Annotated in this window: 42 protein-coding genes; 26 read left to right on the forward strand and 16 right to left on the reverse strand. The window is 66.2% G+C overall.

The annotated features are described in order from the left end of the window. The first annotated feature begins 37 nt into the window (after positions 1 to 37). The 5 genes from N825_RS17615 to N825_RS17635 are packed head-to-tail and all read left to right on the forward strand — an operon-like array spanning position 38 to position 3,847. Positions 38 to 1,207 (forward strand): cysteine desulfurase family protein, encoded by a 1,170-nt coding sequence (locus tag N825_RS17615; RefSeq protein WP_037454629.1) that lies wholly within the window; start codon positions 38 to 40, stop codon positions 1,205 to 1,207. Positions 1,208 to 1,267: 60 nt separating this feature from the next. Then, positions 1,268 to 1,474, forward strand: coding sequence for a putative nitrogen fixation protein NifT (gene nifT / locus N825_RS17620; protein WP_037454632.1), 207 nt, complete (start codon positions 1,268 to 1,270; stop codon positions 1,472 to 1,474). A 3-nt stretch (positions 1,475 to 1,477) separates the two neighbouring features. Then, on the forward strand, positions 1,478 to 1,759 hold the full coding sequence (locus tag N825_RS17625; protein ID WP_037454635.1) for a hypothetical protein: 282 nt from the start codon (positions 1,478 to 1,480) through the stop codon (positions 1,757 to 1,759). Next, positions 1,756 to 2,982: a DegT/DnrJ/EryC1/StrS family aminotransferase gene (locus N825_RS17630; RefSeq protein WP_245613150.1), complete on the forward strand. Its 1,227-nt coding sequence runs from the start codon at positions 1,756 to 1,758 to the stop codon at positions 2,980 to 2,982. The genes N825_RS17625 and N825_RS17630 overlap by 4 nt, the downstream gene beginning before the upstream one ends. 28 nt (positions 2,983 to 3,010) lie before the next feature. Then, entirely contained in the window at positions 3,011 to 3,847 is an 837-nt protein-coding gene (locus N825_RS17635; protein WP_037454638.1) for an SIR2 family NAD-dependent protein deacylase, read from the forward strand. On the opposite strand, the gene N825_RS17640 is transcribed toward N825_RS17635, so the two are convergent. The 5 genes from N825_RS17640 to N825_RS17660 form a co-directional block, all read right to left on the reverse strand. Next, positions 3,784 to 5,835, reverse strand: a complete 2,052-nt coding sequence (locus N825_RS17640; RefSeq protein WP_051512513.1) for an ATP-binding protein — start codon at positions 5,833 to 5,835, stop codon at positions 3,784 to 3,786. The genes N825_RS17635 and N825_RS17640 overlap by 64 nt on opposite strands. A 79-nt stretch (positions 5,836 to 5,914) precedes the next feature. After that, positions 5,915 to 6,676, reverse strand: a complete 762-nt coding sequence (locus N825_RS17645; protein WP_037454641.1) for a class II glutamine amidotransferase — start codon at positions 6,674 to 6,676, stop codon at positions 5,915 to 5,917. Between the two features lie 42 nt (positions 6,677 to 6,718). Continuing rightward, positions 6,719 to 7,111: an ArsC/Spx/MgsR family protein gene (locus N825_RS17650; RefSeq protein ID WP_037454643.1), complete on the reverse strand. Its 393-nt coding sequence runs from the start codon at positions 7,109 to 7,111 to the stop codon at positions 6,719 to 6,721. Positions 7,112 to 7,152: 41 nt separating this feature from the next. Continuing rightward, positions 7,153 to 8,046, reverse strand: a complete 894-nt coding sequence (gene draG, locus N825_RS17655) for an ADP-ribosyl-[dinitrogen reductase] hydrolase (RefSeq protein ID WP_037454645.1) — start codon at positions 8,044 to 8,046, stop codon at positions 7,153 to 7,155. Positions 8,047 to 8,077: 31 nt separating this feature from the next. Beyond that, positions 8,078 to 8,995 carry an NAD(+)--dinitrogen-reductase ADP-D-ribosyltransferase gene (locus tag N825_RS17660; RefSeq protein ID WP_084164828.1) on the reverse strand — a complete coding sequence of 306 codons (918 nt, stop codon included), beginning with the start codon at positions 8,993 to 8,995 and terminating at the stop codon, positions 8,078 to 8,080. A 320-nt stretch (positions 8,996 to 9,315) separates the two neighbouring features. Here N825_RS17660 and nifH point away from each other — a divergent pair, with 320 nt between their 5' ends. The 10 genes from nifH (at position 9,316) to N825_RS17710 (ending at position 18,520) form a co-directional block, all read left to right on the forward strand. Next, on the forward strand, positions 9,316 to 10,218 hold the full coding sequence (nifH, locus tag N825_RS17665; protein WP_037454648.1) for a nitrogenase iron protein: 903 nt from the start codon (positions 9,316 to 9,318) through the stop codon (positions 10,216 to 10,218). A 169-nt stretch (positions 10,219 to 10,387) separates the two neighbouring features. Continuing rightward, a complete protein-coding gene (nifD, locus tag N825_RS17670) occupies positions 10,388 to 11,833 on the forward strand; it encodes a nitrogenase molybdenum-iron protein alpha chain (protein WP_037454651.1) in 1,446 nt (481 codons plus the stop codon). Between the two features lie 88 nt (positions 11,834 to 11,921). After that, entirely contained in the window at positions 11,922 to 13,469 is a 1,548-nt protein-coding gene (gene nifK, locus N825_RS17675; protein ID WP_037454861.1) for a nitrogenase molybdenum-iron protein subunit beta, read from the forward strand. 115 nt (positions 13,470 to 13,584) lie between these two features. Continuing rightward, complete coding sequence (nifE, locus tag N825_RS17680) at positions 13,585 to 14,958, forward strand: nitrogenase iron-molybdenum cofactor biosynthesis protein NifE (protein WP_037454654.1); 1,374 nt, start codon at positions 13,585 to 13,587, stop codon at positions 14,956 to 14,958. A 25-nt stretch (positions 14,959 to 14,983) separates the two neighbouring features. Beyond that, positions 14,984 to 16,351, forward strand: coding sequence for a nitrogenase iron-molybdenum cofactor biosynthesis protein NifN (gene nifN / locus N825_RS17685; RefSeq protein WP_037454863.1), 1,368 nt, complete (start codon positions 14,984 to 14,986; stop codon positions 16,349 to 16,351). An 82-nt stretch (positions 16,352 to 16,433) separates the two neighbouring features. Next, complete coding sequence (nifX, locus tag N825_RS17690; protein WP_245613151.1) at positions 16,434 to 16,835, forward strand: nitrogen fixation protein NifX; 402 nt, start codon at positions 16,434 to 16,436, stop codon at positions 16,833 to 16,835. Positions 16,836 to 16,843: 8 nt separating this feature from the next. Beyond that, a complete protein-coding gene (locus N825_RS17695) occupies positions 16,844 to 17,302 on the forward strand; it encodes a NifX-associated nitrogen fixation protein (protein ID WP_037454656.1) in 459 nt (152 codons plus the stop codon). A gap of 27 nt (positions 17,303 to 17,329) precedes the next feature. After that, the gene (locus N825_RS17700) at positions 17,330 to 17,527 is read left to right on the forward strand and encodes a CCE_0567 family metalloprotein (protein WP_037454660.1); all 198 of its coding nucleotides are present in this window, start codon (positions 17,330 to 17,332) and stop codon (positions 17,525 to 17,527) included. A gap of 64 nt (positions 17,528 to 17,591) precedes the next feature. After that, entirely contained in the window at positions 17,592 to 17,885 is a 294-nt protein-coding gene (gene fdxB, locus N825_RS17705; RefSeq protein WP_037454663.1) for a ferredoxin III, nif-specific, read from the forward strand. Between the two features lie 8 nt (positions 17,886 to 17,893). Next, the gene (locus tag N825_RS17710) at positions 17,894 to 18,520 is read left to right on the forward strand and encodes a nitrogen fixation protein NifQ (protein WP_245613152.1); all 627 of its coding nucleotides are present in this window, start codon (positions 17,894 to 17,896) and stop codon (positions 18,518 to 18,520) included. Positions 18,521 to 18,652: 132 nt separating this feature from the next. Here N825_RS17710 and N825_RS17715 read toward each other — a convergent pair whose 3' ends face one another. From N825_RS17715 to N825_RS17730, 4 genes are read right to left on the reverse strand one after another with little or no spacing between them, the layout of a single operon-like run. Next, positions 18,653 to 22,189, reverse strand: a complete 3,537-nt coding sequence (locus N825_RS17715; RefSeq protein ID WP_037454664.1) for a molybdopterin cofactor-binding domain-containing protein — start codon at positions 22,187 to 22,189, stop codon at positions 18,653 to 18,655. Then, positions 22,186 to 22,671 (reverse strand): (2Fe-2S)-binding protein, encoded by a 486-nt coding sequence (locus tag N825_RS17720; protein ID WP_037454665.1) that lies wholly within the window; start codon positions 22,669 to 22,671, stop codon positions 22,186 to 22,188. Before N825_RS17720 ends, N825_RS17715 begins: the two co-directional genes overlap by 4 nt. 33 nt (positions 22,672 to 22,704) lie before the next feature. Beyond that, positions 22,705 to 23,199, reverse strand: a complete 495-nt coding sequence (locus tag N825_RS17725) for a MarR family winged helix-turn-helix transcriptional regulator (RefSeq protein ID WP_281174366.1) — start codon at positions 23,197 to 23,199, stop codon at positions 22,705 to 22,707. 35 nt (positions 23,200 to 23,234) lie between these two features. Next, complete coding sequence (locus N825_RS17730; protein ID WP_037454669.1) at positions 23,235 to 24,287, reverse strand: 2,5-dihydroxypyridine 5,6-dioxygenase; 1,053 nt, start codon at positions 24,285 to 24,287, stop codon at positions 23,235 to 23,237. Between the two features lie 306 nt (positions 24,288 to 24,593). Here N825_RS17730 and N825_RS17735 point away from each other — a divergent pair, with 306 nt between their 5' ends. The 4 genes from N825_RS17735 (at position 24,594) to N825_RS17750 (ending at position 28,609) form a co-directional block, all read left to right on the forward strand. Continuing rightward, entirely contained in the window at positions 24,594 to 25,742 is a 1,149-nt protein-coding gene (locus tag N825_RS17735) for an FAD-dependent monooxygenase (RefSeq protein ID WP_037454672.1), read from the forward strand. Continuing rightward, positions 25,739 to 26,554, forward strand: a complete 816-nt coding sequence (locus tag N825_RS17740) for an alpha/beta fold hydrolase (protein ID WP_037454674.1) — start codon at positions 25,739 to 25,741, stop codon at positions 26,552 to 26,554. The genes N825_RS17735 and N825_RS17740 overlap by 4 nt, the downstream gene beginning before the upstream one ends. Before the next feature lie 19 nt (positions 26,555 to 26,573). Continuing rightward, on the forward strand, positions 26,574 to 27,197 hold the full coding sequence (locus tag N825_RS17745; protein ID WP_037454675.1) for an N-carbamoylsarcosine amidohydrolase: 624 nt from the start codon (positions 26,574 to 26,576) through the stop codon (positions 27,195 to 27,197). Positions 27,198 to 27,301: 104 nt separating this feature from the next. Beyond that, the gene (locus tag N825_RS17750) at positions 27,302 to 28,609 is read left to right on the forward strand and encodes an MFS transporter (protein WP_037454678.1); all 1,308 of its coding nucleotides are present in this window, start codon (positions 27,302 to 27,304) and stop codon (positions 28,607 to 28,609) included. Positions 28,610 to 28,644: 35 nt separating this feature from the next. On the opposite strand, the gene N825_RS38980 is transcribed toward N825_RS17750, so the two are convergent. The 3 genes from N825_RS38980 to N825_RS17755 form a co-directional block, all read right to left on the reverse strand. Then, the gene (locus N825_RS38980) at positions 28,645 to 28,815 is read right to left on the reverse strand and encodes a hypothetical protein (protein WP_157619339.1); all 171 of its coding nucleotides are present in this window, start codon (positions 28,813 to 28,815) and stop codon (positions 28,645 to 28,647) included. 77 nt (positions 28,816 to 28,892) lie between these two features. After that, a complete protein-coding gene (locus tag N825_RS39790; RefSeq protein ID WP_198038378.1) occupies positions 28,893 to 29,063 on the reverse strand; it encodes a hypothetical protein in 171 nt (56 codons plus the stop codon). A gap of 57 nt (positions 29,064 to 29,120) precedes the next feature. Beyond that, positions 29,121 to 30,131 carry an aldo/keto reductase gene (locus tag N825_RS17755; RefSeq protein WP_157619341.1) on the reverse strand — a complete coding sequence of 337 codons (1,011 nt, stop codon included), beginning with the start codon at positions 30,129 to 30,131 and terminating at the stop codon, positions 29,121 to 29,123. Between the two features lie 65 nt (positions 30,132 to 30,196). Here N825_RS17755 and N825_RS17760 point away from each other — a divergent pair, with 65 nt between their 5' ends. Next, a complete protein-coding gene (locus tag N825_RS17760; RefSeq protein WP_037454681.1) occupies positions 30,197 to 30,625 on the forward strand; it encodes an RbsD/FucU family protein in 429 nt (142 codons plus the stop codon). Here N825_RS17760 and N825_RS17765 read toward each other — a convergent pair. After that, the gene (locus N825_RS17765) at positions 30,606 to 31,856 is read right to left on the reverse strand and encodes a flavin monoamine oxidase family protein (protein WP_037454684.1); all 1,251 of its coding nucleotides are present in this window, start codon (positions 31,854 to 31,856) and stop codon (positions 30,606 to 30,608) included. The two genes, N825_RS17760 and N825_RS17765, sit on opposite strands and share 20 nt — an antisense overlap. A gap of 340 nt (positions 31,857 to 32,196) precedes the next feature. On the opposite strand from N825_RS17765, the gene ispH reads away from it, so the two are divergent. Together ispH and hpnH are read left to right on the forward strand one after the other, a co-directional pair. Continuing rightward, entirely contained in the window at positions 32,197 to 33,165 is a 969-nt protein-coding gene (gene ispH, locus N825_RS17770; protein ID WP_051512514.1) for a 4-hydroxy-3-methylbut-2-enyl diphosphate reductase, read from the forward strand. Positions 33,166 to 33,167: 2 nt separating this feature from the next. After that, on the forward strand, positions 33,168 to 34,304 hold the full coding sequence (hpnH, locus tag N825_RS17775) for an adenosyl-hopene transferase HpnH (RefSeq protein ID WP_037454687.1): 1,137 nt from the start codon (positions 33,168 to 33,170) through the stop codon (positions 34,302 to 34,304). A 16-nt stretch (positions 34,305 to 34,320) separates the two neighbouring features. On the opposite strand, the gene N825_RS17780 is transcribed toward hpnH, so the two are convergent. The 3 genes from N825_RS17780 to shc form a co-directional block, all read right to left on the reverse strand. After that, positions 34,321 to 35,085: an Ntn hydrolase family protein gene (locus N825_RS17780; RefSeq protein ID WP_037454691.1), complete on the reverse strand. Its 765-nt coding sequence runs from the start codon at positions 35,083 to 35,085 to the stop codon at positions 34,321 to 34,323. Between the two features lie 4 nt (positions 35,086 to 35,089). Then, positions 35,090 to 35,509 carry a hypothetical protein gene (locus N825_RS17785; protein WP_037454694.1) on the reverse strand — a complete coding sequence of 140 codons (420 nt, stop codon included), beginning with the start codon at positions 35,507 to 35,509 and terminating at the stop codon, positions 35,090 to 35,092. A 140-nt stretch (positions 35,510 to 35,649) separates the two neighbouring features. Next, entirely contained in the window at positions 35,650 to 37,671 is a 2,022-nt protein-coding gene (gene shc / locus N825_RS17790) for a squalene--hopene cyclase (RefSeq protein ID WP_245613153.1), read from the reverse strand. Between the two features lie 344 nt (positions 37,672 to 38,015). Between shc and N825_RS17795 the strand changes: the two genes are divergently transcribed. The 4 genes from N825_RS17795 to N825_RS17810 all read left to right on the forward strand — a co-directional run. Beyond that, positions 38,016 to 40,295, forward strand: coding sequence for an AAA family ATPase (locus tag N825_RS17795; RefSeq protein ID WP_037454696.1), 2,280 nt, complete (start codon positions 38,016 to 38,018; stop codon positions 40,293 to 40,295). Positions 40,296 to 40,400: 105 nt separating this feature from the next. Continuing rightward, complete coding sequence (locus N825_RS17800; protein WP_084164831.1) at positions 40,401 to 42,317, forward strand: PAS domain-containing protein; 1,917 nt, start codon at positions 40,401 to 40,403, stop codon at positions 42,315 to 42,317. Positions 42,318 to 42,339: 22 nt separating this feature from the next. Beyond that, positions 42,340 to 42,792, forward strand: a complete 453-nt coding sequence (locus tag N825_RS17805; protein ID WP_037454700.1) for a YqaA family protein — start codon at positions 42,340 to 42,342, stop codon at positions 42,790 to 42,792. 179 nt (positions 42,793 to 42,971) lie between these two features. Continuing rightward, the coding region (locus N825_RS17810; RefSeq protein ID WP_037454702.1) for a hypothetical protein at positions 42,972 to 43,317 on the forward strand (346 nt) is incomplete at its 3' end.

The following is a 43,317-nucleotide window of genomic DNA, read 5'->3' on the forward strand; positions in this document are numbered from 1 at the left end:
CGGCGATCCACCGCAAGCCGCCCGAACCCAGGCCACCATGACCGACCCCGCGAGGCCCGCCGTGATCTACCTGGACAACAACGCGACCACCCAGCCGGCTTCCGAGGTCGTGGACGCCATGCTGCCCTATTTGACCGACCTATACGCCAACCCGTCCAGCGCCCATGGCCCGGCCATGGCGGTCAAGCGGGCGGTGGGTGCCGCACGGGGCGCCGTCGCCAGCCTGATCGGCGCGAAGACGGCCGAGATCGTGTTCACCGCCAGCGCCACCGAGGCCAACCATCTGGCCATCCTGGGCACGCTGCGCGCCCGGCCGGAGCGGCGGCACGTGGTGACCACGGCGGTCGAGCATCCATCCAACCTGATGCTGTTCAAGCACCTCCAGGAACTGGGCTACCACGTCACCATCCTGCCGGTGGATGACGCCGGCAGGATCCGGCGTCACGAACTGGCGGCGGTGGTGTCCAGCGACACGGCACTGGTCTCGGTCATGTGGGCCAACAACGAGACCGGCGTGCTGATGCCGGTGATGGAGGCGGCCGATGTCGCGCGTTCGCGCGGCGCCGCCTTCCACACCGACGCGGTCCAGGCGGTCGGCCGGCTGGAGGTCGATCTCCGCGAATTGAGGATCGACCTGCTGACCTTCTCCGGCCACAAGCTGCACGGCCCCAAGGGCGTCGGCGTGCTGTTCGTCCGCAAGGGCTTCGACTTGGCGCCCATGATCATGGGCCATCAGGAGCGCCACCTGCGCGGCGGCACCGAGAACGTTCCCGCGATCGTCGGTATGGGCGTCGCCGCCCGGCTGGCGGCGGACGGGCTCGCGTCGGGCGCCGGTGCCGGCATCGCGGCGTTGCGCGACCGGCTGGAAGTGGGGGTGTTGGCGCGGATGCCGGGCGCCCGGATCAACGGCGCCGGCGCCGCCCGGCTTCCCAACACCTCCAACATCAGCTTCACCGACAGCGGCGGCCGTCCCCTGGAGGGGGAGGCGCTGCTGCTGCGGCTCGATCAGGCGGGCATCCAGGTCAGCATGGGGGCCGCTTGCGCCGCCGGCGGCATGGATCCCAGCCACGTCCTGCTGGCGCTCGGCCTGGGGCCGGCGCTGGCGGCGTCAAGCCTGCGCTTCTCGCTCAGCCACCACACCACGGCGTCTGATATCGACGCCGTCCTGGAAGCCCTGCCGCCAATCGCCGCGCGTCTCGCCGCCTGATGGCGCGGCGGCGGAGCGGCGGTGACATTAACGACCTTGGATGACCCCTGGAGAGTTGCGATGAAAGTGATGCTGCGCAAGGCCAACGGCCAATACACCATCTACGTGGCCAAGAAGGACCTGGAGACCCCCGTCGTCTCTTCGGAGAAGCCGGCGATGTGGGGCGGCAAGATCACCCTGGAGAACGGTTGGGTTCTCGAAATGCCCGACCTGCCGGAAGACACCCGCCTGCCGCTGACCGTGGAAGCCCGCAAGGTCGAGGGCTGATACATGGCCCTCTCACCCTCCGGCATCGACAGCATAGCCGCACAGGCGTCCCAACTCTACGCGGCGGGGACCCGGCGGGACGCCATCGTCAAGGCGTTGAAGCAGAGGTTCCAGGGACTGACCATCACCGGCTGCCTGGAGAGCGACCTGTCCGACGAGCCGTACCGGGAAGAACCCTCGTACCTGCTCTATCTGGTGGATAGCCACGACCACTGCTGGAAGGTGACCCGGGAGCCGGCGCGGGCCACCGGCATCGTGATCGCCGAACGCGAGGATGAGGCATGACCGATGCTCCCGCCGACGATCTGGCAGATGACGCGCAGGCTGATGCGGAGGATGGCGCCGAGGATGGCGGCGGGGACCTGATGGAGGACATCGCCTTCACCCAACCGGATATTGGCGACGCCGAGGTCCGCGTGATGGAGCGCATCCTCAAGACCGCCAGCTTGAACGACGGCCGTCTGACGGAGGCTTTCGAGGAGGCCTTCGCCGCCTATGTCGGCCGGCGGCACGCCATCGCGGTGACCAGCGGCACCGTCGCCATGATCCTGGCGCTCAAGGCCAGCGGCTTCGGTCCCGGCGACGACATCGTGTGCTCGCCCTATGGCTGGCATCAGGTGGTCCACGCCATCGCGCTGGTCGGCGCCAATCCGGTGTTCTCCGACATCGACTATTGGTCGCATACGCTGAACCCGATCAAGGCGGCGGAGCGGATCACGCCGGCGACCAAGGCGATCATCGTCGGCAACACCAACGGCCACCCGGCACCTTGGGACGAGTTCCGGGCGCTGGCCGACGCGCGCGGTCTGGCGCTGATCGAGGATTCCAGCGAGGCGGTCGGCTCGACCTATCATGGCCGGATCGTCGGAAGCTTCGGCGACTGCGCCGTGTTCGACTTCTCGGAACCCGGCCCGTTGCTGTGCGGCGAAGGCGGCATGATCGTGACCGACGACGACGAGTTGGCCTCGCGCCTGCGCTACCTGAGAAAGCGCGAGCCGGAGCATCTGAAGTCGGTCGTCATCAGCCACAACGTTCCCTGGCAGGTCAAGCTCAGCAACCTCAACGCGGCGCTGGGCCTCGTGCAACTGAAGCGGATCGACGAGATCCTGGAGCGGCGCCGGACCGTCGTTGGGTTCTACGAGGACGCGATGCAGAGCTTCGAGGGTATCAAGCCGCCCTATCACGCGCCCGGCGTCACCGTCGTCCACAGCCACGCCTACGCCGTCCATCTCGGCACCCGCTTCTCGGTCAGCCTGCGGAATGCCGTGATCGAGGACATGCTGACCCAGGGCATCGACACGGCGTCCTTCGGCGTGCCGCTGCACCTGCAGCAATTCCACGCCGAGCGGGGAGGGCGGCGTGGCGATTGCCCGATCGCGGAGAAGACCGCCGACCGCGTCATCGCGGTGCCGTTCCACGGCGCGCTCGACCAGGATCAGGTCGGGTTCATCGTGCAACGGCTCAAGGACGCGACCATCAACTCCGGCGCTGGTGCCGCCATCTACTGAACCGCCATTTATTGAAGGAATTCGGACCATGACGACAGCCCACACACTGCTGGCGGAAATCGCCGGCGGACTGAAGGCCCGGCAGGTGATCCCGTTTCTCGGAGCCGGCGTGTTCGACCTGGTCGAGGGTGCGAGCTCGATCCCCCGCTCGCCCGAGGAATTGGTCGCGGCCCTGACCGCCAAGGCGGCGGTGCCCGGCCGCATCCGGCGCCAGCTGACGGCGGCGGCGCAGTACATCGAGAGCCACAAGCACCGCAGAACGCTGGAGACCATCCTGACCAGCCTGTTCAAGGATGGCGTGGAGCCGACCGCGCTCCACCGGTATCTGGCAGGCATCCCCGAACTGCCGCTGATCGTCGACACTTGGTACGACGACACCATGGCGCGTGCCCTAGCCGGCGGCACCGCGTCCTGGGGCCAGATCCAGGGCATGAGCCATCCGCAATCGCTGGGTGAGTGGGTCCGCTATTTCGACGCTGAGAACCAGCCGACCACCGGCGACGCCGCCGCCGGCTGGAGCAAGGTGCTGTACAAGCCGATGGGCGCCGTCACCCCGGCCGGCAACTATCTCGTTTCGGACAGCGACTATGTCGAGGTCCTGACCGAGATCGACATCCAGTCGCCAATCCCGGCGGTGGTCCAGAACCTGCGGGTCGGGCGCAACTTCCTGTTCCTGGGATGCCGGTTCGACGGCGAGATCGGCCGCACCTTCGCGCGCCAGATCATCAAGCGGTCGTCCACCAAGCATTGGGCGATCCTGCCCGGCGAGCTGAGCAAGAACGAGGCGAAGTTCGTGGAAACCTACGACATCACCCCGGTCGATATCTCCCTCGCCGAAGCGGTCGAGGTCTTGTCGGCCTCCTGAAAAGCCGGCGGTGGAAACGCTCGGGTCCGGCGCGACAGCGCCCGGACGGTGCGATCCACCGCCACCGCCAGATCGTCGATCAAGCCTAAGTCCACCTTGACCAGGGTCGAGGTGGTGGCGCTGGCGGCTTCCTTGGCCGCGATCTCCAGCGACTTCGCCAATCCGGCGATCCGCGCGGCGCCCAAGTTGCTGGCGACGCCCTTCAGCGTATGGGCGGAAGCCGCCAGCGCTGCCCAATCCCCGGCGGCGGTGGCGTCCCGCACCCGGTCGAACTCCATGCCCACATCATCGCAGAACGCGGTCAGCAACTCGGCCAGCATCTCGTCACCGACACCGGCGCGGATCTCCTCGACCTGCGCCTCGTCGATCAGGTCGCCGTCGAACGGCTCGACCTGGTTCGTCAGCGGTGCCGTCGGGGCGGGGAGACCGGGCGAGGGCGTCGGGGCGCTGGCCGTCCGCGCCCGGCCGACGATGGCCCGGAGCTTCCCGTGGTCGATCGGCTTGGTCAGGTACCCGTCCAAGCCGGCGGCCATGTGCCGGTCCATCTGTTCGGACATGGCGTCGGCGCTGAGGCCGATGATCGGGATCGCCGACACGGGGCCGCGCAGGTCCCTAATGGCCCGCGTCGCGGTTGGACCATCCATCTCGGGCATGTGCATGTCCATCAGGACGAGGTCGTAGCCATCGGGGCGTTCGGCCGAGCGGACGCCGCACTCGGACAGCTCGAACACGGCCTTGCGCCCATCCGGGACCGAGATGATCTCGTGCCCGTCCTGCTCCAGGATGCGCTCGACCAGCATGCGGTTGATCGCGTTGTCCTCCGCCAGCAGCACGCGGCGGAAATCGGCCATCGCCATCTCCTCCATCAGGCTGTCGTCGGCGTGGGCCGGTGCCGCGCAGAGGGGCGCCGGGATGCGGACCAGGAAGGCGGAGCCTTCACCCGGCATGCTGTTCACCCGCAGCGAGCCGCCCATCGCCTCGACCAGCCGCTTGCTGATCGCCAGCCCCAGGCCGGTGCCGCCGAACCGGCGCGTCGTGGTCTCGTCGGCTTGCACGAAGGGCTGGAAGAGCTGCCGGACCTGCTCTGGCGTCATGCCGATGCCGGTGTCGATCACGGCGAATTCGACCATGCCGGCTGGTCCTACCGACACCCGGACATCGATCCGGCCGTCCTCGGTGAACTTGCAGGCGTTGCCGATCAGGTTCGACAGAACCTGACGCAGACGGGTGACGTCGCCCTCGATCCATTCCGGCACGTCGGCGTCCGTCGTGACGAACAGCGAGGTCTCCTTGTCGCGGGCGCTGGTGGCGAACAGCATGACGATATCACGGGCGATCGACGCCGGGCTCAGGGGTGTCCTCTCCAGGGTCAGGAAGCCCGCCTCGATCTTGCTGAAATCCAGGATGTCGTTGAGGACGCGCAGCAGATCCTGGCCTGAGCGCCGGATGATCTCGATATAGGAGAGCTGCCGCTGGTCGATCGTGAAGGCTTTCAGCAGGTCCGCGAAGCCCAGGATCGCGTTCATCGGGGTGCGCAGCTCATGGCTCATGGTCGCCAGGAACCGGGTCTTCGCGTCTCCGGCCGCGTGGGCCGCCTCCCGCTGCCGCGCCGCCTCCCGCTTGATCTCATCCATTTCCGCGCCGAGATCGGCCAGTCGCCGCCGGGACTGGTGGAGCGGGGTGATGTCGGTGGCGGTGCCGACGACGACCGCGCCATCGGGAACGGCGGTCAGCCGCAACCAGCGCTCGGCGCCATCCTCGATGACCGAGAGTTCGGCCACGGACGGCCGTCCATCGGCGGACGCTTCGCCGCACCGCTCGATCAAGGCCGCCATCGCCGTCGTCGGAAGGGACTTGGCGGCTGGGTTCAGCCTGAGCGGACGGGGAGATATGTCGCCGGAGCGCCGCTCCACGACCATGATGGCGTCGGAGGAGGCGCGCAGAAGGGCGTCCAGTAGGGATTCCGGACCGGTTCCAAGATCGGTCATGTGGTGGTTCCGGCTCCCAAATACCCAGTCTCGACGCGAGTATACTTAATTTAATACAATTTGGCCGGGATATCCATCGTCAAAGACGGCGACCATCCCGAAACACGGCCAAGGCGCCCCGATCCATGATCGTCCAGTTCTCGTCGCGGGTCAGTGGGCGGGTCGCGACCATGGTGACGACATCGCTGGCCGTGGTTTCCTGGGCGAAGTCGACGCTCAGATCCTCGTCGATCAAGGTCGCGTTGCCGAACGGATGCCGCCTCGTCAACCAGGCGAGGTTGGTACCGCAAAAGCAGAACAAGGCCCTGCCGTCGGTCAGCAGGAGGTTGAAGACGCCCATCGCGTGCAGTTCACCGCACAGCGCCTCGATCTCGCGGCACAGCGCCTTGAAGGCGGGCGGCCTGTCCCAGCGTTCCCGCAGCCGGTCGAGCATCCAGCAGAAGGCATGCTCGCTGTCGGTGGTGCCGACCGGCAGATAGCTGGACAGGGGCAGCGACTTGACGCCCTTCAACTGGCCGTTATGGGCGAAGGTCCAGTACCGTCCCCACAGCTCGCGGATGAAGGGGTGCGTGTTCTCCAGCGCCACCCGGCCGCGGTTGGCGCGCCGGATATGGCAGATGACGTTGGTGCTCTTGATCGAGTAGCCGCGGACGAACCGGGCGATCTCCGATTCGGCGCTTGGGCTTGGATCATGGAAGCTCCTGCACCCCTTGCCGTCATAGAAGGTGATGCCCCAGCCGTCGGAATGGGGACCGGTCTCGCCCCCGCGGCGCATCAGGCCGGCGAAGCTGAAGCAGATGTCGGTCGGAACGTTGGCGTTCATGCCCAGAAGCTCGCACATGACGATGGCCTTACGAGAATCCGGGACGTCTGTCGAGGGGCTTCACCGACGCGGGCAACCCTCGATCGAACCGTCGACGGGGGTCGCGAGCCCGATCCACGCGTCGACCAGGGCCGGTTCGAACCCAACCTCGCGCCGTTCGCCCACCCGCATCAGCGGCCGGCGGATCAGCAGGGGATTGGCGACCAGGACCGCGAGCGCCGCCTCCTCGCCGAAAGCCTCCGGAATGACCTCCCCGGATTTCACGGCGGGCGCCGAACGGTTGAACCAGTCGGCGACGGGACGGTCGCCGAAGTAGGGGCGGAGGGAACTGGCGGTCCAGGGTTCCGCCAGCAGGTTCCGCGATTCGACGACATGGCCGGCCTCGGCCAGCAGGCGTTTTTGCTTGGCGTTTCCCACGCAGCCAGGCTTTTCGAAGAAGATGACGGTCGCCAACGCTGGTGTATCCTCGGAATGGGGGTGGGGCGGATGCCGGCTCAGCCGGTTCGGCAAGCCGGTGACAGCGCCAGCAGCAGATCGGTCTGGCGCTCGATCTCGGTCCGCACCTGCGGGTCTAGCTTCCTCAGCCAGCGTGGCGGCAGGTCCTTCGCGCCATAGGTGGCGCCGGCCAGCATGCCGGCGATGGCTCCGGTGGTGTCGGCGTCGCCGCCTTGGTTGACCGTCTCGACGATGCAGGACTCGATGCTGTCGGTGCGGAAATAGAAGTGGAACACCGTCTGGATGGTGTCGATGATATAGGCGGTCGACAGGCCCGAGTAGGGCGTGAAGCGGAAGCCCTTGTGCGCCGCGACCAATCTATTGGCCTCCTCGCGGCAATCCTTGATGCCGCCGCCTTGGATCAGGCGCCTGACCATGCGGCCCAGGCACAGCACCGCCGCGTCGGACAGCGGGTTGTTATGCGTGATGTGGGATTGCTCCAGGCTGCGCTGGATGAAGGCAGCGTCGTCGCCTAGGGTCGAGAGCGCGACCGGCAGGTTCCGCATCGCGGCGCCGTTGCCGGCGCTGGTCTCGGACAGGGGGGCCTCGATCTCGCCTTTGATCATGTAGCCGCGGATGCCGCGCCGTGTCGTGTCCCCGACATCGGCCGGCACGCCACGCAGCCACTCGGCGAAGCAGTCGGCGACGAGCTTGAGGTCCCAGCCGGCGGATTTGATGATCGCGCGTCCCAGCCAGACCGACATCTCGGTGTCGTCGGTGACTTGGCCCGGCGACAGCCGCAGCCAGCCACCGCCCTTGATGTGACGGTGGATCCCGTATTCGCGGGCGATCTCGCTCTTGGTCATGAACTCGACGGTGGCGCCAAGCGCGTCACCGCAGGCCAAGCCGAGATACGCACCCAGGGCGCGATCCCTGATCTTGGGGTCGATCATTGGCTGTGCCGTGCTTTCCAGATGGATTGTCCTAGAATATCGAGGCGGTGACCCGGTAGTCGCCGCCCACGACAAGGTATTCACCTTCGCCCTGGAAAGGGTAGCGTGGCAGGAGGTCGCGGAAGAACACCAGCTTGGCGCTGGGGACCCGGGCCTCCAGGATGTGGTCGCCGAACTGGCCCGCGATATCGCGGTCATTGGTGAACGAAACCAAGTTGTTGAGCCGCAGGATCACGGATCGGCGGGACTTCGCCCCATCGGACCGGCCGACGATGTGGTGCTCCTCGAAATCGTTGACGCCGCGGTACAGCGTCAAATGGGCGCAATCCGGTCCGAACAGCCGAGGCACCGACCACTGGCAGAATTCGAACAGCAGGTCGAGCTGTTCGTGGATCATGTTGTTGTGGAATCGGGTCGACAGCTTCTGTTCCAGGTAGCCAGCCCAGGCGTCCGACGCCATCCGGCGCAGCGGCGCCTTGTGGAAGGTGGGCAGCAGGCCGAACCTGCTCTCCACCCAGCCCTTCAGGACGGCGCCCTCGGCATTGTTGCTGTCGAACATCCATCCCTTCAGGAGCCGCAGGTAGGACGAGCGGAACCGCTTCCGTCCGTCGGCGCCGGCGCTGCCGCTGAAATCGGGCGAGATCCCGAAGTGATCGCCCATGTAGGCCTGGAACACGTCCCCCGCCTCGACCGCCGTCCGGGTCTCCTCGAGGCTGGCGAACAGCGCCGCGTGGATCTGCCTTGTGCCGCTGATGTGGAGGGGGACCGGCCGGTCGTTGAACGCGGTCGAGCCGAGCAGGTCGGTCGGCACCCGGAGCAGGTTCGTCCTGTGCTGGCGTTGGGATACGGGAGCGGGTTCATCCGCGGGGTCCGTCCAATCCACGGACGGGGGATCGGTGTCTTGCGGAGCGGGTTGGCCCGCTTCTTCCTTATTGTCGCCGCTGGTCATGTCGCCACCTTCTTGATGGCCCCGAGCATAGCGCCGCGTGGGCGTCTTGCAATGGACCAGCGGTGAAGGGCCGCATGGTCCCAAACCCCGGCGCGGTGTGTCAGACCCGACAATGTGTAGGGGTTTGTCAGGTATCACACAGCTTGACCGACCCCTGCGACAAGCTGTCAGGACGGCAAATCTCTTTTTAAAATCAACGTTGTAAGAAATTTCCCCGGATTGGCACGCTGGGTGCATCACAGGGTCTGTGCTGCGGCCCTGTTACCCGCCGCGACTGGACCACGAAACGGCTACCACAGCCTGCCAAGGAGCGAAAACTTATGGCCAACAAGCTTCGTCAGATCGCCTTCTACGGGAAGGGCGGCATCGGCAAGTCCACCACCTCCCAGAACACGCTCGCCGCCCTGGTCGAACTCGATCAGCGCATCCTGATCGTCGGCTGCGACCCGAAGGCCGACAGCACCCGTCTGATCCTGCACGCCAAGGCCCAGGACACCGTCCTGCACCTCGCCGCCGAGGCTGGCTCGGTCGAGGACCTGGAGCTCGCCGACGTCCTGAAGATCGGCTACAAGAACATCAAGTGCGTCGAGTCCGGCGGTCCGGAGCCGGGGGTTGGCTGCGCCGGCCGCGGCGTCATCACCGCCATCAACTTCCTGGAAGAGAACGGCGCCTATGACGACGTGGACTACGTGTCCTACGACGTGCTCGGCGACGTGGTCTGCGGCGGCTTCGCCATGCCGATCCGCGAGAACAAGGCCCAGGAGATCTATGTCGTCATGTCCGGCGAGATGATGGCGCTGTACGCCGCCAACAACATCTCCAAGGGCATCCTGAAGTACGCCAACAGCGGCGGCGTCCGCTTGGGCGGCCTGATCTGCAACGAGCGCCAGACCGACCGCGAGTACGACCTGGCCGACGCCCTGGCCAAGCGCCTCGGCTCCAAGCTGATCCACTTCGTCCCGCGCGCCAACATCGTCCAGCACGCCGAACTGCGCCGCCAGACCGTCATCGAGTACGCTCCGGACAGCGCGCAGGCCGACGAGTACCGTCAGCTCGCCAGCAAGATCCACAACAATTCCGGCAACGGCGTCATCCCGACCCCGATCACCATGGAAGAGCTGGAAGACATGCTGATGGACTTCGGCATCATGAAGACCGAGGAGCAGGCGCTCGCCGAGCTGCAGGCCAAGGAAGCCGCCGCCGCGGCCGCCGCTTCCGCGTAACGAGCACTCCGAGGCGGCGCCTTCCAAGCCGCCGCCTCGGACACCACCTGACCGCGCCAGCGCCGATGAGCCCTGGAGGGCGGTCGAACACCGCAGCGCGCGGACGCGCTGGCACCCCATACGGATTTCGCGCGCGCGGCGCGCATCGGACGAGCAGCAGGAGGCCGGCATGAGCTTGGCGAACGAACAGACCAAAGAAGCGACCCAAGCCCTCATCAATGAGGTGCTTGAGGCTTATCCCGAGAAGTCGCGCAAGCGCCGCGCGAAGCACATCGGCATCCAGACCGCCGAGGCCAAGGATTGCGACGTCAAGTCGAACGTCAAGTCGATCCCCGGCGTCATGACCATCCGCGGCTGCGCCTACGCCGGTTCCAAGGGCGTGGTGTGGGGTCCGATCAAGGACATGATCCACATCTCCCACGGCCCGGTCGGCTGCGGCTACTATTCCTGGTCCGGCCGCCGCAACTACTACATCGGCGTCACCGGCGTGGATAGCTGGGGCACGATGCACTTCACGTCCGACTTCCAGGAGAAGGACATCGTCTTCGGCGGCGACAAGAAGCTCGCCAAGGTCATCGACGAGATCAACGACCTGTTCCCGCTGGTCAACGGCATCTCGATCCAGTCCGAGTGTCCGATCGGCCTGATCGGCGACGACATCGAGGCCGTCGCCCGCAACAAGGCGACGGAAATCGGCAAGCCGGTCATTCCGGTTCGGTGCGAAGGCTTCCGCGGCGTCTCCCAGTCGCTGGGCCACCACATCGCCAACGACACGATCCGGGACTGGGTGTTCGACAAGACCGAGCCCAAGGCCGGTTTCGAGGGCACGCCCTACGACGTCACCATCATCGGCGACTACAACATCGGCGGCGACGCGTGGTCGTCCCGCATCCTGCTGGAGGAGATCGGTCTCCGCGTGATCGCCCAGTGGTCCGGCGACGGCACGCTGGCCGAGCTGGAGAACACCCCGCTCGCCAAGGTGAACCTCATCCACTGCTATCGGTCGATGAACTACATCGCCCGCCACATGGAAGAGAAGTTCAACATTCCTTGGATGGAATACAACTTCTTCGGCCCGTCCCAGATCGCCGAGAGCCTGCGCAAGATCGCGGCGCTGTTCGACGACAAGATCCAGGCCAACGCCGAGGCCGTGATCGCCAAGTACCAGCCGCTGGTCGATGGCGTCATCGCGCGCTTCAAGCCCCGGCTGAACGGCAAGAAGGTCATGCTCTACGTCGGCGGCCTGCGTCCGCGCCACGTGGTCGACGCCTACCACGACCTGGGCATGGAAGTCACCGGCACCGGTTACGAGTTCGCCCACAACGACGACTATCAGCGCACCACCCATTACACCAAGGAAGGCACGCTGATCTACGACGACGTCACGGCCTACGAGTTCGAGAAGTTCGTCGAGAAGCTGGATCCCGATCTGGTCGCGTCGGGCATCAAGGAAAAGTACGTCTTCCAGAAGATGGGCAAACCCTTCCGGCAGATGCACTCCTGGGATTATTCCGGCCCGTACCATGGTTACGACGGGTTCGCCATCTTCGCCCGCGACATGGACATGGCGATCAACAACCCCGTGTGGAACCTGACCAAGGCCCCCTGGGCCTGACATCAAACAGGCGGCGGCGCGACCGCGCCGTCGGTCCGCTTCCCGCCGCCGTCCGGTCAAGCCGGCTTGAATATTCTTGGAGACCAACATGCCCCAGAACGCTGAGAAGATTATCGATCACTTGGAGCTTTTCCGCCAGCCCGAGTACAAGGATATTTTCGCGCGGAAGCAAGCGGAGTTCGAGTACGGCCATCCCAAGGAAGAGGTCACCCGGGTCGCCGAGTGGACCAAGTCCGAGGAATACAAGGCCAAGAACTTCTCCCGCGAAGCCCTGACCATCAATCCGACCAAGGCGTGCCAGCCGCTGGGCGCCGTGTTCGCGGCCCAGGGCTTCGAAGGCACCCTGCCGTTCGTCCATGGTTCGCAGGGTTGCGTCGCCTATTACCGCTCGCACCTGACCCGTCACTTCAAGGAGCCGAATTCCGCAGTGTCCTCGTCGATGACCGAGGACGCGGCCGTGTTCGGTGGCCTCAACAACATGATCGACGGTCTGGCGAACACCTACAGCCTGTACCAGCCGAAGATGATCGCCGTGTTGACGACCTGCATGGCCGAGGTCATCGGCGACGACCTGCAGGGTTTCATCGTCAACGCGAAGAACAAGGACAGCATCCCGCAGGACTTCCCGGCCCCTCACGCCCATACCCCGGCCTTCGTCGGCAGCCACGTCACCGGCTACGACAACATGATGAAGGGCATCCTGAATTACTTCTGGGACGCTCCGGACGCGGCTCCGCGGGTCGAGAACGACAGCCTGAACGTGATCGGCGGTTTCGATGGCTACGCCGTTGGCAACAACCGCGAACTGAAGCGCATCTTCGGCCTGTTCGGCATCGACGCCACCATCCTGTCGGACGTGTCCGACGTGTTCGACACCCCGACCGACGGCACCTTCCGCCTGTATGACGGTGGCACGACCATCGATCAGACCAAGGCCGCGAAGAACGCCAAGGCCACGATCTCGATGCAGGAGTACTGCACCCCGCAGACGCTCTCCTACATCAAGGACAAGGACCAGACGGTCGCCAAGTTCAACTACCCGATGGGTGTCGCCGCCACCGACGAGGTGCTGATGAAGCTGGTCGAGCTGACCGGCAAACCGGTTCCCGCCGAGCTGACCCTGGAGCGCGGCCGTCTGGTCGACGCCATCGCCGACAGCCACACCCACATCCACGGCAAGCGCTTCGCCGTCTATGGCGATCCCGACTTCTGCCTGGGCATGACGAAGTTCCTGCTGGAGCTGGGCGCCGAGCCTGTCCATGTCCTGTCGACCTCGGGTTCCAAGAAGTGGGACAAGCAGGTCCAGAAGCTGCTCGACGGCAGCCCGTTCGGCAAGTCGGGCGCGGCCTATGGCGGCAAGGACCTGTGGCACCTGCGGTCGCTGCTGTTCACCGACCCGGTCGATTACATCATCGGCAACAGCTACGGCAAATACCTGGAGCGTGACACCAAGATCCCGCTCATCCGCCTGACCTATCCGATCTTCGACCGTCACCACCACCACCGCTACCCGACCTGGGGTTATCAGGGCGGCCTGAACGTGCTGGTCCGCATCCTCGACAAGATCCTCGACGACATGGACCGCCACACGAACATCGCCGGCGAGACCGACTACTCCTTCGACCTGATCCGATAAGCGACCCGACCCCGGCGCCGCTCCCCGGAGCGGCGCCGGGCACCACCCTGGACTTCAACCTACCGCGCTTCACATCACCGCGCCCTTGGGGGCGGCTTCCTGACGGGGGAACGAGATGCTGGTCGACAAGGTGCAGGAAGTCTTCAACGAACCGGGTTGCGCCACCAACCTTGGGAAATCGGAGAAGGAGCGCAAGAAGGGCTGCACCAAGGCCCTGAAGCCCGGCGCCGCCGCCGGAGGATGCGCCTTCGATGGCGCCAAGATCGCGTTGCAGCCGATCGCCGACGCCGCCCACTTGGTCCATGGCCCGATCGCCTGCGAAGGCAACTCCTGGGACAATCGCGGCTCCAAGTCGTCCCACTCCCAACTCTACCGGACCGGATTCACCACCGACCTCAGCGAACTCGACGTCATTCACGGCGCCGAGAAGAAGCTGTTCAAGGCGATCAAGGAGATCGTCCTCAAATACGACCCTCCCGCCGTCTTCGTGTATCAGACCTGCGTCCCGGCCCTGATCGGCGACGATGTCGAGGCGGTCTGCAAGTTCGCCGCGGACAAGCTGGGCAAGCCGATCATCCCGGTCAACGCGCCTGGTTTCGTGGGCAGCAAGAACCTGGGGAACAAGCTGGCCGGCGAGACGCTGCTGGACCACGTGATCGGCACCCGCGAGCCGGAGGTCACCACCCCCTACGACATCAACATCATCGGCGAATACAACCTCGCCGGCGAATTCTGGCTGGTCAAGCCGCTGCTCGATAAGATGGGTGTCCGCATCCTGTCGATGATCTCCGGCGACGGCAAGTACAACGAGGTCGCCACGGCGCACCGCGCCAAGGTCAACATGCTGGTGTGCTCCCAGGCGCTGATCAACATCGCGCGCAAGATGGAGGAGCGCTACGGCATCCCGTATTTCGAGGGATCGTTCTACGGCGTCTCGGACATGAGCGATACGCTCCGCAACATCGCGAACCTGTTGGTCGAACGCGGCGCTCCCACGGATCTGATCACCCGCACCGAGGCGATCATCCGCGAGGAGGAGGCGCGCGCGTGGCGCCGCCTGGCTCCCTACAAGGAGCGGCTGGCCGGCAAGCGGGTCCTGTTGTTCACCGGCGGCGTCAAGAGCTGGTCGATGGTCTCAGCACTTGAGGGCGCCGGGCTCGAGATCATCGGCACCAGCGTCAAGAAGTCGACCAAGGAGGACAAGGAGCGGATCAAGAAGATGAAGGGCGAGGAGTTCCACATGTGGGAGGAACTCAAGCCCAGCGACATCGCCCGGATGCTGCGCGACAGCGAGGCCGACATCATGCTGTCGGGCGGTCGCAGCCAATTCATCGCGCTGAAGGCCAAGGTTCCATGGCTCGACGTCAACCAGGAACGCCATGTCGGCTTCGCCGGCTACGACGGCATCGTGGCCTTGGTCGAGGAGATCGACAAGACCCTGGGCAATCCGATCTGGCGTCAGGTCCGTAGCGCAGCACCTTGGGAATAAGAGGGCGGCAATGAGGGAACCGGCGATGTTCAAGGCTCACCAGTCCAACAAGGCCGCCACGATCAATCCGCTCAAGATGAGCCAGCCGCTGGGTGGCGCGCTGGCCCTGCTGGGCATCGACAATTGCCTGCCGTGCTTCCACGGCAGCCAGGGCTGCACCGCCTTCGGCCTGGTGCTGATGGTGCGCCATTTCCGCGAGGCCATCCCGCTCCAGACCACCGCGATGGATCAGGTCCAGACCATCCTAGGCGGCTACGACAATCTGGAAGCGGCCGTGCTCACCATGTACGAGCGCAACAAGCCAGAGGTCATCGGCGTCTGCACCACCGGCCTGACCGAGACCAAGGGCGAGGACATGCGCGGCGCGCTGGCGACCTTCCGCAAGCGTCATCCGGAAGTGTCCGACAACTGCCATCTGGTCTTCGTCAACACCCCCGATTTCACCGGCGGGCTCGAGGACGGCTTCGCCAACACGGTGACCGCCATCATCGATGGCATGGTGACGCCGTCGGAAATGACGGTCTCCAACCGGGTCAACGTGCTGGCCGGCAGCCACCTCACTCCCGGCGACGTGGAGGAGATCCGCGACCTAATCGAGGGCTTCGGCCTCACCGCCGTGATCCTGCCCGATCTGTCGACCTCCCTTGGCGGACGCCAGCCCGACGATTTCAAGGCGACCACGCTGGGTGGCGTGACCGCCAAGGAGATCCAGGGCATGGGCGCCTCCGTCCTGACGCTGGCGCTCGGCGAGCACATGCGGAAGCCGGCCGAGGCGCTTGAGCGGAAGACCGGCGTGCCGTTCCTGCTGTTCGACCGGTTGGTCGGTCTGGAGGCGGCCGACCGCTTCATCAAGGCGCTGGCCGATGTCAGCGGCCAGCCGGTGCCGGCCCGAGTCCGCCGCCAGCGCGAGCATCTGGTCGACGGCATGCTGGACGGGCATTTCTACTTCAGCCGCAAGCGGGTGGCGGTGGCGTTGGAACCCGACCTGCTGGCGGCCTATTGCGGCTTCCTCCAGGACATGGGCTGCGAGGTGACCGCCGCCGTGGCCCCGACCCAGTCGCCGGCCCTGGAGAAGATCAAGGCGTGGTCGCTGCTGGTTGGCGACCACGAGGACTTCGAGACTCTGTCGCACGGATCGGATCTGGTGATCTCCAACAGTCACGCCCGGCAGTCGGTCGACCGGCTTGGGACGCCGCTGGTCCGGGCCGGCTTCCCGACCTTCGACCGGCTGGGGGCGGGACACCGCGTCGTCGTCGGTTATCGCGGCACCCGCGACCTGCTGTTCGAGCTTGGCAACATCTTCCTGGCTAACGACCACGAACACGCGTCCCACGACTGGAAGCACGATCCGAAAATGGAGGACCACCATGGCGGTCCGCACGCGGCGGCTTAGGCTCGTCCCCACCACGTCCGCCGGCGCATCCGCCGGTGCGTCCGGGCCGGGTGGGGCCGGTGTCCCGGCAAAGCGAGAGGGAATGATGAAGGTTGCTTTCTGTACCCAGGACATGGCCCGCGTCGACGCCCATTTCGGGTGGGCCAAGAACATCGCGATATACGAGATCGATCCGACCGGCTACCGCCTGCTCGAGGCGGTGCAGTTCAACGGCGAGATGTTCGAGGACGGCAACGAGGACAAGCTGGTCCCCAAGATCGCCGCGATCGAGGACTGCGCCATCGTCTATCTCGCCGCCATCGGCGCCTCCGCCGCGGCGCGGATCGTCGCCAAGAAGATCCATCCGGTCAAGGTCGAGCAACCCGAGGCGATCGTCGGCCTCTGCGAGAAGCTCGTCACCCTGCTGGCCGGATCGCCGCCGCCATGGCTTCGCAAGGCGCTCAACAAGGGCGCCGAAGTCGCCCGGAATTTCGATGAGGAGTGAGTAGACACATGTCCGATACAATCGAAGCCCCCGTGGTCGATCAGCAATTCCTGAAAACCCTCGTCTCCCTGATCCGCGCCGAGGACACCTATGGCGCCTGGGAGGGCAAGAGCGACGACGTGCTGCTGCGCCCGTTCGTCCTGACCAAGGAGGAGCGCCGGCTGATCCCGATCATCGGTGATCCGGACCCAGACACGATCACCCGCGTCGAGCAGTTCTACAAGGCGATCGGCCTGACCATCGAGAAGCGGACCCGCCTGATGGCGACGCCGATCATGAAGATGAGTCATGAGGGCTTCGGCCGCATGGTGCTGCTGACCGGCCGCCTGGTGGTGCTGAGCAAGCATATCCGCGACGTTCACCGCTTCGGTTTTCCGTCGGTCGAGGCGGTTTCGCAGGACGGCGCCAAGCTGGTCGACGAGGCCCTGGCCCTGATCGAGAAACACCGCGACGTGGCCGAGCTTTGAGGCCATTCCCGAGGGGAGTTCCCGGACATGAGTGACATCGACGCCCTGAAGGACGAGATCAAGAAGCTGAACGCGCGCGCGACGGCGAAGAAGATGGATCTGCACGACCTGTCGGAGGAACTGCCGGGCGATTGGGAGAAGATCCTGACCGTCGCGCAGGACACCTATGACGCCTACAAGCAGCTCACCGAGAAGCGCGCCGAATTGAAGGCGCTGACTTCCTGATCGACCCCTTTTTCCAAAACAAACAGATCACGAACACGACAAGAGAACGCGAGGAGAGTTCACGATGAGCGAATTTGTCCAGGGAAAGACCAAGGGCGGCGGGGCGTGGACTCCCAAGTTCGTTTCCGATCTCAACCAGAAGGCCTGCATTGGCTGCGGCCGGTGTTTCAAGGTCTGCCCGCAAGGCGTCCTGAACATGATCGGCATCACCGAGGATGGCGACATCGTCGACGCCCAGGATGATGACGCCGAGAAGAAGGTGATGAGCATCGCCAACGGCGACGCATGCATCGGTTGCCAGTCCTGCTCCAAGGTCTGCGGCAAGAGCTGTTTCACCCACGCTCCCCTCGCGGCCTGAGGTTCGACATGACCATCATGACGCCCGCGACCTTCGCCTTCGCCGATGCCGCCGACCTATACGGCGCGCTGATGGACGGTGCCGCGGACGCGGGCGATCCCGATGGTCATGTCTTCGCCTGCGTACTGGCGGCCCGGGCCCGCGACTGCGCCGACCCGCTCGACGACGCGGTGGGCCTGGAGCCGGCGGAACTCGATCGGCTGCTGGTCCGCCACTTCCCCGGAGTTTCGCCCGACGGTCCCGTGATGGCCTATCTGACGGCGCGGCGGGGTCGGCGGACCGGGGCCGGTGTCGCCGACTTCGTGATGGCGGAGGAGGTCGCCGACCTCCGCCTCCTGCTGACCGACCACATCACCGCCCCGGTGGAGGAGGCGGGCTGGCTCGCTTCCATGGTGGCGCGGGCGTGCCTGTTCTCCAACCACCTCTGGCAGGATCTGGGCCTAGCCAGCCGCAAGGACCTGTCCGGCCTGCTCACCCGCCATTTCGAGCCGTTGGCGTCGAAGAACACCGCCGACATGAAGTGGAAGAAGTTCTTCTACAAGCAGCTTTGCGACCGCGAGGGCCTGAACCTGTGCAAGGCGCCCAGCTGCGGCGTCTGCACCGACTTCAAGCTCTGCTTCGGGCCCGAGGAGTGACGGCTATCGATTAATCGTGTTGGGGCCGTAGGTCGGCTAGAGTTGCCGCCGGCGCGGGGCGCCAACGAGCCAGCTTGTCGGGTGCCGCTTCGCTCTACCCGACCTACGGGAATTCGCTGAGTTTTACAACCTTTAATGGCTGCCTGGATTGGCCCTGATCCTCGCCACCGTGTTTTCCAATCCGGACCAGGCGGGTTTGTCCGGCGCGAAGCCGGTGCGGAGATAGGCCAGCAAGTCGGCGACCTGACGGTCGGTGAAGCTGTCCTTGAAGGCCGGCATGTAGCCAAGGTCCGGCGTCGCGGGGTTCTGGATGCCGTGCAGGATCACGCGGGCGAGGTTGTCCGGCTTGTCGCTGTGGACGTTGGTGTTGGCGGCCATGGAGGGACTGACGCCGAATAGCGTCGGACCGGCACCGTCGCTGTGGCAGGCCCTGCAGGCGCCCTGGAATATACGCTCTCCCCCGCTGATCGAGACTGGAGCGGCGGCCACGCCGCTGGTGGCGGTGCCGTCGAGATCCGTCAGGTATGTCGCGATGGCGCGGATGTCGGATTTCGGTAGCGTCGCCAAGCCGGCGACCACGGGTCCCATCGGACCGGCGGCGACGCCGTGACTTTCCGAAAATCCCGTTGTCAGGTAGGTTTCCAGATCGTCCACGGTCCAGGGCGTCGGCGCCTTGGACAGCCCATTCAATGCTGGCGCCTCCCAGCCGTCGACCATTCCGCCAGCCAGGAACGCGGCGCCGGTCTTCTCCGCTCCCAAGGCGTTGCGCGGCGAGTGGCAGGCGGCGCAGTGGCCCAACCCGTTGACCAGATAGGCGCCCCGGTTCCACTCGGCGCCGCGCTCCGGGATGGGTTCGGCGGTGCCATTCCGCAAGAACAACGTGTTCCAAGCCGCCATCAAGGGGCGCAGGCCGAAAGGGAACGACAGCCGCGTCTCCGGCGGCCGGTGGCTGACCGGCGGCTGCGACATCAGGTGGGCGTAGAGCGCTTGCATGTCCGCCTCCGTGATGCCGCGGAAGGCCGTGTAGGGGAACGCCGGATAGAGATGCCGTCCGTCCCGGCTGATCCCGTCGCGCATCGCGCGGTCGAACGCGGCGAACGACCACGCGCCGATGCCGGTCTCGACATCCGGCGTGATGTTGGTGCTGAACACCGTGCCGAACGGTGTCTCCATCGCCAAGCCCCCGGCGTTGGGGATGCCGTCCGCGGCGGTGTGGCAGACGGCGCAGTCACCGAGCGCCGCCAACTGGCGGCCTCGCTCCAGGGTTTCCGCCGACCACGTGTTGGCGCCGGGTGGCGCTATCGGGGCGATCGGCGCCCGCCACGGCAAGGCTGTCACGCCCATGCCGACCACGGTGCCGAACAGGCCAGCGAGCCCGGCCACCAGCCATTTGCGGCGCCTCGGCTTGGCCAGCGGAGCGGGTGATTGGTCGCTGAGCGCTCGCGGGTTCAGCGCCTCGCGGACGCGCTCCGCCGTGATCGGCAATTCGCGGAACCGGATGCCGGTGGCGTCGAAGATGGCGTTTGCGATGGCGGCGGCGCTGGGTACCGCCGCCGACTCCCCCGAACCCAGGGGTGGCTCGTGCTGGCGCGGCATCATCAACACGTCGATATCCGGCACCTCGGGGAAGGTCATGATGGGGTAGCCGCCCCATTCCTTGGAGGTGACCGCCGATCCCTCGAAGCTGACCTGTTCCTTCAGCACCCGGCTGGCGGACTGGATGACGTTGCCGTGGATCTGGTGGCGAACACCGTCCGGGTTGACCATCATGCCGGCGTCGTGCCCGATCACCACGCGGGTGACCGCCACTTCACCGGTTTTCCTGTCCACCGCGACATCGGCCGCCCACGCCGCCCAGGCGGCGCCAAAGCCGGGGAACCTGCTGTGGATGTAGCGGGCATAGGCGAAGCCGCGGCCCCGCAGGATGTCTCCCTCGGGCGGGATCGTCCGGCGGGCGGTGCGCGGCTCCCAGCCGGCGCGCGCGGCGGTGGCCTTCACCAAGTCGGCGGCGCGCTCGTCCGGCAGATGGCGCAGGCGGAACTCGACCGGATCGACGCCGGCGGCGAAGGCCAGCTCGTCGATGTGGGATTCATGGGCGAAGGTGTTGGGCAGGGCCGACACGCCCCGCATCCACGACGCCCGCACGATCGGCGCCATGTCGTTGATGGTGACCCGCATGTCGTCGAAATCGTAGGGCGGGATCGAGGTCCTGTCGCCCATCTCGTAGGCGGCGGCGACCGGCTCGACCCGCCCGGTCAGCAGCAACGCCAGCGTCGGCGCGCCGTTCGACGGATAGCTGGTCGCGAAGTCGTAGCCCGCGACCGCGCCTTCCGCCGTCAGGCCGCCCTCGACCTCCATCAACTGGGCGGCACCCTTGGGCTCCCAGACGTGCTCCTGCTCGCGGGTCAACTGGACACGGACGGGACGGCCGACGGCGCGCGACAGCAGCACCGCGTCGGCGCTGACATCGTCGGCGCAATTGCGGCCATAGCAGCCCGCCGCCTCCATCCGGATGATCTCGACTCCGTCCTCCGGGCATTCCAGCAGCCAGGCGATATCGGCGCGCAACAGGTGCGGGTTCTGCGTGCCGGACCATACCTTGACACCATCGGCGCCGACATCGGCCACCGCGCAGGATGGCCCGATCGAGCCATGGAGCTGGTAGGGCCAGACATAGGTCCGCCGCAACCGTTGGTCGGCCGCCGCGAGGGCGGCGTCGACATCGCCCTTGTCCAGCACGACGCGCGGCTTGGACGGGTTGGCGCGGAGTGCCCCCGCCAAGTCGCTCGACAGGTCGGGCAGCTTGGATGACCAGGGCTTCCAGGTCAGCCTCAGGTCCTTCGCGGCCTTGATCGCCTGCTCCTCACGCTCGGCGACGACGCCGACGAAATCGCCGATCGCCACGACGTCGATGATGCCGGGAATATGGGCGATCGACTCCCGATCCACTCCCAGCAGGCTGGTTCCGACGAAATCGCCGCTGTCGATGCCGGCGTAGGGTGGCCGGATCACGCGGCCGTGCAGCATACCGGGCACACGCATGTCGTGGACGAATGTCCGGGTGCCGGTGGCCTTTGCGGGGATGTCGATACGGGGCGTTCCCGTGCCGACGACGCGGTACTGGTCGACCGGCTTCAGCGGCGCCTCGCCGGAGACGCGGAGCCTTACCGTATCGCCCCGCACCAGTTCGGCATAGGACAGGCGCCGATTGTCGTCCGCCCGCCCGGTCGAGACGACGCCGTCCGTCACCACGAGATCATGTGCCGGGACACCGAAGATGCCGGCCGCCTTCTCCACCAGGAAGCGCCGGGCCTCGGCGGCCGCGTTCCGCAGGGGGATCGCGGAGATCTGGATGCTGGCGCTGGCGATGGTGGCGCCCTGGTCCGGCGTGACCGCCGTGTCTCCCAGCACCATGTTCACTTGGCCGGGCGAGAGGTCCAACTCCTCGGCGACGATCTGCGCCAGCGCCGTGCGGATACCGGTGCCGAGATCGACATGGCCGTTGAAGGCGTGGACCGCGCCGTCGTCGCACACCGCGATGAACAGGCCCAGTTCCATTGGCCGCGGCGCCGTCCGCGCCGACAGGCCGGGCGGTGGCTGGATGTCGTCGACGATCAGCAGCACGCTGTCGCGCCGGAACAGGGCGTCCTTGTTCAAATGTTCCGTCATGGTGCCGATCCGGAAGCGGCGCGGCGGACCGCGCGCAGGATTTCCACATGGGTGCCGCAGCGGCACAGATTGCCCGACAGCTCGCGCCGGATCTCGTCGTCGGTCGGGCGGGGATTGCGGTCGAGCAGGGCCTTCGCCGTCATGATCATGCCGTTCAGGCAATAGCCGCACTGGGCGGCCTGCTCGGCGATGAAGGCCCGCTGGACCGGGTGCGGATCGTTGGCGGTGCCGAGACCTTCCAGCGTCGTAACCACGCGCCCGGCCACGGCGGGGAAGGGGATGACGCAGGACCGCGCCGCGACGCCGTCGATCAGGACGGTGCAGGAACCGCACTCGCCCAGCCCACAGCCGTATTTGGGACCGTTGAGGCCAAGGTCGTTGCGCAGGATGTGGAGGAGCGGCGTGTCGGCCATGGCCGTGACGCTGGCGCTCGCCCCGTTGACGTTCAGGGAAACCGTTCTTTCGACTGGGCGCGTTGGCAACTGCGGACTGGCTCCTGGGTGTGGAGGGTTGGACTACTCCGGCGGTTCCTGCTCGTTCATCTTCCGCAGCAGGAACAGGATCGCCAGACGCTCCGCCGGGTTCAGCCCGTCCAGCGTCAGTTCGGTGATCCGCCTAGCGTGGGGCACCATGTCCTCGATCAGCGTCCTGCCGGCGTCCGTCAGGTTGACCACGACCTTGCGGCGGTCCTCCGGATCGGAGGCCAGCGTGATCAGGTCACGCGCCTTCAGCCGTTCGATGATGCCGCGGATGGTCGCCTGATCGACGGCGGTCGCCTGGACCAGTTGGGTCAACGAACTGGGACCGCGATCCCGCACGGCGCACAGCGTCACGAACTGCACTCCTGTCAGTTGCGGGTCGCAGGCGTTGCGCTGGAAGATTGCGACGTGCCGCTGATAGGCTTTCCGCAACAGATGTCCGATCTGTTCGGAAAAGTCATAGTCGGTCGTGGTTTCAGGTTGGTCGCTCGGCATGGGGAAGGGCTTGCGTGTCGGTTCGGGGGCCGACACGTTGCCACAAATCCGATCACGAGTGGCGGACGCCGTCATCCGACCCGCGACGCCTCCGGGGCCACCACGTCGCCGGCCAGCACGACCGCCTCGCCATCCAGCAGCACGTCGCAGTTCCGCATGGCGATATCCATGTGGCACGGCGTCTTGCGGCTGCCGCCGACCTCCGTGTTGGGCCCGGTCGAGAACAGGAAGTTGCCATAGAACGCGCGGGCGTCCATGCACATGCCGTCGTTCTTGTCGTGCAGGCCCATGGCGGTCCACTGCGCGCGCGGCTGGAGCCCCCAGCCGATGTGCGAGATGCCGTAGACCTCGGGATCGTTGAAGTATTTCATGTAGTCGCGCAGGTATTCGGCGTCGAACCCGCCATGGATGCGCCGGACGAATCCCTCCGAGATCTCCAGCGTGACCTTCTCGCGCACATAGGTCTTGAACGGCAGCAGCATCTCGCCGACGTCGAGCACCAGCGTGCCTTCCGCCGTGCCTTCGTTGGGCCACGAGAACAGGAAGCCGCTCGGCCAATGGTCCCAGCGGCCGGGCTCGTCGGCGATGCCGAATTCGGTCACCGTCGGGTACTGGCCCAGGCGCGCGCTGAAATCGGTGCCGGATTTCGATAGGACGCGGATCGATCCGGCCTTCTTGAGCACCTCCTCGGCCGCCAGGACCCGGGCTTTGTCCTCCAGGCTGGGCAGCATGCGGGCCAGCACCTCCGGCGGCTCGACCGCCAGCAGCATGCGGGTGCCGGTCTTCAGGATCTGTTCCTGTTCCGGCGAGTGCAGCAGCATCATGGTGTCGACGATCAGGTCGGCCGCCTCCAGCGCGCGCTGGGCGGCGATGTTGCCGGTCAGGGCGGTGTCGCCGCAATAGGCGGTCATGTCGTTGCCCATCGCCTTGGGATGGTTGAACGACGGCAGCTCGACGCCATAGACCTTGGCGCCCAGCCGCTGGGCCGCGTCCATCGCGGCGTCGACGATGCGCTGGTTCGAATAATGGCTCTTGAGCACCGCGACGCTCTGCGTCTCGTCCACCTTCGACAGCTTCAGAACGTGTTCGAACATCTGGGTCAGTTCGCGGTCGCTGACGGGCATGTCGTGTCTCCCTGTTCCGGGTTTGCTCTGGCTGGAGCAAGGGTAACGCACTATGATACAGCGTGTACACTTATTTTTGTGGTTTGGTCGCAAAGGATCGGAATGCCGGAAGCGCCAAAATCTGGTGCACCAAGGCGCTCAAGAAGTGCGCAAACCCGCTAATTCTAAGGCAGTGTTAAAATAAGCGTGTACGCTATAAAACTATTGTCGGCATTACTGATTGAGCGTATACGTCACAAACCGATTTCGCGGGACCAGTCCCGCCGATGGCTTGGGAACACCCCCCGACACAGAGGAGACACGCGGATGCGAGGCAAGGAGAGGATCGCCGTCGTTGGCGCCGGCCTGGGTGGGGCGGCAGCCGCGGCGCTGCTGCAAAGGGCGGGCTTCACCGTCGATGTCTTCGAGCAGGCGCCGGAATTCTCACGGCTGGGCGCCGGCATCCATCTCGGTCCCAACGTGATGAAGGTGTTCCGCCGGATCGGGATCGAGGACCAGCTCAACGCCATGAGTTCCCATCCCGACTTCTGGCTGAGCCGTGATGGCGAGACCGGCGAGTACCTGTCGCGCATTCCACTCGGTGGGTTCGCGCTCCGGGAATACGGCGCCTCCTATGTCACCATCCATCGCGGCGACATGCACCAGGTCCAGATGACGACGCTGGCGCCGGGTTCCGTCCATTTCGGCAAGTACCTGACCGACGTGGAGGAGGGCGGCGACGACGTGCTGCTGACCTTCGGCGACGGCACCACTGCGCGCGCCGACATCGTGATCGGGGCGGACGGCATCAATTCCAGGATCCGCGAGAAGCTGCTGGGTCCGGAGGATCCGCACTATAGCGGCTGGGTCGCCCACCGCGCCGTGCTGACCGGCGATCAACTGGCCAAGTACGGCCACGATTTCGAGGACTGCGTCAAGTGGTGGACCGACGACCGCCACATGATGGCCTATTTCACCACCGGCAAGCGCGACGAGTATTATTACGTCACCGGCGTGCCCCATCCGGCCTGGGAGTTCAAGGAGGCCTTCGTCGACAGCAACCGCGACGAGATGTTCGAGGCCTTCCAGGGCTACCATCCCACCGTCCAGGCGCTGATCGAGAGCACCGGCGAGGTCACCAAATGGCCGCTGCGGAACCGCAATCCGCTGCCGGTCTGGAGCCAGGGCCGTCTGGTCCTGCTGGGCGACGCCTGCCATCCGATGAAGCCCCACATGGCGCAGGGCGCCGGCATGGCGATCGAGGACGCGGCCATGCTGACCCGCTGCCTCCAGGAAACCGGGCTTGGCGACTACCCGCTGGCCTTCGACCTTTACGAGGCCAACCGCAAGGAGCGGGCGTCGCGCGTCCAGGCCGTCTCCAACGCCAACACCTTCCTCCGCACGCAGGAGGACCCCGCCTGGGTTTATGGCTACGACGTCTACGCCCACCCGCTGAAGTCGGCGGCGGCGGCATGAGCGGCACCTTCCTGTATGGCGCCAATGTCCGGGCCAACGGCATCCGCCAGCATTATCTCCGCTATGGCGGCGCGGGGCCGGCGCTGATCCTGATCCCCGGCATCACCAGCCCGGCGATCACCTGGGGCTTCGTCGCCGAACGGCTGGGGCGGGAGTTCGACACCTATGTCCTCGACGTGCGCGGACGCGGCCTGTCGGAAACAGGTTCGGGTCTGGACTATGGCATCGACGCCTGCGCCGACGACGTCACCGCCTTCGCCGGGGCGCTGGGACTGGCGGAGGCCGGCTACCATCTGGCCGGCCATTCGATGGGTGCCCGCTTCGCGATCCGCGCCGCCGTCCGCCAACCCAAGGGAATTCAGCGTCTGGTGCTGATCGATCCCCCGGTTTCGGGGCCGGGGCGGCGGGCCTATCCGAGCAATCTCGACTGGTATGTCGACAGCATCCGCCAAGCGGTGGCCGGCATGGACGCCGACGCCATGCGGGCGTTCTGCCCGACGTGGACCATCGAGCAACTTCGGCTTCGGGCCGAGTGGCTGCACACCTGTCACGAGCCGGCGATCGTCGAGACCTATCGGGGCTTCCACGAGGACGACATCCATCAGGACCTGCCCAACCTGCCGGTCCCGGCGCTGCTGATCGTCGCCGGACGGGGCGGAGTGATCCAGGCGGAGGACGAGGCGGAGATCCGCCAGCTCCAGCCGGGTATCCGGATCGCCCGGGTCGAGGACGCCGGGCACATGATCCCGTGGGATGACTACGAGGGCTTCTTCGCCGCGTTCGGCGATTTCCTCGGCAAACCCCTGACCTGACGGCGAGAGAGGGTGAACCATGTCGACCGCTGAGGACAATTACAAAGGCGTCTGGGGCAACCGCATCGGCTTTGGCGCCAAGCCGGCGCTGCTGGTGATCGACTTCCTCCGGGGCTACACGACCGAGGGTGCGGCGCTGTTCGCGCCGGGCGTCGTGACGGCCGTGGCGGAGACGGTCGAACTGCTGGAGGCGGCGCGGAGCAACGGCATCCCCGTCGTCCACACCAACATCCGCTATCACCCCGGCCACTTCGCCGACGGTGGTGTCTGGGTCAGGAAGGCTCCGGTGATGCGGGACATGGTGGAGGGCAACCCGCTCGCCGAGTTCTGCCCGGAGGTGGCGCCACTGCCCGGCGAGGTCGTGTTCTCCAAGCAGTACGCCAGCGCCTTCTTCGGGACCAGTCTGGCGTCCATGCTGCACGCGCAGGGCATCGACACCGTGGTGCTGGCCGGTTGCTCGACCAGCGGCTGCATCCGGGCCAGCGCCGTGGACGCCGTCCAGCACGGCTTCCGCACCATCGTGGTCCGCGACTGCGTCGGCGACCGCCACCAAGGGCCGCATGAGGCCAACCTGTTCGACATCGACGCCAAATACGGCGACGTGGTCTCCAAGCGGGAGGCGATCGACCGCTTCCGCGCCTGAGACCAAGCGATACCCAAACAAAAAACAAGACGCGAACGACGGGGAATGGTCCAGCCGCCAAAAGGCTTCGGACGACACAAAGCTTCACGTGAGGGACGAGCGACATGACCATAGCCCAGACGGCCGCCCCTTCGGTGGTCACGACCAAGGAAGATCTGTATCGCAAGATCACCTGGAGACTGATCCCTTTCCTGTGCTTCTGCTATCTCGCGGCCTATCTCGACCGCATCAACATCGGCTTCGCCAAGCTCCAGATGCTGGGCGATCTCCAGTTCAGCGAGGCGGTCTACGGCTTTGGCGCCGGGCTGTTCTTCGTCGGCTACATCATCTTCGAGGTGCCCAGCAACCTCGTGCTGGAACGGGTCGGGGCCAAGGTGTGGATCGCCCGCATCATGATCACCTGGGGGCTGCTGTCGGGGATGACCATGTTCGTCACCTCGGCGACGCAGTTCTACATCATCCGCTTCCTGCTGGGCGCCGCCGAGGCGGGCTTCCTGCCGGGCGTGCTGTATTACTTGACCACGTGGTTCCCGACATATCGGCGTGGCCGGATCATCGCGTTGTTCATGATCGGCCTGCCACTGTCGAGCGTGATCGGTGGCCCGATCTCCGGTTGGATCATGGGGCACTTCGACGAGGTCCACGGCTTGCGCGGCTGGCAGTGGCTGTTCCTGCTGGAGGCGATTCCCAGCGTGTTGCTGGGCCTGCTGACCTTCGCGGCCCTACCGAACTCGTATGACAAGGCGAAGTGGCTGACCGAGGACGAGAAGCGCCAGATCGCCGCCGACCTGCGGGACGACGACGCCGAGGCCAAGGGCAGCCGGCACAGCTTCAAGGATGGTTTCTTCAACCTGAAGATCTGGATGCTGGGCGGCATCGACTTCTCGATCCTGCTGAGCGCCTACGCGCTTGGGTTCTGGATGCCGACCTTCATCCGCAACGCCGGCGTCACCGACACCTTCCACATCGGCCTGCTGTCGGCCCTGCCGAGCGTCGCGGCGCTGTTTGGGATGCTGCTGATCGGCGCCAGTTCCGACCGCCACCGCGAGCGCCGCTGGCACATCATCGTGCCGTTCATCGTTGGTGCCGCCGCCATGTTCGCCAGCACCTTCTTCACCCACAGCGTGGTCGCCACGGTGCTGCTGTTCGCCATCGCGTCCGCCGCGATCATCGGCGCGGTTCCCGTCTTCTTCAGCCTGCCGGCGACCTTCCTGAAGGGCACCGCCGCCGCCACCGGCTTCGCGCTGGCCTGCTCGCTGGCGAACATCGCTGGCCTGGTGAGCAACTCCCTGATGGGCTTGATGATCGACCTGACCGGAAGCGGCACCGGCGCCATCTGGTTCTTCGCCGGCTGCCTGCTGGCCAGCTGCCTGCTGGTGATCGCCCTGCCGGCGAAGCTGGTCAACCGGTAGAACGGTCGCGGGGCCGGTGAGGGGTTCGCCGCTTCCTACCGTCCCTCCGCCCCAAACCGGTGCGTGGCGGTGTTCTCCTCGCTGACGCGGGCGTTCTTGGTGGAGAAGGCGTCGTAGGCGGGTTCGCCCAGGAAGTTCGGCATGACGATACCAGCGGCGACGGCGATCACGATCGCGGTCAGGCTGCCGAGGATGAACATCTTCATTGGCGGTCCGTGAGATTATTCGAGCGGTGTGTCGGTCGGTCTTTCCCGGAGCGCGTTTGGCGCTCCGGGATCGTTATTTACTGGCCTTCGCGGTCGCGTCCAGCCTTATCGCGGATCTCGTCCTTCTCACCCATCTCCTCGAACTTGCGTTCGGGGCTCTTATCGGTGTCGCCCGACGCCTTGCCGGTCTTCTGGTCGAGAGCCTTCTCGATCTGGGCCGCCGCGTCGGAACCCTTACCCGTGCTCATGCCGTCCTCCCCAGGTGTTTTCGCGCTGGACCGCCTCGTTCCCCCAGCCACTGGGGCTCAAGGAACCGGGGCGTCCTGACGAATCAACCCTTCCGAACGCAGTTCCGCCCATAGATCGGACGGAATTTTATGCGCCAGCAGCTCCATGCTCTCCGCGATATGTTTCGGCTTGCCCATGCCGGGGATGACCGACGCCACCGCGGGATGGGCGAGCGGGAACTGGAGCGCCGCCGCCTTCAGGGGAACCCCATGCCGGCGGCAGACCGCCTCGATCCGGCGCGTCTTCTCCAGGATCTCGGGCGAGGCCGGCGCGTAGTCGTAGGTGGCACCCTCGACCGGGCCGCTCGCCAGGATGCCGGAATTATAGGGTCCTCCCAGCACGATCCCGATGCCGCGCTTCTCACAGAGTGGCATGAAGCTGTCCAGGCTGGCCTGATCCAGCAATGTGTAGCGGCCGGCCAGCAGGAAGGCGTCGAAGTCGCCGGCCTCGGCGAATTTCTGGCATGCCTCCCACTCGTTCAGCCCGGCGCCGATCGCCTTGATCACGCCCTGCTCGCGCAGTTTCAGCAGGGCGGGGTAGGCGCCCTCCATGGCTTCCTTGAAGCGTTGGTCGAACGCGTCGCCCTGGTTGCGCCGGTCGGCGTCATGGATGAAGACGATGTCCACGGTGTCGGTGCCGAGCCGCTGGAGACTATCGTCGAACGACCGCATCACGCCGTCGTAGCTGTAATCCAGGCCCCTGCGGAACGGCGGCACGTCCATGAACAGGCCGGCCTCGGTCGGTTCACCCCGAGCCGGAAACAGACGCCAGCCGACCTTGGTCGACAGCGTGACACCCTCGCCGCGTACCTTGCGCAGCCAACCGCCGACCCGGTGCTCGCTGAGACCGTGGCCGTAAAGCGGCGCCGTGTCGACATAGCGGACGCCGGCGGCGAACGCCGCGTCCAGCGACGCGGTCGCCGCCTCGTCATCGATCGCGCGGTACATGTTGCCGAGCGAGGTCCCGCCAAAGCCGAACGTGGTCAGCGAGACATCGGTGCGGCCAAGCTTGCGCCTTTCCAATTCCATGCCATCCTCCCCTTTCATATTTTCGTATCGAAGATCAATAACACGCAGGGTGGGAAACGGAAGCCATGCTGAAGAAGCTCGATCCACTGCTCAATGGGGCGTTGCTCCAGATCCTCGCCGATATGGGCCACGGCGACGAACTCGTCATCGTCGATGCCAACTATCCCGCGGCCGCCAACGCCAAGCGGCTGGTCAGGCTGGATGGCATCACCGCCACCGCGGCGCTCGACGCCGTGCTGTCGCTGCTGCCCCTCGACGACTTCGTGGAGGAGCCGGCCGCCGTCATGACGCCCGGTGACGAACGGCCCCCCGTGCTGGACGAGTTCCAGGCCATGGTGGACGCCGCCGAGGGGCGGCCGATCCGCACCGCGCAGATGGAACGGTTCGCCTTCTACGAGCGGGCGCGCGGCGCCTATGCCGTGATCGCCACCGGCGAGCGCCGGCTCTACGGCAACATCATCCTGGTCAAGGGCGTCATCCGGCCCGGCCAATAGCCTCGGCGACCGCCGCGGCCGCCGCCACGCCGGTCAGGTAGGCGCCGTGCGCGGTCGAGTAGCTTTCGCGGGAGCACGCCTCTCCGGCGAAGAACAGGCGGCCATCGATCGGGCGGGCCAGCACCGCCCGACCATTGGCACCGCCCGGAACCGCGTAGGTATAAGCCCCCCGCGACCACGGATCGCCGGCCCATCCCGACGCGGCCACCGGCTTCAATCGAGTCCGCACCGACGAGCCGAACAGGTGGACCAACTCGCCGATCGCGAGGTCGGCCATGGCGTTGGTTCCGGCGCGCTCCAGTTCAAGCGCGAAATCGCCGCCGTAATAACCTTCGACCAGCGGGTTGCCGAGGGGCTCCAGGTGGTAAAGCCCGGTTCGGGCGCTTTCCAGCGAAGCCGCCACCTGCGTGTCGGGCGGCAAATCCCAAGGCCGCCCCTCGACCCCCAGGAACAGCTTGGTCACCATGCCCATCGGCAGGTTCCTGGCGGCCTCGATCTTCTCCGCCGGCAGGGGTGGCGTGAACCGGATCGCCTCCCCGTCCAGCAGGGGCGTCGGCACGGTCAGGATCACCGCCCGGCCGCACAAGTCGCCCTTCGGCGTGCCCAGCACCACGCGGGGGCCCGTCATGTCGACCGACATCACCGGCGTGTCGAGCGAGACCTGAACCTCTACGCCGGCGCGGGCCACCAGCGTGCCATAGCCCGCGACCACCCGCCAATTGACGCCGCTGTCGGCGTAGCGGTCGAGATCGATCGCCGAGAGCCGGTCGGCCTCCGCTCCCGAGATATAGCCGATCATCGCCCGGATGCGCGGCAGCCAGCGGTTCCCGGGCGGCAGCAGGTCGGCGACGCTCCTGTCCGGAGCGTCGTCTCCGACGGCCTCGACCGCATCCCAGAAACGCTCCATCGTCCTAGACCAGTCGGACGTGGCGTCATCGCCCAGCCGCCGCTTGATCGAAGCCGCTCCCCAGTCCGGCGGCCGCTCGTCCATCTCCAGCCCAAGTTCCGCCGCGATCGCCACCCACGGATTGCGATCGGCGGAATGGAGCCAGCCGCAGCCGAGGTCGGCCGGGTGCCCGTCGGGCGTCAGCACGGTATGGGCGCGGCCTCCCGTCCTGCTCCGAGCCTCGGTCACCACCACCGACAGCCCACGGCGTTTCAGTTCGCGCGCCGCCGCCAGCCCAGCCGCCCCGGCCCCCACCACAACCACATCCACTTCGCTGATCGGCATGATCTCTCTTCATGTTCAGGCATTCCGCACCCTGGCTCAACAAGGGCGCCGGGGTATCGGATCATTGCGTCTGATCCAAATGCGTGTTTGCCCGCTTTTTCCCTTCCGGGATAGCCTTGTACTCGGACGGGAGCCGGGCGGTCCCGAGGGCGTGTGTTGGACGGCATCGGCGTCGCGCCTGCCTCAACCACCCGCTTCGACGCATGATCCACTCCCGCCCTGTTTGAATCCTGAAGCCAAGGGGCCGTTTCGCCGTCGGAATCCACGGACCCGCACACCATCTCGATGAGACACGACCAGTTCTGGACACGATCCCTGGACACCACCGAAAGCGCCGCCGATGCAAGTGATCCTGGCCCAACCCCGCGGCTTCTGCGCTGGCGTCGAGCGGGCGATCGAGATCGTGGAGCGGGCCTTGGCTCTCTACGGTCCCCCCATCTATGTCCGGCATGAGATCGTCCACAACGGGCACGTGGTCGAACGGCTACGGGCCAAGGGCGTCCACTTCGTCGATGAGGTGGACGAGGTGCCGCCGGGCGGCGTCACGATCTTCAGCGCGCATGGCGTCTCCACGGCGGTGGACGATGCCGCTCGGACGCGCGGCCTTCATGTGATCGACGCGACCTGCCCCCTGGTTGCCCGTGTCCATATCGAGGGTGCCCGCTACTCCCGGCAAGGGCGCGATGTCGTGCTGGTCGGGCATTCCGGGCACGCGGAGGTCGTGGGGACGCTTGGCCGCCTCGGGGGGCGGACGCATCTGGTCGGCTCGGTCGCGGACGTCGCGGCGCTGACGGTGTCCGACCCGACGAAGGTCGCCTACATCACTCAGACCACCCTCAGCATCGATGACACGCGGGCCATCATCGACGCCCTCAAGCGGCGTTTTCCCGGGATCGTCGGCCCCGACACCAACGATATCTGCTACGCAACGCAAAACCGCCAGCGCGCGGTGCTGGGCCTCGTGCCGCTGGTCGATCTGGTGCTGGTGGTCGGGGCGGCGAACAGTTCGAATTCCAACCGCCTGCGGGAGATCGCCGAGAACGCCGGCGTCCCAGCCCATCTGATAGAGGACGCCTCGGCGCTTGACCCGGCATGGCTCGACGGTGTCTCGTCGATCGGCGTCACGGCGGGCGCCTCGGCTCCGGAAGACCTCGTCCAGGACCTCGTGAGGCGGTTGGCGAGCATCACCAAGCTGCGCGTCTCCACGCTGCCCGGCACCGAGGAGGGCATGCGCTTCCGCCTTCCCATCGAACTCGAAGCGGGCTCCCGCGGGGCGCCCTACCGTTCCCCTGACACGGAAACCCCCTGAAAATGGCCGTTCCCCTGCTTCAAACCGCCATGGTTGGCGCCTATGTCGTCGGCCGGCATCTTCGCGGCGTCAAGCGGTACCCCTTGGTGCTGATGCTGGAGCCGCTGTTCCGCTGCAATCTGGCCTGCGCCGGCTGCGGCAAGATCGACTATCCCGATCCCTTGCTGAACCGCCGGCTGAGCGTCGCCGAATGCCTGGACGCGGCGCGGGACTGCGGTGCGCCGGTCGTCTCGATCGCCGGTGGCGAGCCGCTGCTCCACGCCGAGATCGACCAGATCGTCGAGGGGCTGATCAAGCAGCGCCGCTTCGTTTATCTCTGCACCAACGCGCTCCTGATGGAAAAGAGGCTGGACCGCTTCAAGCCCAGTCCCTACTTCACGTGGTCGGTCCATCTGGATGGCGCCAAGGAGGAGCATGACGCCTCTGTCTGCCAGTCCGGCGTCTACGACCGCGCGGTCGCCGCGATCAAGGAGGCCAAGAGGCGCGGCTTCCGCGTCAACATCAACTGCACCCTGTTCGATGGCGCCAATCCCGAGCGGGTCTCCAGCTTCTTCGACGACGCGATGGCGGCCGGCATCGACGGCATCACGGTATCACCCGGCTACGCCTATGAGCGTGCGCCCGACCAGGCGCATTTCCTGACACGCCGGCGGACCAAGCAACTGTTCCGCGACATCTTCCAGGCCGGCAAGGACAAGAGTTGGGCGTTCAACCAGTCGTCCCTGTTCCTGGACTTCCTGGCCGGCAATCAGAGCTATCATTGCAGCCCGTGGGGCAACCCGACACGCAACATCTTCGGCTGGCAGCGCCCTTGCTACCTGCTGGGCGAAGGCTACGCCAAGACCTATCGCGAGCTGATGGACGAGACGGACTGGGACGCCTATGGCACTGGCAACTATGAGAAATGCGCGGACTGCATGGTCCACAGCGGCTACGAGGCGACGGCGGTCGCCGACGCCGTGCGCAATCCACTGAAAGCCTTCATGGTCAGCCGGCGCGGTCCGCGGACGGATGGCGGCATGGCCCCCGAGATCCCGCTCGACGGCCAGCGCCCAGCCGAATACGTCTTCTCCCGCCACGTCGAGAAGGCGCTGGAGGAAGTCGGCCCGACACCGACGCGGAAGCGGGCGGGTGGCTGAGGAACAGCCCAGGAGGTCAGCGGCGGCGCCGTGGCAGGCGGCGGGGTAAATCCCCGCCCTCCACCGGCTTCTCGCGATCCTGACCGAACACGACCTCGTTGATCCGCTCGTTTATTTCCCAGATCTTGTTCTCGTATTCCTCGGCGTTGATGGCCGATATGTGGTCGTACCCCATTCCGTCCTCCCGCTTCAGGAAGTAGTGCAGCTGCACGGGACCTCGAACGCCGCCCGTATTCGTCTCGATCACGTGTTCGATGATCCAGTACGACAACAAACGCGCGTGTTTCACGGTCAGTGTGCTGATGTCACAGGTGTTCTGAAGGAATGACATGAAGGGATCGGCGAATTGCTTGCCGCTTCCGTGCGCGACGTAGAAATAATCCTTCGAGTAAAACTGCGGCCGGAAGCCGCCGCTGAACAGGATGAGTTCCGGCGACCCCTTGAAGATGACGCCCAGCATGATGGTGCAATCTATGCCCCTCATCGGGTCGGTCACATATTTTCCGAACATGGTTTCGAATTCGGCGCAAATTCGATCGCCAAGATCGTCCGCCGTGGCCGATTCTTCCAGCCAGAGCGGCAGGAATGACGAGAGCCGCCGCCTGATCCGCTCCGCCATGCTGAAGTTGCCGGAATAGGCGAAGATCACGTCATCCATCAGATGGAAGATCTTCGGTGCCTTCATCTCGGTGGTGGCGCCATCATGTGTGGCGACCGTGATGGCGCTGTCCGTCGCGATGACCAGACCATCCGTACAGAACAAACCGATGGCGATGGTCACGGTGTCATCCGGCCTTCATCCGACGCGCGTCATCCCGGTTCATTTCAGGGTATTCCCGACAGACCGCTTGGACGATCTGGTCGAAATAGGAGCGCCGCATCCATTTCACCACATCGGTGATGTATTCCACGATATCCGTCGGTAACTTCCCGAGAACCAGCTTGCCGCATTCGAGTCCCTGGGGAGTGAGGCTGTAATTACTGAAGCGTGGTTTGAGACGTTTGATTTTCAACAAACCCAGGTCCGCCAATTCCTTGGCCACGTCGTAGATGGCCATGTCGACGGGCCCGAAATCGCCTGGATGGAAGTCGAATTTCTTGCCGCCGATGGCGTCCGCGCAGTTTTCATCGATCAGGAACAGCAGCTTCTGAAGGTGGACCGGTTGGTATTCCATGTCCGGCACGCTGGCGAGGGCCGCCAGCATGAGATCTTTCCTGTCCACGCCCAGTCTCCGAGATCAAGCCATCCATCCCCGCAGGCTGGCCCAATTCGGCTTAAGGTATTGTTAAGAAGGGCGGGGGAGGACCAAGCCGATGTTCGATCACCCTCGCTTCGTGAATAGGTTCAAACGCCCCAGGGCACGGTGACGCGGCGCTCCTCGGCCATGCCGCGATAGCGGGCCAGCGCCCAGAGCGGGAAGATCGCGGAATAGCCATGGTAGCGCAGATAGAAGACGCGGGGGAAGCCGACCGCGGTGAAGTCCTCCTCGTCCCACAGCCCATCGGCGTTGCGGTTGTCGATCAGGAAGCGGACGCCTCGTGTCACGGCGGGGTGGAGGATCAGCCCGGCGGACATCAATCCCAGCAGCGCCCAGGCGGTCTGCGAGGCGGTGCTGGGGCAGTGGTCCTCGGCGATGCGGTCGGGCCAATAGGACACTCCCCCCTCGCCCCAGCCACCGTCCTCGTTCTGGCGCGATAGGAGCCAGTACGCCGCGCGCCGGATCATCGGGTCGTCGGCGGCGATGCCCACCGCGTTGAGGCCGCACAGAGCCGACCAGGTGCCGTAGATGTAGTTGGTGCCCCAGCGCCCGAACCAGGACCCGTTGGGCTCCTGCTCGCGCCGCAGGAACTCGACGCCGGTGGCGACGGTGGGGTGCTTTCCGTCCAGCCCGAGTTGGGCCAGCATGCCAATACATCGGGCCGTCACATCCACGGTCGGCGGGTCGAGCAGGGCGCCGTGATCGGCGAACGGGATGTAATTCAGATAGTGGCTGTTGTTGTCGGCGTCGAAGGCGCCCCAGCCGCCATTGGTGCTTTGAAGCCCCTCGATCCACTCGCGGCCGCGCTCTATCCGTTCGGCGTAGCGCTCGGCTCCGCAGCGGTCCAGCGCCATCACCACGACGGCGGTGTCATCCGTGTCGGGATAGTGGGGATTGGCGTATTGAAAGGGCCAGCCGCCCGGACGGATGCCGGGACGGCGCCAAGTCCAGTCACCCTGGACATCCAAGACCTGCCGCTCCGCCAGCCACTCCGCCGCGCGCGACGCCATCGCCCGCGCGTGCGGGCCGCCGCACTCCGCCAGCGCATGACAGGCGAGCGAGGTGTCCCATACCGGGGATAGGCAAGGCTGGCACAGGATCTCGTCGCCCTGGCGCAGCAGCAGCTTGTCCATCGCGCCCCGCGCCGTCACCACATCGGGATGGTCGGCGGGATAGCCGAGGCAGTCGTACATCATGATCGCGTTGACCATCGCGGGGAAGATGGCGCCCAAGCCGTCCTCGCCGTTCAGCCGTTCCGTCACGAAGGTCACGGCCCGTTCGATGGCGGTCCGCCGGCCGCTTTTCGGCAGCCGCGGCTCGATCAGTTGCAGGAAGCTGTCCAAGCCCCGGAACAGGCGGGCCAGAGCGGTGTCGTCGGGCGCCGAATGCCAGTCTGCGACCCGGTCGGCCGGTACGGTGAACAACTCGGCGACACCAACGCCACGCGGGTTGCGCGCCCTCGGCTTGTGCGCCATCACGACCAGCAGCGGCACCACGACGGTGCGCGACCAGTACGAGATGCGCGAGATATGGACCGGCGACCACGTTGGCAGGTTCAGGATCTCGACCGGCATCACCGGAACGCCGCGCCAGGGGATCTGACCGAACAGCGCCAGCATGATGCGGGTGAAGACATTGCAGCGAGCGGCTCCGCCATGGGCGAGGATCGCGTCGCGCGCGCGCCTCATATGCGGCTCGTCCGGAGCGTCGCCGGCGGCCTTCAGGGCGAAATACGCCTTGACGGAGCAGCTCACGTCCAGGGCGCCACCGTGGAACAACGGCCAGCCGCCGTCCGCGCCCTGGCGGCGCCGGATGAAGGTCGCCAGCCCGGCCTGCGTTTCCGGGTCGATCTCATCCAGGAAGTGCTGGAGCAGGATGTGTTCCGCCGGGATCGTGGCGTCGGCTTCCAGTGGGAAGATCCAATGCCCGTCGGGCCGCTGGAGGCGGTCGAAGGCGGCTTCCGCCGCGCTTACCGCCTCGTCGAGCGAGGCCGTCAGGGTGTCGGATTGTTCGGTTGGCCATGCGGCCGGGGATTCGAGTGGCCTGTCGGCCGTAATGTCATCTGGCTCCAGCCCTTGGGGACCGTCGCCCATCCGCGGGAGAAGCATTCGCGCCCACCTGCTTTTGGTCGAAATGATTATTCGCAGCAAAGAACTTTTGTTGGTTTCACGCAACCACCCTTATGCCGCGGCGCGGCGTGATGTCATCAGCGCAAAAGGCGACGCGCTTCTCCGGTCGGCGATGCGGTTGATTTGTAATAAGCTTTCAGGGCTTGGCGATCCTGCGTCGGCATGGCTCCGACGGAGGTCACAGCGACCGGTATTTGAATGAAAATCATGGTTAACGATTAATTTACTATGCCGAAAGTAACACTTGTCTCCAGGAAAGTGATCGCCCGACCTCCTTCCGGGAGGCTTGGAGCGCCGCCACCAGGACAGGAGAGGCCCGCCCGATGCTCAGCAACGCCGCCGCACAGTCCGTCAAGAACGCCTATGAACTCGCCGGCCAGTACGGCCATGGAACACCAGGGCAGGAACACCTGCTGCTGGCCCTGACCGGCGACACCGACGCCGTCGCGGCTCTGATGGCGTGCGACGCCGATCCCCGCGCCATCCACCGCGAGATGGACCGCCTGCTGCCGCGGGTTCCGCGCCGGGTGGCGGGGGACAATCAGTTGGAGCGCACGGTGGAGCGGGCCGAGCGTTTCAAACCCGAGGCGCCTTGCGACGGCGCCTGCCTGCTGCTGGCGCTGCTGGTCGACCGGGGCGCCACGGCGGCGACCATCCTGCGCCGTCACGGCGCCACGCGTGACCGGATCGTCGACCACATGGTCCAACGCGATGTCGAGAGCCGGCGCCGCGCCCGGGAGGCGGCCCCCAACACGAATTCGCCGACTGCCCGAAGGGCCAATGCCGATCCCGACGCGCCGCCACCGGCCGCCGACAGCGCCCTCGCCACATATTGCGTCGATCTCAACGCCAAGGCCGCCGCCGGCCGCATCGATCCGGTGATCGGCCGCGAGGACGCGATCGAGCGGACGGTGCGGATCCTGTGCCGCCGGACCAAGAACAACCCCATCCTGGTCGGCGAGCCCGGTGTCGGCAAGACGGCCATCGCGGAGGGGCTGGCGCTGCGGATCACCCATGGCGAGGCTCCGGAGGCGCTGCGCGGTACCCGGATCTTCGCGCTGGACCTGGGGGCGCTGGTCGCCGGCACCCGCTACCGCGGCGACTTCGAGGAGCGCATGAAGGCGGTGGTGACCGAGATCGGCGAGACGCCGGGCGCCGTCCTGTTCATAGACGAGATCCACACCATCATCGGAGCCGGCGGATCGGGTGGCGCCATGGACGCGGCCAACCTGCTCAAGCCCGCCCTGGCCGACGGGTCGTTGCGTTGCGTCGGCGCCACCACCTACCGCGAATACCACCAGCACATCGAGAAGGACCAGGCGCTGGCCCGCCGCTTCGGCAAGATCGACGTCGCGGAACCCTCGGTCGAGGACGCGGTGGCCATCCTGGAAGGCGTGGCCGAGCGCTACGCCGACCATCACAATGTCTTCTACGGCGTCGAGGCGATCCGCGCGGCGGTCGAGCTGTCGGCCCGGTACATCACGGACCGCCATCTGCCGGACAAGGCGATCGACGTTTTGGACGAGGCGGGCGCCATGGTGCGCCTCGACGCCGGCCGGGTGTGGCCGCGCCGGATCGACGTCTCCGACATCGAGGCCGTCGTGGCCCGCATCGCCCACATGCCGGTTCGCCGCGCCGGGTTAGACGAGCGGGCGGCGCTGCGCACCCTGGAGGCGGACCTGAAGGCGGCGGTCTTCGGACAGGACCCGGCGATCGCGGCGCTGACCTCGGCCGTCAAGATCGCGCGGTCGGGCCTGCGCGATCCGGAAAAGCCGATGGGCTCCTATCTGTTCGCCGGACCGACAGGGGTTGGCAAGACCGAGATCGCGAGGCGGCTGGCGGCGACGCTCGGCGTCCCGCTGCTGCGGTTCGACATGTCCGAATACATGGAGCCCCACACCGTCAGCCGCCTGATCGGGGCGCCTCCGGGTTATGTCGGCTTCGACCAGGAAGGCTTGCTGACCTCGGCCGTGTCCAAGGCTCCCCACGCGGTCCTGCTGCTGGACGAGATCGAGAAGGCGCATCCCGACCTGTTCGCCCTGCTGCTCCAGGTGATGGATGCCGGGCGGCTGACCGACAACTCGGGCAAGACCATCGACTTCCGCCACGTGATTTTGATCATGACCACCAACGCCGGCGCCGCCGAGATGTCCCGCCCCTCGATCGGGTTCGGCGACCGGGCTGAGGGAGAGGTCGATGCCAGCGACGCCGCGGCGGCGATCAACCGGTTGTTCACACCGGAATTCCGCAACCGCCTCGACGCCACCGTCCAGTTCCGGGGCTTGGAGGCCGACACCGTGCGCAGGATCGCGCGGTCGCACCTGGACCAGCTCGCCGGCCAATTGGCCGATCGCAACATCGCGCTGGATGCCACCGACGAGGCGCTGGGTTGGCTGGCGGCGCGTGGCTTCGATCCCGCCATGGGCGCCCGCCCGCTGGCGCGCCTGATCGAACGCATGGTCAAGCTGCCGCTGGCCGAACATCTCCTATTCGGCGAACTGGGCGAGGGCGGCGGCCGGATCAGGCTGGAAGTGGTAGACGGTAAACTTGACCTCTCGGTCGACCGAACCCATGTCAGATCGTCGGAATACGAACCGGCGTAGTCCCGCCCATCGGCGCCGCCCCGCCCCTGCCCAAACCGGGCGGGGTGGGATGGGGCTGCGGGGGAATTCCGGGGCGGACCAGCAGTTCCGGAGTTTTCTGAAGCGATGACCAACAGGAACGATGCCAGATCGTCCATGTCGGCCAATGGGTCACTTTCCCAGGTTCTCTCGGCGATGGCGCTCGAGATTCCCGACACGGACGTGCTGCTTCGGATCATCGACCGCGTTCCGGCAGCCGTCGCCATCGTCGGCGGGCCGGAATTCCGCCATACCTTGGCGAACGCGGCCTATGTTTCCATGGCATCCGGCGGCGGTCGGATCCTGGGCCGCACCGTCGCCGAGGTCTTCCCCCACGGAGCACCCGAGCACTTTTCAGCGCTTGATGCGGTGTGGCGATCCGGCCAGTCCCAAGCCATACCCCGATGCCGCCTGACGGGCGCCGTCGATGGCGGCGCGGTTTGGTGGGAGATCGATTATACCCCCTTGGATGCGAGCGGCGCCGAAAGCGACAGCGTGCTGATCATCGCGCGGGACGTCTCCTCCCAAGTCGCGGCCCAAGCCGCGGCGGAAGCCGAGCGCACGCGTCTGACCGCGCGCATGACCGCCGACCACGCGCGTTTCCAAGCTTTGGTGGAAAGCATGCCGGCGGGGGTCCTGGTGGCGGAGGCGCCCACTGGACGGATCACCTATGGCAATCACCGGGTCGAGGAGATCCTGCGGCATAAGGTGCTGAATTCCGCCGATGTCGGCAGTTACGGCGAGTGGATCGGCTGGCACCCGGATGGGCGGCTGGTGGCTCCCGAGGAGTGGCCGCTGGCGCGCGCCCTCGAGGGCGAGGTGATCGCGGGCGATGAGTTCCTGTATCGGCGCGGCGACGCCACCATGGCCTGGATCAAGGTGAGTGGGGCCCCGATCACCGACGCGTCGGGGAAAATCACCGGCAGTGTGGTCGCCCTGTACGACATCGACCGCGAGAAGCGGGCCGAAGCCGTCCTGCGCGGCAGCGAGGAGCGTGTCCGCAAGGTCATCGACAGCCTGTTCAGCTTCGTCTGCGTCACGACTCCCGAGGGCGTGCTGGTCGAGGCCAACCGCACGGCGCTGGACGCGGCCGGCCTCCATCCCTCCGCCGTGCTGGGCCGGCGGTATGAGGACACGTGGTGGTGGTCGCATTCGTCCGACGAGCGGGCGAGGCTACGATCGGCCATCGACAAGGCCGCGACGGGGCAGACCTCGCGGTACGACGCCGTGCTGCGGCTGGACGGCGACCGCCTGATAACGGTGGATTTCACGATCTCGCCGATGCTCGACGAGGCGGGCAGGGTCACCCACCTGATCCCCTCGGCCATCGACATCACCGGACGGAAGCGCGCGGAGCAGGCGCTGACCGGCGCGCTGGTCGACAAGGATGTCCTGCTGGAGCAGAAGGACATGCTGCTGAAGGAGGTCAACCACCGGGTCAAGAACTCGCTTCAACTGGTCGCCAGCCTGCTGAACCTCCAGGGCCGGCAGTTGGACGATCCGCGCAGCCGCCAAGCTTTCCAGGACGCCGTGTCACGGGTCGGCGCCATAGCGCAAGTCCACGAACAGCTCTACAAGAATGACAATGTCCAGCGGGTCGAGTTCGGCTCGTACCTTCGGACGCTCTGCACCCTGTACGGCGGTGGTGGCAATGTGGCGATCCAAGCAGAGCCGGTCGAGGTCCCGACCGACAGCGCCATCCCGCTCGGGTTGCTGACGGTCGAGTTGCTGACCAACGCGCTCAAGCACGCGGCTCCCGGCTCGACGGAGCGGCCCGTGGAGATTCGCTTTGGCCGCGCGGTCGACGCGGGACTCCAGCTGACGGTGCGCGATCACGGGCCCGGCATCGCGGAGCACTTCCTCGATCCACAAAACCGGCGGCGGAGCGATAGTCTGGGCATGAGGCTGATCGAATCCCTGGCGTCCCAGTTGGACGCGGCGCTGACGGTCGATAACCTGGATCCCGGCGCCCGCTGGACCCTGTCGCTCCCCGCCAGCGCTTGAGCGGGGCGCGGGGACCCAAAGCATGGACTTCGACGTGCCGGCCTATGCCGGCCTTTTCGCGGCGGCTCTGGTGGCCGCGACCATCCTTCCCGCCCAATCGGAGATCCTGCTGGTGACCCTGCTGGCGCGGGGCGGTCTCGACCCCGTGGCGCTGGTTGCGGTCGCCTCCGCCGGCAACGTGCTGGGCTCGATCTTGAACTGGGTGCTGGGCCGGTTCCTGATCCACCTGCGCCACCACCGCTGGTTCCCGCTCAAGCCCGCCGCCTATGACCGCGCCGTCGGCTGGTACGGGCGCCACGGCGTCTGGTCGCTGCTGCTCGCTTGGCTCCCCATCGTCGGGGACCCCTTGACCGTGGTCGCGGGGGCGCTGCGTGTCGATCTCACGCGTTTCATCCTGCTGGTCTCGATCGGCAAGATAGGCCGCTACGTCTTCATCGCGGTCTCCACCTTGTGGTGGACCGACGGCGCCGTCTGATGTGGTGCCGCGTGCGGCGGCGCGAGGATTTCGAGAACAAACCTGTTTTGGGATGAACCCCATGTCTTGGAATGAACCCGATGTCTTGGAATGAACCCGATGTCTTGGAATGAACCACTGGGCGGGTACCGGTGTTTAACCGGTTTGAACCCGCTCCGGGTGAGTTTCTGGGGATCTGGATGGGACTGCGCGACGGCCTGTGGCTGATAGCGGCGGCGGCGGCCGTGCCCGGGCTGCTGCTCTCGGCCGTCCTGCCGTCGATGGCTCCGCCCGGATCACCGACTTCACCTCCGGCGACCATCGCCGTCGACACCCAGGCTGGCGGGGCGACATCCAAGACGATCGTGGAACCGGTGGTGGCGAACCCCGCAACCTCGCTTCCTGGTGTCATCTTCGCCTTTCCGCCGCTGACCGTCGCCGGCATCGTGGGAGCCTTGGTTTCTGGTCTCCTCGCCGCCGGGGCCGCTCGCCTGATCCAGGGCGGTGGGCCGGCGCACGCCGGCGCGGCGCGCGGCCACTCGGCGG

Source organism: Skermanella stibiiresistens SB22, assembly GCF_000576635.1.
In the GTDB taxonomy this organism is placed as follows: Bacteria; Pseudomonadota; Alphaproteobacteria; order Azospirillales; family Azospirillaceae; genus Skermanella; species Skermanella stibiiresistens.

Bases quoted from the DNA above. Each gene is read 5' to 3' on its own strand.
- N825_RS17615 (WP_037454629.1), top strand. From the start codon at position 38: ATGACCGACCCCGCGAGGCCCGCCGTGATCTACCTGGACAACAACGCG.
- nifT (WP_037454632.1), top strand. From the start codon at position 1,268: ATGAAAGTGATGCTGCGCAAGGCCAACGGCCAATACACCATCTACGTG.
- N825_RS17625 (WP_037454635.1), top strand. From the start codon at position 1,478: ATGGCCCTCTCACCCTCCGGCATCGACAGCATAGCCGCACAGGCGTCC.
- N825_RS17630 (WP_245613150.1), top strand. From the start codon at position 1,756: ATGACCGATGCTCCCGCCGACGATCTGGCAGATGACGCGCAGGCTGAT.
- N825_RS17635 (WP_037454638.1), top strand. From the start codon at position 3,011: ATGACGACAGCCCACACACTGCTGGCGGAAATCGCCGGCGGACTGAAG.
- N825_RS17640 (WP_051512513.1), bottom strand. From the start codon at position 5,835: ATGACCGATCTTGGAACCGGTCCGGAATCCCTACTGGACGCCCTTCTG.
- N825_RS17645 (WP_037454641.1), bottom strand. From the start codon at position 6,676: ATGTGCGAGCTTCTGGGCATGAACGCCAACGTTCCGACCGACATCTGC.
- draG (WP_037454645.1), bottom strand. From the start codon at position 8,046: ATGATCGACCCCAAGATCAGGGATCGCGCCCTGGGTGCGTATCTCGGC.
- N825_RS17660 (WP_084164828.1), bottom strand. From the start codon at position 8,995: ATGACCAGCGGCGACAATAAGGAAGAAGCGGGCCAACCCGCTCCGCAA.
- nifH (WP_037454648.1), top strand. From the start codon at position 9,316: ATGGCCAACAAGCTTCGTCAGATCGCCTTCTACGGGAAGGGCGGCATC.
- nifD (WP_037454651.1), top strand. From the start codon at position 10,388: ATGAGCTTGGCGAACGAACAGACCAAAGAAGCGACCCAAGCCCTCATC.
- nifK (WP_037454861.1), top strand. From the start codon at position 11,922: ATGCCCCAGAACGCTGAGAAGATTATCGATCACTTGGAGCTTTTCCGC.
- nifE (WP_037454654.1), top strand. From the start codon at position 13,585: ATGCTGGTCGACAAGGTGCAGGAAGTCTTCAACGAACCGGGTTGCGCC.
- nifN (WP_037454863.1), top strand. From the start codon at position 14,984: ATGTTCAAGGCTCACCAGTCCAACAAGGCCGCCACGATCAATCCGCTC.
- nifX (WP_245613151.1), top strand. From the start codon at position 16,434: ATGATGAAGGTTGCTTTCTGTACCCAGGACATGGCCCGCGTCGACGCC.
- N825_RS17695 (WP_037454656.1), top strand. From the start codon at position 16,844: ATGTCCGATACAATCGAAGCCCCCGTGGTCGATCAGCAATTCCTGAAA.
- N825_RS17700 (WP_037454660.1), top strand. From the start codon at position 17,330: ATGAGTGACATCGACGCCCTGAAGGACGAGATCAAGAAGCTGAACGCG.
- fdxB (WP_037454663.1), top strand. From the start codon at position 17,592: ATGAGCGAATTTGTCCAGGGAAAGACCAAGGGCGGCGGGGCGTGGACT.
- N825_RS17710 (WP_245613152.1), top strand. From the start codon at position 17,894: ATGACCATCATGACGCCCGCGACCTTCGCCTTCGCCGATGCCGCCGAC.
- N825_RS17715 (WP_037454664.1), bottom strand. From the start codon at position 22,189: ATGACGGAACATTTGAACAAGGACGCCCTGTTCCGGCGCGACAGCGTG.
- N825_RS17730 (WP_037454669.1), bottom strand. From the start codon at position 24,287: ATGCCCGTCAGCGACCGCGAACTGACCCAGATGTTCGAACACGTTCTG.
- N825_RS17735 (WP_037454672.1), top strand. From the start codon at position 24,594: ATGCGAGGCAAGGAGAGGATCGCCGTCGTTGGCGCCGGCCTGGGTGGG.
- N825_RS17740 (WP_037454674.1), top strand. From the start codon at position 25,739: ATGAGCGGCACCTTCCTGTATGGCGCCAATGTCCGGGCCAACGGCATC.
- N825_RS17745 (WP_037454675.1), top strand. From the start codon at position 26,574: ATGTCGACCGCTGAGGACAATTACAAAGGCGTCTGGGGCAACCGCATC.
- N825_RS17750 (WP_037454678.1), top strand. From the start codon at position 27,302: ATGACCATAGCCCAGACGGCCGCCCCTTCGGTGGTCACGACCAAGGAA.
- N825_RS38980 (WP_157619339.1), bottom strand. From the start codon at position 28,815: ATGAAGATGTTCATCCTCGGCAGCCTGACCGCGATCGTGATCGCCGTC.
- N825_RS39790 (WP_198038378.1), bottom strand. From the start codon at position 29,063: ATGAGCACGGGTAAGGGTTCCGACGCGGCGGCCCAGATCGAGAAGGCT.
- N825_RS17755 (WP_157619341.1), bottom strand. From the start codon at position 30,131: ATGGAATTGGAAAGGCGCAAGCTTGGCCGCACCGATGTCTCGCTGACC.
- N825_RS17760 (WP_037454681.1), top strand. From the start codon at position 30,197: ATGCTGAAGAAGCTCGATCCACTGCTCAATGGGGCGTTGCTCCAGATC.
- N825_RS17765 (WP_037454684.1), bottom strand. From the start codon at position 31,856: ATGCCGATCAGCGAAGTGGATGTGGTTGTGGTGGGGGCCGGGGCGGCT.
- ispH (WP_051512514.1), top strand. From the start codon at position 32,197: ATGCAAGTGATCCTGGCCCAACCCCGCGGCTTCTGCGCTGGCGTCGAG.
- hpnH (WP_037454687.1), top strand. From the start codon at position 33,168: ATGGCCGTTCCCCTGCTTCAAACCGCCATGGTTGGCGCCTATGTCGTC.
- N825_RS17785 (WP_037454694.1), bottom strand. From the start codon at position 35,509: ATGCTGGCGGCCCTCGCCAGCGTGCCGGACATGGAATACCAACCGGTC.
- shc (WP_245613153.1), bottom strand. From the start codon at position 37,671: ATGCTTCTCCCGCGGATGGGCGACGGTCCCCAAGGGCTGGAGCCAGAT.
- N825_RS17795 (WP_037454696.1), top strand. From the start codon at position 38,016: ATGCTCAGCAACGCCGCCGCACAGTCCGTCAAGAACGCCTATGAACTC.
- N825_RS17800 (WP_084164831.1), top strand. From the start codon at position 40,401: ATGACCAACAGGAACGATGCCAGATCGTCCATGTCGGCCAATGGGTCA.
- N825_RS17805 (WP_037454700.1), top strand. From the start codon at position 42,340: ATGGACTTCGACGTGCCGGCCTATGCCGGCCTTTTCGCGGCGGCTCTG.